Origin of the sequence: Lysinibacillus xylanilyticus, assembly GCF_001708185.1 — a bacterium.
GTDB lineage: Bacteria > Bacillota > Bacilli > Bacillales_A > Planococcaceae > Lysinibacillus > Lysinibacillus xylanilyticus_A.
Genome location: NZ_MDDN01000002.1, coordinates 115343 through 173013 on the forward strand (window position 1 = coordinate 115343; position 57671 = coordinate 173013).

A 57671-nucleotide genomic window follows, 5' to 3' on the forward strand; every position below is an offset into this window, starting at 1 on the left:
AATCATTTTGAGCCGCAAACAAATTTTCTGAACGAATGGATTTTTGTAAATATTCCTGCACGAGTTTTGATAGTTGCGTACTTGTTCTTTTTAAATCTTCTTCACTTTGTACTAACAAACCTTCTAGCTGTGAATCAGTAAAAATAATGGGCATTTGATCTGAATCTATGGATTCAAATTTTTTTCGGAGTTGCGCCACTTGATCGCCAATTGGAACTGGTTCTTTTTTGCTCGCAACATCCTCCTTTACTTCAAGAACATAGTCAAATAAAGAAGTTACAATCGCAGCTCGCTGCTTGGCGACATCCTCGGAAAATTCATAAACTGGTTCTACAGCGTTTGCTGCTTTTTCTCGCTCCTGTTGGGTTTTATAAGTATCTTCAATCGTTTTAGTAGATCGAACTGTTTCAGGCGCTAGTTGTAAAGGTTTAAAATTATATGTAACACCTTTAACATTGCCATACATAAAAACAAATTGTAGGGCTCCTGTTAAGATGAGAACGACAATTAAAAAGTAGCGGAAACCAATAAGTTTTATGAATTTTTGTAATTGTTTCTCCATCTGGCACCTCCTCTATCTACCTACTATCATACCAATTCAAAAAACATTTTTCCCGAAAAATGTATAAGAAAGTAAAAAAACAGCTATACAAATTGTATAGCTGTCACATTTTTTTCCATTTTAAAGATCCTTCACCATAAGTGTGGTTGATTTCCGTTTTATGTCATCCACAATTTTTGGTGATAAGCCTTTTTCCAACTAATTGCATGTAAATCGATATTGATAACGAATTTTGAGGTTACACTTCAATAGTTTTTTAGTATGAACTATTTGCATCTAGTGAAACTTTAAATTCGTTACACCTGTCCTCACTTTCGGTACAGACTTTAATTCGTTGCACCTACCGTTCAGTTTCACTCCACTTTCGATGCAGACTTTAATTCGTTGCACCTGTCGCTTCGCTTTCGGTGCAGACTTTAATATGACCGCTTTAGCGGTCATATTAAAGTTGCTGTTCTTCGTAGGCTTTGATGATTTTGGCTACGATTGGATGACGTACTACATCACCTTGCTCTAAAATTTGGAAATCTATAGACTTTACATATTTTAGTGTTCGCTCTGCCACAATTAATCCCGATTCTGTATTTTTAGGTAGGTCGATTTGTGTTTTATCGCCCGTAATGACCATTTTTGAGCCAAAGCCTAGTCGCGTTAGAAACATCTTCATTTGTTGATGTGTCGTATTTTGGGCTTCATCTAAAATGACAAAAGCATCGTCTAGCGTACGACCACGCATATACGCTAAAGGTGCAATTTCGATTGTGCCTCGTTCAATAAGTCGTTGAGTTTGTTCTGTCCCGTAAATATCGTTTAGAGCGTCATAAAGAGGGCGTAAATACGGATCTACCTTTTCCTTCAAATCACCTGGAAGAAAGCCTAAAGATTCCCCTGCCTCTACTGCAGGGCGTGTTAAAATAATACGCTTAACGTGCCCATTTTTTAGCGCCTGTGTTGCCATGACTACCGCTAAATACGTTTTCCCAGTACCAGCTGGACCGATACCAAAAACAACGTCTTTATGACGGATTGCTTGTATGTATTCTCGTTGACCGATTGTTTTTGCACGGATAGGCTTTCCTTTCGTCGTGCGTGCTATTTCTTCATCATATAGTTCTGCAAAATATTCGATTGTTCCTTTTTGTGTCATTTCAATAGCTGTTGCAACATCACGTTGATCAATATTAATTCCTTTGCGAATGACCTTTAAAAGAGCATGTAAAAGGAATGTCGCTTGTTCCTTCGCATCTTCTTCACCAGCAAGCTGAATTTGTTCACCACGCGTAATAATGTGGACATGTAGAGCCTCTTCGATTAACTTCATATTGGCATCGGAAATTCCGAGTAGCATGACTGCCTCGTTTGGATTATCCACTTGTAATACAGTTAAATGTTCTGACATAATCATTCTCCTTGTAGGCCTTGTATTGGACTGGCAATGTTTTCATTGACTAAAAATAGAACTTTCCCTTCAACTGTACCATTCCCCCACTTTACCTGTAAAAGGTTTTCTTTTTTTATAACCGTTTTCGTAGGTAATGAACGCAGCACCTTTTCATGTAGTAATGGTATGAGCAATGAATCTATTTTGGATTCATCAAGCTCAACTTGCATTTTTTTAGTGTACTGTTCCTCAACAATCGAAATATATGGATCGAGCCAATTAGGTAGATCTTTCTTTTGCACATAGTCAACTTTTTCTTTATGAATGCCTTTCACTAGTACACGCCACCGCTTCTGTTGTAGCGTTTCCATCGTGAGCTTTGTTGGAATTTTAAACGAACATTCAAGCCAATAATCAGCGTAAACCTCTCCCTTTGCCCCAACAAAAACATCGTCTTCACCACTTTCAATTACTCCACTTACGAGCGTATCACCTTCGTACGCTGTATCATTCACTGAAATTTTACGTTCACCATTCTGAATATTAAAGTGAGTAATTACACCACTTTTTGTTGCTACTAAATGCGTAGCAAGTTTTTCATTCGTTTGTTTAGTTTGTTTCGGGGACTCCTGAGGCCGTAAAATTACACGTCCGCCATACTTTTCAATATGCACCCACGAAAGATCTCGATGCTCTTCTAAAAGCTTCTGACGAATGACAGCGTCTGAAGGTAATACTTTTTTAGTCATGGGCGTTTCTAATTGAAATGTATTTTGAAAGGTCTTGCCTAGACGTTGCTCTAACTCTGGTGATGCCGCTTCTATGTCTACACGCCAAATAACCTGTGCACATAGTAATGGAATTAATATCATCATCGCTAGGCCAAGTAAGGTCCAAAGCTGTGCCCGAAAAACATGAAGCTCATCAGCATAATAGACAGCCATTTTAAGTCGATAATGACTTCGTTCACGACGAATTTTGGATAGATAGTGCATAGTTGTTTCAAAAGCAACCTCTTGCTCACGAAAGACAACACGCTTTAATGGTACATGTTGTGCGTGCAATGCTTGAATAAAAGGATGAACATTTTCGTGGCGCTTTATACGTATGATAATTGGTCGATTATTCCACATTATCGCTCACACCCATATCCTTTGTCATTTTCATATGAAGCTCCTGCAAATCCTCTACAGAAAGATGAAGCATTTCTTCTTTAAGAGCATTAATTTCTACTGATTTTCCACGCACAGTAATATGATAGTCTGCATAGATAAAAGAGCATGACGAAGCATCAGCATGTAGGAAACGGTATGGGCCAATGATTTTTAATGTTTCATATTGGAATAATTCAAGTAGTGGCGTTAATTGAAATAGTTTTCTCATAAAAAATGCCTCCTTCTTCGGCAATATATGCATCGAAAAAGGAGGACATGCTGATTATTTTCTTTTTGCTTTCGGTGGACCTAAAACTTCTGCCATTACAACAGCCTGCATGAATGATTTTTTTGAATTTGGTAATTGAAAAGCCGACTGTGATCCAGCTACTTTCACCTCTTTTTTCCCAGCTGCCAAACGACCAATACTTTCTCTTTTCGTGGTACGACTAATTGTCTCAGTTGGGATTAACGGTGGTGCTATATAACTTGGCATTTCCTCTTTCACTGCTTCTTCGACATTTTTCTTTGACTTTTCCACTTTAGGCTGCTCATTGTTCCAATCTCCTAAAAATTCACGTGTAAAATCCTCAAAGCTTTGCGCTTTAGCAGTAGGACGTTGTTGTTGAACCTCCTCAACTGGAGGCTCAACATATGAATCCTTATTAAAAGGTGGCATTGTTTTTTGTTCTTTCTTATTTTTGGATTTCCCGAAAATAGAGCTGACTATGGCAATTATCGCAATTATAATTAATTGTTCCATTTATTAGTACCGCTCCTTTCCGTTTCTATGCGTTAGATTCATTGGTTTCTGGCTTATCTGAGCTTACTTTAGAAATGGAGTCTCGCATAGCTGTATCCGCTTGAATATTACGGTAGTTCATGTAATCCATAATACCAAGATTACCTGAACGTAGAGCCTCTGCCATTGCCTGTGGTACCTCAGCTTCTGCTTCTACTACTTTTGCTTTCATCTCTTGTACACGCGCAATCATTTCTTGCTCGTTCGCTACGGCCATTGCACGACGTTCCTCTGCTTTCGCTTGGGCAATGTTTTTATCTGCCTGCGCTTGTTCAATTTGTAATTCTGCACCGATGTTTTTGCCGATATCAACGTCTGCAATATCGATCGATAAGATTTCAAATGCTGTCCCAGAATCTAGACCTTTTGATAATACAGTTTGAGAAATCATATCAGGATTTTCAAGAACTGTCGTATGACTAGAGGCACTACCGATTGTAGAAACGATCCCCTCACCTACACGGGCAATAACTGTTTCTTCACCAGCACCACCGACTAAACGTTCAATGTTTGCGCGCACTGTAATACGTGCCTTCGCTTTTACTTCAATCCCGTTCATAGCAACACCTGCAATAAATGGTGTTTCAATAACTTTCGGGTTAACAGACATTTGTACAGCTTCTAATACATCACGACCTGCTAAATCAATTGCCGCACAACGTTCAAATGTTAACTCGATATTTGCACGATGAGCTGCGATTAACGCATTGACTACTCGGTCAACATTACCACCTGCTAAATAGTGACTTTCAAGTTGATTAATCGTAACAGGTAATCCCGCTTTATGTGCTTTAATTAACGGGTTCACGATTCGTGATGGGATTACACGACGTAAACGCATCCCGATTAACGTGAAAATACTAACACGGACACCTGCTGCAAGTGCAGAAATCCACAGCGCCACTGGCACAAAGGTAAAGAATACCGCGAGCACAATAAACAATACGACTAGCCCTGCAATTGGACCTATTAAAGCTAAATCAAAACCCATTTGCTATTCCTCCATCTCTTTTTCTGTTGGTCTCACAACAATACGCGAGCCTTCTACTTTAATAATTTCTACATGTTCCTCTGCATCAACGTAGCCACCTTCTGATACTACGTCAATACGTTCACTACCAAATAGCATTGTACCTGCCGGACGGAGTGGTGTAATTGTTTTACCCACTTTTCCGAGCAACTCTGTGCGATTAACGTTAGACACATAGCCTTCTTCCGTTGTTGTCGCATCCAACAAGACTAGCTTGTTTAAAACATGCAATTTTTTACCGAAAAATTTCATCAGAATCACCATTCCTATTATCGCTACAACAAGAGCAATGAAAATCGCTAAAATCATTTGCATCATGTTTGCACCTGCCAGTATTAGACTTAGTAATATAAGTACACCACCTAAAACACCAACAATACCTCCGGGGACAAAAAACTCCGCAATGACAAGAGCTAAACCTACAATAAATAAAAGTAATGTTTCATACCCAGCCAAGCCTGCTACCATATGACCGAAGAAAAATAATCCAAGAGCTGACAATCCCATTACACCCGGAACACCAAAACCTGGCGAAAACAGCTCCATGACAAGCCCTAAGCTAGCAATCGACAACAGTATTGGTATTATTATTGGATTCGTAATAAAACGAGCAATTTTTTCTGAAAAAGTAGGTTCAATCTGTACGACATCACTACCTTTTAATTGCGTTTTTTCTAAAAGGTCTTGGAAATTCGAAACGGTTTCTTCAGAATAACCAACTTCTTTTGCCTCTGAAGCAGATAAAGTTAATAATCTCCCTTTTTCTGCCCGATATTGTGGTAAATTAATGGATGCATCAGCCATTGCTCGTGCATATTTTGGATTGCGATTTGACGATTCCGCAGCTGCCTCCATTTGAGCAAGCCACGCACTATGAGCCTTTAAATCTGCCATATTCCCTGCTGAGTCGATTACTGCAGCCGCACCGATTGTTCCATTTGGCACCATATAGATTTCATCCGCATGTAAGGCTAAAAAGGCACCTGCAGAATGAGCGTCTTTGTTAATATACGCAATCGTACGTATGTCCGTTGCATCCATAAGCATAGCAATTTCACCCGCTGCATTCACGAAACCTCCAGGCGTATGAATGTCTAGAATTATTGCTGTTGCACCGTTTTCTTCCGCCTCTTTAAAAGCTCGTTCTAAAAATGCGTGAAGCCCTCGTTCTACTTCATTATGAATAGGTATGTGGTAGACCTTGCTACTTGCAAAAGCCGACGTTAATGGAAACGCTAACAAAAAAGTCATCCAAATAACTAATAAATAGCTGAGGAACCTCCGTCTTCGCATCTTTTTCCCTCCCTTCTAACATGCTTCTCTACTGTATATACGACTGACCATGTAAAAAGTTTCACAAATCCTAATAATTTTATTATACAGTGATTATTACATCTGTGGGACTTTATTAGTCGATATAGTTACCAATGTATCAACGGTAACATAAAAAGCCGAATGGATCGCAATGATCACATTCGGCTTCTTCGATATGTACGTAAATTTGAGCACAAAGTAAAATACCCGAAATTAACCAAAAAATGATTAATTTCAGGTATATTTTTGTCTGCTCAGTGAATCATACAATTGCGTGTTATGAACGTAGGGATTTTTAATGGGAAATTAAATTACCACTTACGTTTACGTGCAGCTTCTGATTTCTTTTTACGTTTAACGCTAGGTTTTTCGTAGAACTCGCGCTTTCTAACTTCTTGAATTGTACCACTTTTTGATACAGTACGTTTGAAGCGGCGAAGAGCATCTTCAAGCGATTCGTTTTTGCGAACGACAGTTTTTGACATCTCTCTTTCCCTCCCTCCGAACACACGTCAGTACACAAATAGGCAAATAACCTTCTGCTGTGTACTAAAGAATTATAACGTATTGTCTAAAAATGGTCAATAGAAAGTGTAAGAATTAATATGGTGAATTTTTAATTTTATTTCTTGAGGAATTTCAGGTTGATTTTTTGACCACAATAAATTGAATCTTTTCATCTTCGGAGGTATCTTTATCCCCGCTGATTATTAGGGCAGATAGACCCCACCTTGTTTGCCCTTGGCGTTCTCGTGCCCGTTAATGAGGGATAATTATGTATTTCAAAAAAATTTATGGTTTACAAAAAATAGAATATAGGCGTAGAATAATCACATTCAATTGCATAACAGCCTAATCTCAATAATGTTTGAGAACGGAGGAACCAGTATTTTGGGGTTAATTCTGCATGAGCAGAAGGAATGAGAAACTCTTTCGCCATTCTACCCGTCAGCTAACTTCGTCGGCTCCAGCGAAGGGGGTCATGTTAGACCACTATTATGAGTATGTTTATTTTTTAAGCCTTTATAATCTTGAAACATACAAAACAGTTGGTCTTTTTATTATGTAAATTTTTTTAATGATTTTAAAAATCTTTATCCAAACATTGAGGAGATTAAAATGAAAACAGTTAAAAATAAATTAAATCCTCCTAAAATACTGGTGTTGGGCTTTGCAACTATTATCCTGATTGGAACACTTTTGTTAACTCTTCCTATTTCGACAGAGAATGGTCAGGGACTTTCTTTTTTAGACGCATTATTTACGGCGACTTCTGCAACGTGTGTAACTGGCTTGGTTGTTGTGGATACTGGCGATACATTTTCAGTATTTGGAGAACTAGTCATTTTATTTCTTATCCAAATTGGTGGATTAGGCTTTATGACGTTTGCAACATTATTATTTTTACTATTAGGAAAAAAAATTTCCTTAAAAGAAAGACTTTTATTAAAAGAGGCCTTCAATAATATTACAATGGCTGGTCTTGTCAAATTGGTTAGACGGATATTACTTTTTACTGCAGTAATTGAAATAATAGGTGGTTTAATTTTATCTATCCGTTTTTCGTTCGATATGCCTGTAGGTAAAGCTATATATTATGGTTTTTTCCATTCCATCTCGAATTTTAATAATGCTGGATTTGATTTAATGGGGGGCTTTAATGGGTTGACCGAATATGTAGACGACCCGTTTATCGTTTTAACTATTTGCGCTCTTATTACAATTGGGGGCTTAGGGTTTATCGTCATAAATGAACTATATGAATATCGGGAAACAAAACGCCTTTCCGTGCATTCAAAAATTGTATTAACCACAACGCTTATTTTAACAGTTGGCTCGACGTTTTTAATTTTCTTATTTGAATATGGAAATAGCAAAACTATTGGACCATTGTCTGAATGGGGCAAATTTCTTGGTTCATTATACCAAGCTGTTACCCCAAGGACTGCTGGTTCTAATACTCTTCCTATAGGAGACTTAACACAATCCACACTATTTTTAATCATCTTACTAATGTTCATTGGTGCAGGTTCTGGTTCCACTGCTGGCGGAATAAAAATAACAACCTTCGCGCTTTTAGTTGCCACGATGTGGTCACAAATTAGAGGGAAAGAAGATGTTGTCCTCTTTAGACGTAGAATAGTTAACGAAACCATATTAAAAGCTTTAACAGTCACAATGTGCGGAATGATGATTGTTATACTCGTCACGTTTGTCTTAAGTATTACCGAGCAAGGACATAGTTTTATGATGTATTTATTTGAGGCAACCTCTGCGTTTGCTACAGTTGGACTTTCAATGGGTCTAACTCCAGAGCTATCACCTGGTGGCCGACTCGTCATCATATTGACAATGTTTGCAGGTAGATTAGGTCCATTAACAATTGCTTTTGCCATAACAAAACGACGGAAATCTGAGGCATTCCGTCATCCTAAGGGAAATATTATGATTGGGTAATCACGATAAAGGAGTGTAGAGTGCAATGTCTATTAAACAATATGCTGTAATTGGCCTAGGTAGATTTGGAACAAGTGTAGCTCGCAGATTACATGAAGCTGGGCAGGAAGTTTTAGGAATCGACATTAATGAGGAAAGAGTCGAAGATGCCGAACTATATGTGACACATGCAGTAGTCGCTGACACGACAGAAGAAAAAGCTCTTACCTCTTTAGGAATAGGCAATTTCGATTATGTCATCGTTGCAATAGGCAATGATATGCAATCGAGCATTTTAACCGTATCGTTATTAAAAGAACTTGGCATCAAAAAAGTGATTGCAAAGGCTCTTGGAAAAAGACACGGGCAAGTTTTAGATAAAGTAGGAGCTGACTGGATTATCTATCCTGAAAGAGATATGGGAGAGCGAGTTGCCAATCAGCTTCTCTCACCCAATATGCTAAACTATATTGAATTATCAAAAGAATACAGTATAGAAGAAATTATGATTCCTTCAAAGATGGCTGGACAAAATATGCGAGATTTAGACCTTCGCGCGAAATATAATGTAAGTGTCATTGCCATTGTTCGAGAAGGAGACATTATCATTTCTCCCTCACCTGAGCAGATTATTGAAAAAGAAGATTTATTAGTAATGATTGGTCACCGGAAGGATCTTGCTTTATTCGCAAATATCGAATAAGCAATCAAATAGGGTATATCAAAAGGAGTTTTCTTTTGATATACCCTATTTCTTTTTCTTATTTGCTTTAAAAGAATTTCTTTCGATCTCTATCATCTTTTAAAATCTCTACAGCTTCTCTGAAACGTTGAGAATGGACAACTTCTCGTTCACGTAAAAATTTCAAGCTATCATTTAAATCCGTGTCATCTGATAAATCAATAATCCATTGATATGTGGCACGTGCTTTTTCTTCAGCTGCAATATCCTCATATAAATCAGCAATCGGATCCCCTTTAGCCTGAATATATGTTGCAGTAAACGGTGATCCAGCCGCATTTTGATAAAACAATGCTCGATCATGATTGGCATAGTGCTCGCCAAGGCCCGCTTCTTTTAGCATCTCAGGAGTAGCATCCTTAGTGAGTTTATAAATCATTGTTGCAATCATTTCTAAGTGGGAAAATTCCTCGGTCGCTATATCGGTTAACAACCCCACCACTTTATCAGGAATAGTATAGCGCTGATTCATATACCGAAGTGCTGCTGCTAATTCTCCATCTGCACCACCATATTGCTCAATTAAATACTTTGCTAGCGTCGGATTACATGTACTCACCTTTACAGGATATTGGAGCTTCTTTTCATAATACCACAAAAATAATTCCTCCTAGTTACTCATAATCAATTATGCCTCTGCATAATTGCGTCCGAATTCCGTGACATATACCGGAGACTTTAGACCAACAGATATTTTTTGTGCGAAAGCGCAGTGCTAACGTAGCGGCAGCACAAGGGTTTCGTCTGTGCAAAAGCGTAGCGGCAACAACAACAACAACAACAACAACAACAACATAACGTTGGTCACTCAGGCGTTTTCACAGGATGTGAAGTTCTTAGCCTGAGTTCCTTTATTTCAGCGGATGTTTAGGCATCTGATGAAAGTAACCCACCCCCACATTCATTTCAACACCTTTAGGGGTGGTGGACTTCTGCATCTGCCGTTTCACTTTCGTTACAAAAAAGAAGTTAGACTTGCCATGGCCATGGTGTATCAATCCAAGTAAAAGGATACTGCGAATAACTTCTGCCAAAATTCATCAGCGGTCCAAATTTTTGCTCGAACTCAACCTTAAGTTTCATACTTTTTTCTGTGTTTTCATTAAATTGTTGAATAGCATCATAATCGTGAGGATGCGTATCTAAATAAAGATTTAATTCCACTATTACAAAATCTATTGCTTGTAATTCCTCCAGGAGCTTATAAAATTCGGGTGGCATTTCTTTACTCATGTTTCATCCCTCCTTTTTGAGGATCTGGATAAGGGCTAAATAGTTGGGGCCAAAGCGTTCCTGATTTAAGAGCTTCTTTAGGGGTTGGGTATTGAGGTAGCCCAGGTGGTTGAAAACCCATATACAGCTGAGGTGGTGTAGAATAGCTTTTCACTTTAATAGGCTTACAAGGATCGAATGGGCTAATATAAGGCTTCCAATACTTAAATTGTGTAAACATTGTATCCTCCCTTCCACAATCAATTGCATCAGTGGAGTATATGAGGCAGTTCAAGGTTTTATTCTGGTGGAAATTAAAGGATACTTCACCAGATGAGCGGTTCATCACCAAAACGTGTGGTTGATTTCCATTCCGACTGGGCGCTTTGCCGCTGACGCTTCGCTTTCGCGCAGATAAAACATTTGTTGCTGTCGCTTCGCTTTCGCACAGATAAAACATTTGCCGCTGACGCTTCGCTTTCACGCAGAGCAGAGCTTCCTGGGGGCGTCCGATGAGCCGCTTCACTCGCGTTGCTCGCTCTAGGGTCTCGGGCCTACACGATGTAGGTTACGAAGGCGTTATCACAGGACGTGATGCTCTTAGCCTTCGTTCCTCTACCGCTGATCCCCAAGGAGTCACCCAGCCTCCACTCCAATCAACTTATTTATATAGTATATGTTTTAACAAATGTCATCCACAACTTTTGGTGATGAGCCAGATGAGCACTAATCAAAATAACGAAAAGTCACATGTACAAAGTAGCATACGCAATGAATTGGATGATGAATCTGGAATCAAGGTTAAAAAGCCACCTAAATGGTAGCCTTAAGCTTGAGCTGCTGCTTTATTTAATATCCGATATTGTACTATTGCAATAAGATATAGTAGAATCCCTAAAATTATAAATAAAAGAGATACTGACATCACTTTGTAGAGTCCAGCAATTATTGAGCCTATAGCCATTCCTGAATAACGGATAAAATTAAAAAGTCCAAGTGCAGCCCCTCTGTTGTCGCAATACTCATTACTTATAATAGTTGAGAAAAGAGGAGGAGCAAAACCGACAGTTATTCCATAGCAGAATAGCACAATACTCAATCCAGCTATTGAACTTGCTTGTAACAAGCCAAATAGAATCACTTGCAATGGCATTAAAACTAAAATAGCGAGAAGTAATTTTTTTAGTGCTATTTTTTTCTGTAGACGTTTGTATAATACACTTCCTATAATCATGCTAACCGTTAAAGGTAAATACAGTATACCAATTATTTGCAATGAGACATGGTAATAATCACTGAGGAGTACTGGTAGGTAGACAAGAATAGAAAAGTATATAAAAAATACAAAAAAACCTAAAATGAACGAAGTTACCCCTGTACGATTAGATAGAACGGTAATGTATATATTTAAAATACCTTTATTATTAGATGGACGACTTTCCGCTCTATCACCAGGAAGTAAATACCAAAAAAGCATTAGTAGGATAATTGAAATAGTAAAAAGAAATAAAAAAACACCTGAATATCCAGAATAATGCCCAAGTAATCCACCTAAAATTGGCGAAATGGCAGGAGCAAGAGTGAGAAGTATTTGATATGTTCCCATTGCACTTCCTCTTGCCTCTCCTTCAAACAACTGCGCAATCATATTAATCGCCACTAAAGGGATGATTGCAGTACCAACGGATTGAAACATCCTAAAAATCATAAATATCGTAAAATTCGTAGAGAATGCACAAACTATTGAGGAAACACTAGTAATCACTAAACTAGTAATTAACAACTCTTTTTGGCTTCTTGAATCAATATATGTCCCTAAAACAATCTGCATAATTGCTGTAACAAATATAAAACCACCAACAGTGAAATTTACCCAATTAATACTCACTCCAAATGAATCCCGAATAAGGGGAATTGTTGGGGTGTATATATTCTGAAATAAAGAAGCACAAAAAGCACTGATACTCAACAAATACAAAACAAGTACTTTATTTTTGAATATTCGACCGCGCAATTTAATCACATCCACTTTGTTCTTCATTATCTTTCAAGCTTCCTGTAACAACATTCAAAAATTTAGTAATAGCATCTAATTCTGTATCACTAAATTTTTTTAGTAAACTTAAATATTTATTTCTTGCTTTTTGATGTAATTGTTCGTGAACAAGGGCTAATCTTTTACCTGACTCGGTTAATACATAATGAATCTCTTTTTTATTCCTCTCAAGCTGAGTTTTCGCAATCATGTTGTTTTGTAATAACTTTCTTACAGCTTTTGTAATAGCAGGCTTGGAAACATTCAACTTACTAGATAACTCACTATTATTAGCTGATCCACATTCCTTAACCATTGCAACAATATGTAATTGAGTAAGTGTCCAATCTAATACAATTGCATCACTTTCTTCCTCTCCCCTGCTAGCAACACTTCTTTTCTTTTGCGAAGCTTCTCTTTCAGTAATAAAGTTTTGCAAAGCATCTATTACTTGTTCCTTCTTATCCATTTATACTTCTCCTTTACCACGTAATTATTGTTAACCAGTTAACTATAATTCAAAAATACAGCAATCTTTTTATTATGTCAATTCTCAGTAACTTTCTTCTGTGACATAAAACACCCCATAAATGTTAATTATTTTTTCTAACATTTACGGGGCAATTCTTTTTAGTAGATGCTTTTCACGATTTTTGAAGAATAACCTAGCATTAGGGTAGTTTATTGCCTCTCCCTACAATTTTAGTTTTTCTAAGAAGTTACTCTTATAAAACTGACGACCAATAATTTAACAATAGTACAACTACTTTATTTTACTATCCCATTTCCCAGAAACGGCAGATAACATTAACCAGGGCTCGATCACTAAATTAATGAAAATATGAGCTACGATTGGAGCAAAGGTACTTCTTCCAGCCATAATATATAATATTGCGAGAAGACTTCCTAAAATTGTAGTACATATAATCACAGGTAGTGCAATCTTCCACTCTCCTCTCAAAAGTATCCATGCACCGTGAGCCATTCCAAATAGTAGTCCAGAAATTAGTATTTGCAATATATCTGAAAATGCAATAGATAATAAATATTCCATAAGTAAATGTCTAAAAATCACTTCTTCAACTATTCCAGTCACAATAGCAGCCCATATACCGATTATTTTAAGCCAGGAAAAGGTAAATAAATGTGCTCTTACGAAAGGTAATGCAATGATTGTATAGGCGATGTAACCTATTACAATCAAAAGTATAAAAATCCAAATATATAAATGTGAAATTACTTCTCTCCTATAGCCAATTCCTTGTTCAATAAAACCTACTGGATTATTCACAAACCAAAAAATTATACTGGCCGTGAGAATAATCGCAATAATCGTCAATATCCAACCTGTTTTAATTCTTTCTTTTGAAGTAGTTAATGCCCCCATACGATAAATCAACCTCCTTTTTGAGCTCAATATATCGAATGAAAAGCACGCAAACAATGCGTTTGGAGTAACATGTTGCCACGATTGTGTAACATGCCTTTTTCAAAGAATAACCTGCATTTTCCCAAACACTGGGTATGCTATAATTTTTTGAGAGGTGATAATTCTGAAAATAGAGATAAAAATTGATACAGAGTATGAAGAACCACACATTACAATTTGTACAGCAAAACTTACTCCAACGATTCAAGCTGCTATTTCATTATTACAACAAGAGAATGAAGAACAAATTTTAACAGGAATAGCCAATAATAAAACATATATCATTAATCCAAATTCAATTATTGTTATTCGAACTGAAGGCAGAGAATTAGCTTTATACGATGAGGATGATCATCGTCTTATTTTAAGTAAACCTTTATATGAATTAGAGCAACTATTGGGGAATAATTTTATACGGATTTCTAAATCTGCAATTATAAACCTATCAAAAATTAAAAATATTGAGGCTTCATTTAATGGCACAATGGAAATTGAGCTTGTTTTAGGCATTAAAGAAGTAATTTCTCGTAATTATCGTAAGCAATTTAAAAAGCGTTTGGGGGTTTAAATAGATGCATTTTATTAAGAATGTAGGATTTGGTATAAGTATGGGATGTACAGTTTTTGTTGTTATTAATCTTTTTGGTTATTGGATTTTTGGAGACAATTTTTTAGAAGCTGTTATGGCTGATTTCATACATCAGGTTTTAGGTTCAATAATTATAGGCGTTGCTTGTGTATTACCATCATCTATTTATAAAGTAGAGCGTTTAACGTTTTTACAACAAACGGCTATCCATTTTACCATTTCTATAGGAATATTTTTAGTTGTTGCGTTACTTTTAAATTGGATTCCAGCATCATCTCTAGGATCGATTCTGTTAATGTTATTTTTCAGTATTTTACTTTTTACTATTTCTTGGCTGCTATTTTATTTATATAACCAAACTGAAGCGAAAAAAATGAATAGAAAGATTGATGAGCTAATCAATAAGCACCATAACAACCTATAATAATTTTATACAAAAAAAATGATGTGAAATTTCAACTCACATCATTTTTAGAATGGATGATTTGGTCTATAGTTTAAGGTTTTTAGGTAAAATAGGTAAGCGCAAAAAGGCTTCGAGATGCCTGAAAGTTACTAGAATAACAAATCAGAAACTACTTGTACAATTAACAAGAAAAAGATAATAGGTAAAAGCGTTTGAATCCATTTGCCTTTCATATAAGGTAAAATTTTCAATCCAATAAACGATCCGAAAATTGAGCCAACAGTTACAGGTATAGCAATTCCCCAATTCATAATGCCTAAAAAGTAGTAAAAGACAAATGCTCCTGAACAACTTGAAAATGATATGATTCGTGTAAATTCAACTGCTTTTATATAAAGATAATGCTTTTTCAAATAATACGTTATATTCATCAATGCTGATCCTGGTCCAAAACCCCCATCATACATACTAATAAGAAATGGAATAGCCAATGATGTCGGCTGTACTTCCGTTTCTTTTTCATCAGCTGCTAGAAATTTATTGCTCTTTACTACAATGAAAAAGGCAAAAATAAGTATGATACAAGCGATAACATTCATTATTTGCTCGGATAATCGAGTAGCAAAAAATGCACCCATTACACCGCCAAAACTAGAAATTATAATAAGGGGTATAACGGTTTGAATTGAAATATTTCTTTTTACAATAAATGTTATAACATTTGATAAAGCTGAAACGCCTGTTGCAAATTTATTGATCGCAACAGTTGTGTGTATTGGAACTCCAACTAATAACATAGCAGGCAATAAAATAAATCCAGCTGCACCAAACATAACACCTATAATTGCGGCAATTACCCCAATAATAAATAGTTGCAATCCATTTATTGAAATCCACTCACTTAATAAAACTCCCATAAAATCACCTCTACCTTAAAAATACTGATATAATCCATATAAAACAATTTAATATTTTTAGCGAATTCATAATTTTTTTTTATGAAAGAGGTGTTTTATGAACTTACATGCATTACGAATTTTTACTAGTGTAGCTAAGCTAGGAAGTATTACGGCAGCTGCAAATGAACTACGCTTAAGTCAACCTGCTGTCACAATTCAAATACGTAATTTAGAAAGAGAATTAAATCTAAAATTAATCAAAAATAAAGGGCGTGGTATTCAACTTACAACAGAAGGACAATACATTTACGAACAAGGTCAACGCTTATTTTATTTAGAAGAACAAATGACTGAGAAAATAAAAACATTTATAACAAAAGAAGAAAAAATACAAATTGCCTCATCCTATATTCCGATTAATTATGTTTTGCCTCCGTATATTGCGGAATATAAATTGATGAAGCCAAACGTAAAATTTTTTATTTCATTAGGAAATGTTAAGAATGTAGAAGAACAATTACTAAATTATCAAGCTGACTTTGGATTTGTGGTTCAAGGCAATCTAGAACGAGAGGATTTAAAGTTCGAAAAAATAGTAGACATAGACTTTTATTTTGTCGCACATCCATTGCATAAACTGGCGAACCAAACGGTACCGCTGAAGACTTTATCAAAAGAGGAAATAGTTTATCGAGAAAAAGGTAGCGCCACGCTAGATTTACTTGAAGCTATATTTTACACAAATGATTGTCCTTTACCTAAAGTAGGCGTACAAATGCAAGGCTTACATGAATCGATCAAGGTTGTTGAAGCAGGTTATGGCTTTATGCTTGCCCCTTCTTTTAGTGTGACAAATAGCATTGAAAGCCAAAAGTTAGCTCGGATTTATATTGATGGAGTTGATATTAAACAAAGCTTATTTATTTGCACGAGGAAAAATGAAACAATTGAACACCCCTTTATACAATTTCTAAAAGAAAACTTAGATATAAAGTGATAATTAGGTTATTTAACTGGTGTAATGATTAACCATCTGTATTAGAGGCTCGTTCATCACCATAACGTGTGGTTGATTTCCGTTCCGACTGGGCCGCTTTGTTGCTGCCGCTTCGCTTTCGCACAGATAAAACATTTGTCGCTGACGCTTCGCTTTCGCGCAGATAAAACATTTGTCGCTGACGCTTCGCTTTCGCGCAGATAAAACATTGTTGCTGTCGCTTCGCTTTCGCACAGAGCAAAGCTTCCTGGGGGCGTCCGATGAGCGTAGGGCAAGGCTAGTACCTGGACACAATAAAGTACAGAACCTCCCTTTTATCGCAGAGGATCTAAAAAACCTATCTAGGTGCATTATATAGATGGACTGCAGCAGCGGCATGAAGTCCAAGTTTCAATAAAAGTGGGGCTAGTTCGTAAAGAACAGCCCCACCACCTACTATATTTGATTTAAGTAACCTTAATAATTAGAATCTGCAATTAGCCCATTCATAATGGCTACACCAGAACTTGCTCCAATACGAGTTGCTCCAGCATCAATCATTTTTTTCATGTCCTCTAAGCTTCTAACACCGCCAGACGCTTTTACACCTAGCTCTGGACCTACTGTTTTACGCATTAAAGCAATATCCTCTGCTGTAGCGCCACCTGTAGAGAAGCCTGTTGATGTTTTCACATAATCCGTCCCTGCTGCGACCGCTAGCTCACATGCTTTCACTTTTTCTTCCTCTGTTAGTAAGCAAGTTTCAATAATAACTTTCACTAGCGCACTGCCTTTTGCGGCTTCAACAACTGCAGCAATATCCGCTTGTACAAGGTCATAGTTTTTATCTTTTAAAGCAGCGATATTAATGACCATATCTACTTCTTTAGCGCCGTTAGCAATCGCATCTTTTGCCTCAAATGCTTTAACTGCTGGAGTATTAGCACCTAGAGGGAAGCCAATTACAGTACAAACTAAAACATCTGAGCCTTGTAAAAGCTCACTACTATATTTTACCCAAGTTGGATTTACACAAACAGAAGCAAAGCTAAATTGTTTTGCCTCGGCACAAAGTTTTTCGATTTGTTCTTTTGTTGCTTCTGCCTTTAATAATGTATGATCAATCATACGCGCAAAATTATGTTCCATTATTAGACTCTCCTTCTATCAACAAGTTGTACGTACCTCTTTGGCATCATACCATTTTTTCACGTTGTCGTCTAATTTCTTTCTTTTTATTAGATGACAATTTTGGTAACTCTTAGAAATCTCGCTTGATTCACTCCCACAAAGTTACTGCTCAGCATGTAGATTTTTTAAAAGAAACAAAAAAGGATTGTCCTATCAAAAAATGATAGGCAATCCTTTTACTATTTAACTGTTTCTAATACACGTACAAATTGTCCTTTAGAATGAGGATATCCAGCTTGGGTAATTTTCACCTTCACAAGCTGACCGATTAGGCTTTCCGGACCTTCAAATACTACTTTCAAGTAGTTATCTGTATAACCTGTTAAAAGTCCTTCCTCATCACTTCCATCATGCACGAATTCTTCTGGAATTACTTCTAGTACTTGATCCTCAAAGCGAGAAGCATATTCCTTCGCCAATTGGTCATTTAAAGCGATTAAGCGGTGAACACGTTCGTTTTTAATATCCTCGTCAATTTGGTCCTCCATACGTGCAGCTGGTGTGCCTGTACGTGGAGAGAACGGGAATACGTGTAATTCAGAAAACTTATGATCACGAATAAAGTTATACGTTTCCATGAACTCTTCTTCAGTTTCTCCTGGGAAACCTACAATTACGTCAGATGTAACTGCTAAGTCTGGTAAAGCTTCATGTAGTTTAGTTAAGCGTTCACCGAAAAACTCCATTGTATACTTACGACGCATACGTTTTAAAACTGTGTCAGAGCCAGATTGGATTGGAATGTGTAAATGGTTAACTACGATTTTTGATTCACGTAACACTTCAATCACTTCGTCTGTTAATTGACTTGCTTCAATCGAAGAAATACGGAGACGTTTTAAACCTTTAACATTCGCCTCTATATCACGTAGTAATTGTGCTAGGTTGTAATCTTTTAAGTCTTGTCCATAACCGCCTGTGTGAATACCAGTTAAGACAATTTCAAGATACCCTGCATCCACTAGTTGTTGTGCTTGGCTTAATACTTCCTTAGGGTCTCGAGAACGCATTAACCCACGAGCCCACGGAATAATACAAAAAGTACAGAAATTATTACAGCCCTCTTGTATTTTTAAAGATGCACGTGTACGGTCTGTAAATGCTGGTACATCTAGTTCCTCATACACACGATTTTTCATAATGTTGCGTACAGCATTAATCGGTTGACGCTCATTAAGATATTGCTCAATATAACCAAGCAATTTTGTACGATCCTGTGTTCCAACAACAATATCAACGCCAGGTATCGCCATAATTTCTGCTGGAGACGTTTGAGCATAGCATCCTGTTACACAAATAACAGCATCTGGATTTTGACGAACAGCACGTCGAATGACCTGACGTGATTTTTTATCCCCTGTATTTGTTACAGTACACGTATTAATGACATAAACGTCGGCTTGCTTATCAAACTCCGTACGTTCATAGCCTTCTTCTTTAAATAACTGCCAAATTGCTTCTGTTTCATAATGATTTACTTTACAACCTAGAGTATGGAAACTCACGATTTTTGATCGCTCGTTACTCATAATATATATCATCCTTTCAAGAGTGCACTACAATAAATTAAATTATCAACGTGTCTTATAATAGCACAAATAAATATAATGAGCCTAGCTTTTTGGCTATGCTTATTATATTTCATCAAAAACAGGCACCATTTTTAATACCTGTCATTTGTTTCTATGACTTAAAAGTAGTCTTCCCTTAGAACTTAATCTTCGCCTGGGTGTTGATAACGTCACAAATTCACTAGTGCAGGACCACCAGTAAAAAGGTGATCTTTCTACTATTATAGGTATCATGCTTTTGACAAAAATTAAGACCGCCCATCACGGAATGGTCTTTTTCTGGTTATATAAGTATAGTTTACCATTAACTTAATCTTGCTCACAGTACGTCAGTCGCGACCTGCCTCGTAAAGCTTCTGTGCCACCATAGCAGGCCTTGTACGCGTGTCTGTAAAGTGGTCTCCGTCCCCTACGATCAGCCGGAACTGACCGAGTCGTCTGGACATATTCGGATGCCAGCCGTAGCCCTCTCCTTGTGGCAATGCGTTGTCTTGATAGAAATAGACATAACTTTTGGGCGTAGGTAGCGAGTAGAACGCTTTAAGATCCAGTTTCTCGAAAAGTGGCTTTGCCGGTTCGGGAGTGACGCCCTTCATACATCCATTTAGCTTCCTCAAAAGTGGCCGTATTGACGAACGAATCTCGAAACAAGGGAAACGGGAGCATAATAGTATCGTCCGTTGAGCTAGCTCTGAGCAATTCAAAACCTTGCCTCATTTGGGGCGGGAACTCGTCAGCAACCGATTCTCCGTCTTTCAGTACGAACGCGTCCCAAAAGACAAGTCGCTTTATGCGTTCAGGTACTTGCTCTGCAACCTTTTGGATGACTGTTCCTCCGAAACTGTGCCCAACAAGAACAAAGTTACGTAGGTTCCATTTTGTTATAAAATCAACGATGAACTTCGTGATCATTGCATGTGTGACATTTTTGTTCGGATTTTTGCCGTGACCTGCATATTCAGGTGTATAGACGATATGCCCTCGACTGCGCAATTCTGCAGCTACACCGTCCCAGAAGTGCGCATCGGCCCAAGAACCATGAACAAGCACGAAGGTAAGTCGTTGCTGCGATGGTAAACGGTGTCTTTCATCAAATTCAGGAGCACCATTGTTCCTGATCGACCATCCTTCAGAATAAGGGGAGTAATAAAAATCGCTTGGCATCAACCTATAATCACGATAGGGAAATTGAAGATAAGTATACATGAACAAGACACCCTTTCAATTCGATATTCATTATCAGCTTATGCCTACTGCCTTTGAGAGGTTCTAACACTCTAATCACCAAGAAACACAAGAAAGAGCTGAAGCCCTATTACCCTGTTCTTCTTTGAACTCCCAATGTCTTAACATTTATTTCAATTTATATGTCTTTATTTTTGTAAAATAGATGAATATCGCAATTCACTTTAACGACTATTCATACTATAGATTATAGGAAGGAGGGAATTAATTATGTCTCAAGATTATGGTAATGGTGGTTATGGATCTGGCTCATCATTTGCTCTAATTGTCGTTCTATTCATTCTTCTTATTATTGTCGGTGCTGGTTTCATGATGTCAAAATATTATTAATACTCGACATTGTCTCTAATGCTCATAACTATTAGGATAATGAAATTTATCCTTTACACCTTCAAATTAGTAAGGGTCACTATCCTCCGCGTGACCCTTTTAATTTTGCCTCTTTCAAAGTCATACTCTACCTCTCAAGGTATAATTAAAGCCACGCTCAAAAGAACGTGACCTCGATAACTTATTTAGAAAGCTTATAAACAACATATTGATTTAATGATACATCTCGTCTTCTACTTCTTGTACCAGCTGCTTATGCAATGTCTTAGGAACACGCACATTAAATTTACCACTGTATTCGTGATCAATGGGTTCAGGTAATCCTGCAATGCTTAAATAGGGAATTTTACTAAAAAATCAAACCTATTCCAACGAGTTTATGTGGACTATGTATTTTAGCCGATTCAAATTTTTTTGAATCGGCTCTTATGTTAGAATTACTCATTGAGTAGGGGTTTTTCCTACTCCTTCAAGCCTTACCACGACTGCATTTATTCGCAATCATAATGACGTTTACTCAGGCACAACCTAGAGATGGCAACTCACAATTTTTGACCGCTCGTTACTTTGGTAAATTAATTATACCTTGGGATAATTGCGTCCGAATTCGCCTTTATGCTTACACAAAGTACTTGTTACAAAAAATATTTGCTAAAAGAAGATAAATTATAAAAAGCAGTTGAAAATTAGATTGACCGAATTTTCAACTGTCAACTCAATTCTTGGATTTTTGTCTATGGCCATTAAATATTTCAGGGCTTTTTTTATGATTACAATTTTTTATGATTACATTTTTTTATGATTACAATTTTTTATGATTACATTTTTTTATTGAACAGCCCTTTTTATCATTTCCAGACAGAAGACTCCCACTTCAATCGTTAGCTACGCAGTGGGTAGTCAGTTCATGTATTATAATCCTCTAAAACTAGTGATTATCATTGACCAGCAGGAGGAGTAAGTCCTAAAAGAACAGGAGTTATTATTTGACTTCCAGGTCCAAGGCGAACTTGTTGAACTTGCACTACTTTCACAGTAAGTTCCAGCACAATTTTTTCACGTAATGTGCTGAAAGTACCTTCTGGTTCTGCCATAACTGGTGAAAAATCAAGTTCAAAGAAGTTTGCAGCTATTAACTCGCCAAATGGTTGTTCATTATATTTAACAAGATTTTGGAAGAAAGCCTTATCCAATCGAGCATCCATTTGAGTGTTTTCATTTAGGAAGTTTACTTCTGCAAACTCGGAAATTCCAAAGATCGGAGTAGGACCTTCCGGTGTTTGTGGGAAAGTAAGATCTGTAAATCCAGAAAACTGAACATCGGCAATTCTATCTCGAAGTGCCCCATTACATGCTGCTGAAGCATATTCTATATTTTTACGAATATGCCCTGCTACAAATAATTTAGCCCTTGTTACCTTAAAAAAGTCAGTGGTACCAATGTGCAAAGCTAACCGGTACTAGTTTAACTTGATTTAGGAATACATTTTTTTTCACTCTTTTGATTTCAGTTGCTGCTGGAGTAAGCGTAATATCCGACTCCACAACTATTTGAAGTGTCGGTTCTGCAAGTACAACTGGTACTTTAATAATTGGACCCGTAACTGGTGTAGCGTGTATTGGAGTAACTTCACTAGCTAATGGTATTTGTTCAGTCGATGACACTGGACAAGGAAGGCATTGATTTTCTAATTGTTCACTCAAACAAATTCCTCTTTTCATTTTTTTTAGTATTAGAGAGCGCTCTCTATATTGCTAGAATATGTAGTAATTAGCTATATGCATAGACGTATATACTAGTTATTTAACTGATAATCAATTATGCCTCGTCAGAATTGTAGCTGTCGCTTTGCTTTCGCTACAAAAGGCATTTGCTGAAAGAAGTTAAAAAAAGATTTTTGACGTGAACAATAAGTTTCAATTATCCTCTAGACCCTCAACACTCGAATTTGCTGTACTTGTAGCATATGAACGACTAATTCTAATACCATATTTTGGCACAACTGATTTGAATGAAGTAATGACTCATTTTCTGCAAGAACTTCACTCATAGTGTGTAATGCCGTATACTCAATATTTTGATTTATAAAGCCTTCAATAAATAAATTTCCCTTTAACGCTGTACAAGTCCCATTACCTAATGATTGAGAAAACTGATTAGGTACAAATCTACTATTGGTTAATACTATCTCATTCGAGATGTCTTTAACTCCTGCAATCCCATTGTCAAATACAAAATATTCTTCCAGGCATATTTCAATTTTGTACTCTCCTACTACAACCGGAACTCTAATATTCATAAAGTCATCTGAAGTGCAAGAGTGATTATTTGTCTCTCCTTTTTTAATTGATTGTGTATTATGTAAGGGAACTGCAACTGATTTAAACGGATTATTCTTCTGATTATTGTTATCAAAAGTATCATTTTTCATTAAAAATATACATTCATTTATTTTAGAACGAACCAAACGACAATTAGGCTGTTCAGGATAATCCATCGTTGTATTAATTAGTTTGGTTTCAAATTGAGGAGAAAGGAGATTGTTTTGATCAAAAAATTCAAATGTATTTTTAGCTATCTCACCACAGATAGGCGCATGGAGAAAATCATCAATTTCTACATGGGTAGAAATTAGGATTTTTTTGGTTAGAGAACATACTTTTCCTTGTATTGAATCGGGAAATGCACTGACATGACCTGCAGGATTGGTTTTCCCCATATCTTCTGTATCTGTAAGACTCATAATTTTATCCTCACCAGCGGTTTCAGAAAAACTTATAAATGCACGATCAGAGTCTGGTTGAGCTGCAAAATCTTGTTCTTCCATAGGATTGGTTCCTTCTGACTCTTCTGTTTTAAGAAAATCATTCATTCCATCCTCAATTTTAATTTCAGAAGTAAAGAGCAGTTCACGTGTGGAATCTAGATGTGCTGCTACATCCTGTTCTTCTACAGGATTCGTTTCATCTTCCTCTTCTGTTTTAAGAAAATCATTCATTCCATCCTCAATTTTAATTTCAGAAGCAATGAGTAGTTCACGTGTGGAATCTAGATGTGCTATTACATCCTGTTCTTCTACTGGATTCGTTCCACCTTCCTCTTCTGTTTTAAGAAAATCATTCATTCCATCCTCAATTTTAATTTCAGAAGCAATGAGCCGTTCACGTGTGGAATCTAGATGTGCTGCTACATCCTGTTCTTCTACAGAATTCGTTTCATCTTCCTCTTCTTTTTCAAGGAGATTATTTATTTCATCCTCAATTTTAACTTCAGAAGCAATGAGTAGTTCACGTGTGGAATCTAGATGTGCTATTACATCCTGTTCTTCTACAGAATTCGTTTCATCTGCCTCTTCTGTTTTAAGGAGATCAATCATACCATCCTCAAATTTAACTTCAGAAGCAATGAGCAGTTCACGTGTGGAATCTAGATGTGCTGCTACATCCTGTTCTTCTATAGGATTCGTTTCATCTACCTCTTCTTTTTCAAGGAGATCATTCATTCCATCCTCAATTTTAATTTCAGAAGCAATGAGCAGTTCACGTGTGGAATCTAGTTGTGCTACTACATCCTGTTCTTCTATAGGATTCGTTTCATCTACCTCTTCTTTTTCAAGGAGATCATTCATTCCATCCTCAATTTTAATTTCAGAAGCAATGAGTAGTTCACGTGTGGAATCTAGATGTGCTGCTACATCCTGTTCTTCTACAGGATTCGTTTCATCTTCCTCTTCTTTTTCAAGGAGATCATTCATTCCATCCTCAATTTTAATTTCAGAAGCAATGAGTAGTTCACGTGTGGAATCTAGATGTGCTATTACATCCTGTTCTTCTACAGGATTCGTTTCATCTGCCTCTTCTGTTTTAAGAAAATCATTCATTCCATCCTCAATTTTAATTTCAGAAGCAATGAGCCGTTCTCGATTGGAATCTAGATGTGCTGCAAGATTCGCTACCTCTACAGGGCTGCTTTTATCTTCTTTTTCTATATCAAGGAGATCATTTACAAAATCGGAATCAGGAGAATTTAACATTTCACATGTAGAATTAAGTTCAGATGTATAATCTTGTCTTTTTGGAGGCTTAATTTGACTCTTACAAATGATGAAAACTTGTTGCTTAGAAGAAATTCCCTTCATCTCACTATAGTTAATCCATGGAGTTTTCATTAATTCACTCCTCGTAATAAAGTTTTAAGAAATAAAGTGCAACAGTTAATTCTTAAAATATTCCTACGCTTTTTTTCAACTAAGACATCTTCTTGATCGATTTTTCGTTTAAACTTTTGAGTTCTTCTAGGAAACATGATCAAAATTCGTTTTCTTCAAGAAAAACTCACGTAATAACCCATTTTATTACAAATGCCTAAAAACAAGCACTTTTCTATTGTTCCCCGGAGATATGTAGAAGTGTTTAGCTTATAAAGATGCCCATATTACGAATGTCAGCAGGTACAATTTAAACAACAAAATTATAAGCTATTTTTATTTTGAACTAAGTGTTGCACTTATCATTAAAACCATTTTATGCTTTACTTTTACTTTTGTCACAGAGCATTCCAAATTTTAGTAACAATTGAGAGGCGCTGACATAGCAAAAAATTGTGCATTACTCCAAAAAACAGTCATAGAAAAAACATAAATTGTTAGTAAGTTTTTCCATAGCAGAATATTATAATAAGGCAACATGTCAGTGAATTCTAATCGTTATCTATCACAAAAAAGGCAGTTGAAAGTTCGATTCAACCGAGCTTTCAACTACCAAGTTAAATATTGAATTTTTTTCAGGGCCCCTTGAAATGCCCTTTTTTATCTCCGTTGCTCCTCTATAACGCTAAAGATTTAACAAGGATTAGAAGGAGACTCATTAACTGGTGGAGTCAATCCTAAAAGATCAGGAGTTATTACAGAACCACCAGAATCAAGGCGGATTTGTTGAACTTGCACTACTTTCACAGTAAGATCTAGTACAATTTTTTCACGCAATGTGCAGAAAGTACCTTCAGGTCTTGCCATAGTTGGTGAAAAATCAAGTTCAAAGAAGTTTGCTGCTACTAACTCGCCAAATGGTTGTTCATTGTATTTAACGAGATTTTGGAAGAATGCTTTATCCAATCGAGCATCCGTTTGCGTAGTTTCATTAAGGAAGTTCGCTTCGGCAAACTCGGAAATTCCTAAGATTGGAGTAGGGCCCCCACCAGTTGCTGGGAAAGTAAGGTCTGCAAAACCAGAAAACGGAACATCAGCAATTCTATCTCGAAGTGCCCCATTACATTCTGCTGCAGCATACTCTATATTTTTGCGAATATGCCCTGCTACAAATAATTTAGCTCTTGTTACTCTAAAAAAGTCAGTGTTATCAATACGTGCAAATCTAACCGGTACTAGTTTAATCTGATTTAGGAATACATTTTTTTTCACTCTTTTGATTTCAGTTGCTGCAGGAGTAAGCGTAATATCCGACTCCACAACTATTTGAAGTGTTGGTTCTGCAAGTACTACTGGTACTTTAATAATTGGACGCACAACTGGTGTAGCGACTACTGGAGTAGCTTCACTATTTAATGGTATTTGTTCAGTTGATGTTACCGGACAAGGTTGGATTTGATTATTTGATTGATTATTCAAAAAAAATCTCCTCATTTCATTTTGTATTTTTTGAGAGCTCTCCATACCAGAATATGCAGCAATTGAATCTATGAATAGACGTGTATACTAGTTTTTTATTTTAAAAAAGGATTTTTGAGCTGAGAGATAAAAATGAACACAAAATGCCAGGTACTCACCGTTGTCGGCACCTGGTCTAATTGTTACTATCAATTATAATAATTTTTAACTTCTGTTTTAAAGTTTTCCAATACTTGTTCCTTGCCTGATCGCTGGGACTTACCTTTTCCCATTTTATGCTTTTATTTATTTTCTCGTAGTGTAAAATACCGAATCCAAAACCTATACACAAAGCTAATATTGAAATTGTAATTGGTATTTTACCTATTTCAAACAAACGAATATTAAATATTTCAGGAAAAGAATTGGTATATAAGCCTGTAGCAATTAATGAAGATTTGAATCTATTCTACATTCACTAATTACACTTGTTATTAATTGATCCTATTCTAACTAGTTTTTTGTATTACACAATGAAAAAGAGCTGATTCAAGTTTTTGAATCGGCTCACATTGTTAGGATTACTTATATTAGCAGTATTATGGTGATTTCTATCTCTTCAAAACTTGTCACAACTGCATTTATACTCAATTATACTGACGTTTACTCTTGCACAGCTAAGTGTGTGAAAAGCCTCATTTGACAAGTTTAATAGCTATGTCATTCAAATTCATAAGATATTGCAGAAAGTGCATAAAGCGGCGCTGTTTCTGCTCGTAATATTCTGGGTCCTAAAGACATCGTTTGAGCACCAGCTTGAAGCAGAGTATCTGCTTCTTTCCTTGCTATGCCACCTTCTGGACCAAAGATAATAAGAATTGATTTCGACTTCTTCTCATGCACGTTTTTTAGCTTCTCCGCAAACCTTGTACGTAGTTCTGCTTTTGCATCCTCTTCATCCGCTATAAAAACTGCGTCGAAATTGCCCATTTGTTCTACTAGCTGTTTAAAAGAGATGGGCTCATAAATTTCAGGGATCTGTGTACGATGTGATTGTTCAGCTGCTTCTTTTGCAATTTTTTGCAAACGTTCTTGCTTTTTTGCGCCCTTCTTTTTATCCCATTTAACGATGGAACGCTCAGCTTCAAATGGCAGTAGGGCAAACATTCCAAGCTCTGTTGCCTTTTGTGTAATAAGCTCTAGTTTATCGCCCTTGGGCAAACCACATGCCACGGTTACATGGATAGGTAACTCAGGAGAAGGAATCGTCTGTCCTATAGATTGGACAAGTATCTCTTCTTCTTCAAAGGCAGTAATTGTGCAAATATGGGCGATATTTTGTGCAACTACAACGATTTTGTCGCCCTCTTTCATACGCATTACTCGTTCAATATGTCGCGCGTCTTCTCCGCTAATACGCGCTTCCTCTATGGTCGTCTCAATAAAATAACGCTGCATGTTAAACACTCCTTTATAACAAGAAGAGAAAACGCCAAATCACAAGCACTCGGCTCACGATTTGGCGCTTCCTCAGTCAATTTATTGTGGACGACGGGCAATGATAGCTACCCAATCTTCCATTAGTAATACTTCTTCGATCACAAAGCCTGAAGCTTCTAGTTTTGCTTTTACATCATCACGTTTTGCGCCGATGATGCCTGAAGTGACATATAATCCGCCCGGTTTAACAATTGAAAATGCATCGTCAGTAAAGGACATAATAATTTCAGCTAAAATATTGGCTACAACGACATCTGCAGGTTCCTTTACTGTATCCAGTAAGTTCCCATGGAATACAGATACTTTATCATCAACTTTGTTTAACACAATATTTTCTTGTGCTGAACGTACAGCTACTTCATCTAAATCAAGCGCGTGTACGCTTTTAGCTCCTAATAAGGCTGCACCAATGGATAGAACACCTGACCCTGTTCCGATATCGATAACCGTATCTCCCTCTTTTACAACCTTCTCAAGCCCTTGTAAGCACATAACAGTTGTTGGGTGTGTTCCCGTACCAAAGGCCATACCAGGATCTAATTCAATTATTAATTCATCTGTTGATACTGGTGCATATTCTTCCCATGTTGGTACGATTGTAAAGCGTTCAGAAATTTTTACAGGATGATAGTATTGCTTCCACGCTGTTGCCCAGTCTTCTTCGTTTACTTCCACAATCGATACAACATTTTCACCAATATCGATATTGAAGTTCGTTAGATTTGTTATAGCCGCTTTAATTTCTTCGACTGTTTCGTTTAAAAAACTAGATTCTGATAAGTAGGCTTTAACAATAACACCATCTTTCGGAAAATCCGCTTCATTTAGTGCATAAATCTCACCATATTGATCTTCACGTGGCTTAGCAAATTCAGCAGAATCCTCTATAACAACACCACTTGCCCCAGCTTCATGCAAAATATTCGAAATTGCTTCTACCGCTTCATTTTTTGTATGAATGGATAATTCTGACCACTTCACGTAGCTCTTCAGCTCCTCTAATTATTCACCTTGGAATTTTTTCTTAAATTTATCAAAAAGTGAACTTCCTTGTTCTTCAGGAATATCGCCACTAATTTCCGCAAATTCACGTAGTATTTGTTTTTGTCTTTCTGTTAACTTTTCTGGCGTTACAACTTTTACTGTTACATATTGATTCCCTGTGCCATAGCCATGTACATTTTTGACACCTTTGTCTTTTAGACGGAATTGCGCACCTGACTGTGTCCCCGCAGGAATACGTAATTTTACTTTCCCGTGAACAGTAGGAACTTCAATTTCATCACCAAGAGCTGCTTGTGGGAATGTCAGTCTCAGTTCGAAATAAATATCATCGCCATCACGTTCAAACTCTTGGTGTCCTTGAACGCGGAACATAATATATAAATCTCCTGCTGGCCCTCCATTTATACCTGGTTCACCTTGACCAGACACACGAATTTGCTGACCATCATCAACACCTGCTGGGATTGTTACTTTGATTTTCTTACGTTGTTGGATTTTTCCTTCGCCACGACAAGATGAACATTTTTCTTTAATGATTTTACCTGCACCCTGACATGTCGAACAAGTACGACGATTCATCATACGGCCGAATGGTGTATCCACTGCCTGATTTACTTGACCAGCACCTTTACATGTTGAACATGTTTCAGGGTTAGTTCCTGGTTTTGCACCAGAACCGTGGCAAGTATCACATACTTCATCTTTAGGAATTTCGATTTCTGTTTCTTTCCCAAAAATCGCTTCCTCAAATTTAATATTCATACGATATTGTAAGTCATCACCTTTGCGTGGTGCATTCGGGTCTTGTCGGCGACCGCCACCACCAAAGAACGAACTGAAAATATCCTCGAAGCCGCCAAAGCCGCCGCCTCCGAAGCCACCACCAAAGCCTGCATTTGGATCTTCGTGACCAAATTGATCATAGCGCGCCTTTTTTTGATCGTCACTTAATACTTCATAAGCTTCAGCGATTTCTTTGAATTTTTCATCTGCACCTGGCTCTTTATTAAGGTCAGGATGGTATTGTTTTGATAATTTACGGTAGGCTTTTTTAATTTCATCTTTAGAAGCCGATTTCGTTAAACCAAGCACCTCGTAGTAATCGCGTTTATCCATGATTCACACTCCGCTCTTTTTGCATAAAATCTATTGTATCATGCAGTTAAAAAAACTGCCTCTATTTTTATTATTAAATATTCATTAAAAATGTAACAATATATGTTTTTTCACTTTTCCCTACACATAACCTATAGAACTAGACAATTAAAGTGCAGTTTGATGAAATATATAAAAATAAAGAGAAAAGCCAAAGCCGCAAGCGGTCTTTGGCTTTTTCACTTAACTAGTTACTAATTATTATTTATCGTCTTTAACTTCTTCAAAGTCAGCGTCTACGATACCGTCGTCTTTTTTACCAGCGGCCGCATCTGGACCTGCTTCGCCACCTTGAGCTGCTTGAGCAGCTGCTGCAGCTTGTTCATATACTTTCATAACTAATGGCTGTAATACGCCTTCTAGTTTTTCTTTAGCAGATTTAATGCCTTCTAATTCGCCAGCTTCAAGCGCTTTTTTCAGTTCATCACGAGCATCTTCAACAGATTTTTTCTCTTCTTCTGAAATTTGTTCGCCTAAGTCAGCAATTGTTTTGTCAACTTGGAACACTAATTGGTCTGCTTCGTTGCGAAGATCTGCTTCCTCTTTACGTTTAGTATCCGCCTCAGCATTTGCTTCAGCATCTTTTACCATACGTTCGATTTCTTCCTCAGATAAACCAGAATCAGATTGGATAACAATTGTTTGTTCTTTGTTAGTACCAAGGTCTTTCGCTTTAACAGATACGATACCGTTTTTATCAATATCGAAAGTTACTTCGATTTGTGGTACACCACGTGGTGCTGGTGGAATATCCGATAATTGGAAGCGACCTAATGTTTTGTTATCTGCTGCCATTGAACGTTCACCTTGCAGTACGTGAATGTCTACTGCTGGTTGGTTGTCAGCTGCTGTTGAGAATACTTGTGATTTAGATGTTGGGATCGTAGTGTTACGGTCAATTAATTTTGTGAATACGCCACCCATAGTTTCGATACCTAATGAAAGTGGAGTTACGTCAAGTAAAACTACGTCTTTTACATCACCAGTTAATACGCCCCCTTGAACAGCAGCACCCATTGCTACAACTTCGTCAGGGTTTACACCGCGGTGTGGCTCTTTATTAGTTTCTTTACGTACAGCTTCTTGTACGGCTGGAATACGAGTAGAACCACCAACTAAGATTACTTGGTCAATTTCAGATGTTGATAGACCTGCATCAGATAATGCTTGACGTACTGGACCTACTGTACGGTTTACTAATGGTAATGTAATTTCGTCAAATTTTGCACGAGTTAAAGAAATTTCTAAGTGTAATGGACCCGCTTCACCTGCAGTGATGAATGGTAAAGAAATTTGAGTAGATGTTACACCAGATAAATCTTTTTTCGCTTTTTCAGCTGCATCTTTTAAACGTTGCATAGCCATTTTATCTTTTGAAAGGTCAATGCCATTTTCTTTTTTGAATTCTGCTACAAGATACTCAATGATAGCGTCGTCGAAATCGTCCCCACCTAGTTTATTATCACCAGCTGTTGCTAATACTTCAAATACTCCATCACCTAATTCAAGAATAGATACGTCGAATGTACCACCACCAAGGTCAAATACTAATACTTTTTGATCTTGATCTTGTTTATCTAAACCATAAGCAAGTGCAGCAGCTGTTGGTTCGTTGATAATACGCTCTACTTCTAGACCAGCGATTTTACCAGCGTCTTTTGTAGCTTGACGTTGAGCATCATTGAAGTAAGCAGGTACTGTAATAACCGCTTTTGTTACTTTTTCACCTAAGTAATCTTCCGCATAACCTTTTAAGTATTGTAGAATCATTGCAGATACTTCTTGTGGAGTATATTCTTTATCTTCCACTTTAACTTTTTCAGATGTACCCATTTTAGATTTAATAGAAATAATTGTGTTAGGGTTTGTTACTGATTGACGTTTTGCTACTTCACCAACTTGACGTTCACCATTTTTGAATGCAACAACAGATGGTGTTGTACGGTTTCCTTCTGGGTTTGGAATTACTTTCGGTTCCCCACCTTCAAGTACAGAAACGCAAGAGTTTGTTGTTCCTAAGTCAATACCAATAATTTTGCTCATTAAAATTTCCTCCTATTAATTAAACGCAAAGGATGCGTTTTCTACTAAATGTAATTGACTAAATAGTGCTATGACTATTCGTTTACAGATACCATTGTTGGGCGTAATACACGATCCTTTAACATATAGCCTTTTTGTAGCTCGCGTAAGACAACACCCGTTTCTTTTTCACTATCTTGCTCCTGCATGACAGCTTGGTGAACATTCGGATCAAATTGCTCACCTTCTGCTTTAATAATTTGTAAGCCTTCCTTCTCAGTTGCTTCTAGTAGAGAGCGGTACACCATTTCGATACCTTTTACGATAGAAGCAGTTTCTTCTGAAGTTGCTTCAACTTGTAAAGCACGCTCAAAATTATCGATCACCGGCAATAAATCTGAGAGTAAGCTCTGAGCACGGTACTTTTCAGCAGCCTCTCGATCGAGTTGACTGCGACGACGTATATTATCGAAGTCAGCACGTAAGCGTAGATGACGATTTTCCTCATCGTCTAGCTTTGCTTGTAACTCAGCTAGCTTTGCTTCGTACTGTTCTTCGATTGTTAATTCAGTTTCTTGTCCTACTTCTACTTCTACTTCATTTTCAGCTTGTACATTCTTTTCTTCTTGTACAAGGTCTTTGTTTTCAGTTGTTTCCGTCACTTGAATCCTCCTCATTATCAATCACTACGATTCTTCGTAAAGGCTAGTGTTAAATCCATGCGCATTACGTCTAGTAAAGCAACAACACGTTTATAATCCATACGTGTAGGACCAATAATTGCGATAGCCCCCTGCTGGTCTTCACCAATAGAATAAGTGGTCGTAATGACACTACAGTTTTCCATTTCTAACTGTTTATTTTCCGAGCCAATACGAATTTGAATGCCCGATTCATTGGGATGGAAGAGCGACTGCACTTGGCTAGTCGTTTCCATTAAGTCCAAAATCATACGGACTTTATTTAAATCGTGGAATTCCGGTTGGTTGAACATATTTGTTTTACCACCATAGTAAATTTTACTTTCCGAATTATGCATCGTCGCTGTAACGAGAGCGTGAACAAAATCATCCGCTGATCGAACATGCTGCTGTAATACTGCTAGCACTTCAGCTTCGAGTTTTATATGAATATCCTCTAATGACACACCAACTAGGCGGTCATTTAAGATATTAACCATTTTCTCTAATTCAGAAGCGGTAAAATTAGGCGGTAAATTAAACATCCGATTTTCAACATGTCCGTTATTCGTTACGATAATCGCTACTGCTGTATCGCTAGAGAGTGGCACAATTGAAAATCGTTTAACAAGATGTCTGTGAACATCAGGTCCTAAAAGAATGGATGTATACGATGTCAGCTCTGATAAAATATTGGCAGACTTTCGGATAATATGCTCCACTTCTACTAAACGATCGTTGAAAATTGATTGGATTTGCTGAATGTCCCTTGAATTAATGCCCTGTGGGTTCAACAAATGATCTACATAAAATCTATAACCCTTTTCCGAAGGCACTCGACCAGAGGAAGTGTGCGTTTTTTCTAAAAAGCCTAATTCCTCTAAATCCGCCATTTCATTTCGAATCGTGGCTGGACTAAATGTAATCTCTTGCTTTTTGGAGATTTGGCGAGAACCTACCGGCTGTGCAAACATAATAAAGTCGTCTACAATGGCTTGCAATATTTGTAATTGCCGATTTGTTAGCATGATTATCACCTCTGTTAGCACTCAATCAAGAGGAGTGCTAATACTATTAATAAGTTATCAAATCCCACATTTTATGTCAACGATATCGCTCAATCTTCTAGCAAAAATTGTTGAAATACTTCATTACCTACAAAACGACCTTTTCGCGTAAGACGAATTCCTTTTGGATCATCTTCCAATAGACCTTCTGAGACTAGTTTTTCAATGACATGTCGATAACGCACATGCATCGATTCCTTAAATTTTTCTTCATATATAGTGTGTGTAATTCCTTCTATTTTACGCAGACCTAAAAACATTTGCTCCTCTCGTTTTTCATTCTCTGTTACAACATGTTCATACACAATTGGTAGTTCCCCTGCATTCACTGTCTCCATATACTTTTTCAACGGTCCGTGATTTGAATAACGCACACCAGCTAGATATCCATGTGCACCAGCACCAAAGCCTGCATACTCATCGTTTTCCCAGTAAATTTTGTTATGTTTAGAACTGAAACCAGCTTGTGCAAAATTGCTAATTTCGTATTGTTGAAGTCCATGTGCCTCCATCTGGTTCATTAGCACATCATACATATCCGCTTCAAGATCTTCAGTCGGTAAATGTAGCTTACCTTTTGTGTATTGATTATAAAAAATCGTTTTTGGCTCCACGATTAGTGAATACGCTGAAAAATGTGGTAAATCAAGCGCAAATGCTTTTTCTAAGGTGTCCTTCCATTGAGCCATCGTCTGCCCCGGCAAACCATACATTAAATCTAGACTAATATTTCTGAAACCAACCTTTTTAGCCAAGGCAATTGTTTCATAGACGTGATTGTTGCTATGTGTACGACCTATTTTCTTTAACAACTCTTGATCAAAAGATTGCACACCCATACTTAAGCGATTTACACCACCATCAAACAATGCACGCATTTTTGCCTCTGACAGCTCGTCCGGATTGGCCTCTGATGTAAATTCTGTCACACTGCTCATCGGAATATACGTACGAATAAGCTCAAGAAGTTTCACTAATTGTTGAGGCGATAAGGCTGTTGGTGTTCCGCCTCCAAGAAATATCGTTTCGATTTGTGTAAAGCTCTCGGGATATTTTTTTGTAGCAAGCTCCATCTCCTTGCCCAGCGCTTCTATATATTCATCCACAGGTTGATTTTTAAAATAAAATTTATTGAAATCGCAATAGTTGCAAATTTGATGACAAAAAGGAATATGAATGTAAACACCTCGTGCCATAGCTATCCCTTCTTTCTCGTTAAGTCTTTTTCCATTTCCTCATTATAAACAAACACTCAGGAGAACGCTATGAATCAAACCATTTAGAATGACACGTTTAAGTTGAACTTGTTACTAAATACATGAACTTGATATGTATTTCAGCAACAGCTGCTACTATAACCGTCGAGGAAATTACACTGAATTGCGTAACATTAATTCGAATGCACAGATTTAACGAAAAATCTCGGAAATTTCGCCAGGGTCACTAAATTTTTTGGCTATGTATTCCTTTGAAATTATTAATTTTTTTCAAATGAATAAGCGTATTCGATTGTTAAGTTCGAATACGCTCGTATGTTCGATGGCAAATAAGTTACTACTATCAAAGTGTTTTGATAGTATAATAAAAATCTAATGTTTGAGACTGATTCACAGTTTCAATGGCAAGCACTCATGCACTAGTATCTCGACGTTGAACCTTTACGGAAGTAAGCTATTCGATGCAACTATAATTACATTGAGCTTAGTTAAAAATAACACCTACTACAACACCTATTAGCACAAGTAAATAAGGTGGAATTCTCCAGCGTATTAAAAGCAATAAAAATACTGAAGCTATTAGTATATCTGTTCCATCTTGAATAGTTTGCGTTACTATAGGTTGAATAAAAGCAGCAGCTAAAATCCCAACAACCGCAGCATTTGCTCCGGCAATCGCTCCCCTTAATCCAGCGATTCGGTTAAGTGCAAGCCAAAAAGGCATTGCCCCTACTATTAGTAAAAAAGCTGGTAAAAAGATAGCTACTGTAGCTATGATGGCCCCTGGTACTCCAGCAATGACCATACCTATATAGGAGGCAAACGTAAATAATGGGCCAGGGACCGCCTGTGTCATTCCGTAGCCAGCTAAAAAATCCGAAGAACTCATCAATCCACCTTGAACAAACTGTGCCTCTAGTAAAGGCAACACGACATGACCTCCACCAAACACTAATGCACCTGATAGATAAAACTTTTCAATCATCGTAAACCATTCATATTGAATAAATGGGCTAGCTACTGGTAAACCAACAAGCAATATGACAAACAGCGCTAAAAAACATACACCAGTCGTTTTTGAAATAGGTATAACCGCTTCTTTTAAGTCATCCCTCTCAGCCGTTTTCTTAAAAAATTGATAGCCTATGACAGAAGCAAAGAAAATAGCAGTTACCTGTGCAAGTGGATGCATCCATAAAAGCACTACTACAAGTGCTAACAAAGCGATTATAAAATGGCGAATACTAAGGATTAATTTTTTTGACATATCAAAAATAGCTTGTGCAACAATCGCAACCGCTACTAATTTTAAGCCAAGAACCCACCCCATCTCCAACTCAGTCTGTGTAGAAAAATAGGCAAATGCCATAAGCAGCAAAACTGACGGTAATGTAAAACCAAGAAATGACACAATACTACCAAAAATTCCGCCTCTTAATAAGCCGATCCCCATCCCTACCTGGCTCGATGCTGGTCCGGGTAAAAATTGACTGAGTGCAACAAGCTGACTGTAGTCATGATCAGATAACCATTTACGCTTTTGAACATATTCATTTTGAAAATACCCTAAATGTGCAGTGGGACCCCCAAAGGATGTACAACCTAATTTAAGCGAAACTAAAAAAATTTCCCATAACCTACGCAATATCTTCAACTACTTTCCATATCGTCTATATTTATATTACGCGGGGGAAACCTCCTCTTGGATTAAGATATTGTAAAATTTTTTTGGTATGTTGATTATCTATTTTTATCCATATTAATTTAGAAGGCTCTGATTTCTGCTACGGGCTACAAAATAGGGATATATTAACAAAATAGCAACATAAAGGGATCATCACCAAAAGTTGTGGATGACATTTGTTAAGACGTATGCTTTGTATATTAGTTGATTGGAGTGGAGACTGGGCGACTCCTTGGGGATTAGCGTCACAGATGAGACCCTGGAGCGAACAACGCGAGTGAAGCGGCTCATCGGACGCCCCCAGGAAGCTTTGCTCTGTGCGAAAGCGAAGCGACAGCAACAAAGCGCCCAGTTGGAACGGAAATCAACCACACGTTATGGTGATAATCCACAAAAAAAACAAAAAAATTCCTTTTATCACTCAATAGTAAATCTATTATTTCCTAATCAACACGCATGGTTTTTAATAAAATTAAGGTTAATCAAGGATAGTTATTTTTCCCTAATCTTAACAGCAGAACCGAGTTCACTTCCATCTACAGCAACAGGAATTAGCTCATAGCCCTTCCCTGTTAAATATACTGCATCGAGGCGAACACCCCACTTCGTATAATCTTCGTTTAAAGGATACGCAGTGTTAAAGTCCCAAGATTCTCCTGATGCTGATTGGATTTTAAAATGTATCGCTTCATTTAACAGGCTATTCTCAGAATGAAAGTAAATCGTTGTTGATATTGGTGTAGAAATAACCTTCTCTATCGTTATCTCTTGACCATCTAATAGCTTCACTTTTTTCGCAACAGTGAACGTCTTCCTATCTTCTTGTAATTGCTTTTGTGAAGCTTCCACTTGAAATTCCCACGGCTCGTCAATCTTTTTTTCTCCGTTCCAGTCGTTATAGCGAATATCTAAATTTAATATTTTGTCCTTTGGTAGTTCACTCAATTTCACACTACTATAGATGGTAAAAACCTTATCGGATTGTGCGATGGACTGTCCTCCATTTCTAACCGTGAATTCTTTCCCATTCACAAAAACTTGTGGAAAGAGATAAATTTGATCATCGAAATTTACATCCTTTACTGGCTTAAAGGTAGCATTCAATAAGATCTGATTATCGTCAATTATTATTTCATTTAATGTTAAACGTCCAAGTTTATTTTCGGTAGTTTTACCAACAACTGTTTTGTATGCTTCAAAATTCAATTCCTTATAAAACAAAAAATAAAAAACAAATACACAAGTAACTACCAAGAAAAGCAATACTACAATAAACCATGCTTTACGTCCTCGATTTTCCTTAGGCTGACCCTCGACTATCAAATCATTGGACATCATGTACACCTCATTCTAAGAAAGTATGTCTACACAAATGCTTTTTATTTATTGTAGTTTTCAGTTGAACATTATATAACCTCTAACAATGTCAAGGCGTGACGGATTTCACTATGTATCAAAAGGAATAATTTATATTCCTTTAATGCGTTGAAAAACTTGAAGAACAAAATGGTAAGGAAATCTTTGTGATTGTTGCAAAATGAGGGTGATTCAGTTTCAGGCCTCGCGTTCATATGAGCTAGCGTCAAACCGCTTTCTTCACTTACATTGTTGCTGTCGCTTCGCTTTCGCACAGTCAAAACCATATTGTTGCTGTCGCTTCGCTTTCGCACAGTCAAAACAAAGCGCTCAGTCGGAACGGAAATCAACCACTCGTTTTACCGAAGAGCCATGCTTTGTCTGACACCTTAATCATTTCATTCACACAATAACACTATGAAAGGAATAATCTATATCCCTTACTCTTGCTGTCGAATCTTTCTAGCCTCTCCCATTAAATAATCTACAAATACCTCATCTTTCACTAACCATGCTTGATAATTTCTTTTTAAAAACCATTCCGCTTCATAAAAGCTTGTAAAGTTTTGATCTAATGGAAGTTTATTTTTTTCAATTACCCAATCAAAATCACTTATTGAATATAGGAGGAAAATTTCTTTCTTGAGGTTTTTATACAATGTCCCAAAAGAAGAAAACCTTAAATTATAGCTATTTCGTTTCGCATCCTCTGGTATTGGTTCTATATGAAATGTTTGTGCCACGTACTGCTTATAAGCTTCATCTGTTAAAGAACAACCAGCTGCCTTTTGATGGCCTCCCCCTCCGAATTCTCCTGCAATTGCCGAAACATCTATATGATCATGAATCGTTCGAAAGGAAATCTTTTTGCCTCCCATATTTAAGATAGCTATAAAATCAAGGTGTACATTTTCTTTTCCTAATTCATTACCAAGCTCGGAATGATAAGATTCTGCATAAACCACACCTGTAAAGAATTCTCCCATTGCTGTTTGCACTAGTTCCCTTTTTTTCCGGCGGATATAACGTTTTATTTTCTCTTCTTCCATGTTTAAAATTTTCTTTTCAAATTCATCAAAATCAAATTGCTCACTTGATTTTAAACGTTCAAGCATTTTTTCTTCAAATTCCTCGATGGACACCAAATAAAAAAGAGTATTTAATCGATGTGCTTGGTGATTTTCATTCTTTTCCCATTCCCATGTATCGTACTGTCTCACTAACTCTACAAATTCTGTGATGGAATTCGTTTTTTCTATTAACCCCTGTGTGATAAGATACTGATAAAATAAGGATGTTGCTGATGTTAAATATCCGTTTTCATCTTCGACTACTACTTTACCCCATTCATACTCGTTCAAATGGTGAGCCGTTTTATGATGATCAAGCAGTTGAACATTGCCAGTTGCGTTATAATAATCATTCAATCTTTTTTCAATTTTCTCATTCGGAGATAAATCGGTAATAAATAAAAAAGTATCTTGCTGGTTATTATCTAAAAAGTACTCAATCTCTCGGTCAAGCGACGCAATTGAATTGTATCTTACTTTTACTTGATCATGAAAAGCTAGCTTGGCTAAAATTCCGCAACCTACGCCATCTAAATCATTATGTGATAGCAATTTATACATTTTTTCACCTCAATAAATAGTATGGTTTATCGTTGAAAAAATTATTGGTATGCGAAACAAGAAAAAACTTTATGTGAGTTTTGGGAATGCTATTGCAATAATTCGAATAAAGCGACCATAGAACAGAATTTGCATCTATGCAGATTCTGTTTTGACTAAAGTAGTACTCTCTCCAATAGTCATAAAGTATTAAAACTTTCACTTTATTGTTAAATCAAAAATTATTCATGTCATAGTATTTATCATTAAGTATTTATTTTCTACAATGCTTAACATTCACTATTTTTTATAATAATTCTCTCATAATTGTCACAAAAACCCTCTTTAACACAACCTTTGTACAAATATCCTATTAGCAAATCTCCCTTTTCAATTAATTAGATTATTTAAAAATGTCAAAAATTAATTTTTTAAGAAAATATAAATTCATTTTTTGTTATAATATGCTATTATATTTTTAGTAAAACGACCTATTTTTATGCAATAAAAAAATAGAGGAAAAATGAACTACAAAGGATGATAAACATGAAAAAAATCCAACAATTATTCCAAAGCGAAGACGGAAATATCGAACAAAGAGAGAATTTTTTATCTCTGTTAGAGAAAATTGTTTCATCATTAGATGAGTTAAAGAATCCAAAAATAACAACTCTTGGACCGATGAAAGAGCGTTCTGACAATTTTTACAAAGAGCTAATGCAAGATCATCAAGTACCAACTTCAGGTGTAGGACTTGATCAGGTTGTGGATGGATTAACACAATTGATGCAAGGACATCCTTACCATACACGCAACTTTGTAACAAATGTTTTACCAATGGCCAGCATTCCTGGCATTTTAGGTCAATTTACAAGTGCCTTACTTAACGGTAACAATCTATGGGATGTATACGGACCAGCTGCCGCAGAATGTGAGGTAAAAGTTGTAGCAATGATGTCGAAGTTAGTTGGTTACGACTATACGCAAAGCTTTGGCTACACAACATGGGGAGGACAAGGGGCTGTTTTCAGTGGGCTACGTCTTGCTATCGCTAAACAATTCCCTAACGCAAAGGAAGATGGCGTACCAAATAATTTATATTGCTTCGCTTCAGAAAATGCGCATTACAGCTTATTAAAATCAATCGAAGCAGTGGGCATCGGGAGCAAACATTTAATTCGTGTTAAAGCTGGAAAAGATCATTCAATGGATATCGAAGACTTACAAGCTCGCATGACGGAAGTTATAGAAAACGGTGGCATTCCGGTGTATGTAGTAGCTACAACTGGTGCTACAGATCAATTTGCCATCGATGATGTACAAGCGATCAAAAACGTTACAACTAACCTTGAACAAAAATATTCCTTAAAACCAATACATATTCATGCTGATTCAGCTTTAGGTGGTTTTTATGCCTTTTTCAATGATTATGATTTTAAGGCAAATCCACTTCAGTTCGAGTCTGATGTTTTACAAGGATTAGAACAAATTAAAGAACGTATGCAATATCTGCCTATCGCTGATAGCCTTTGTTTTGACTTCCAAAAGCTTGGTCAAACGCCGTATTTAACTAGCCTATTCTTAATAAAAGAAGGTAAACATTTGCAGTTGTTAGATATTGAAGACTTCGACACACCTTATGTAGGCAATAGAGGCTATGGTTCTTATCACACAGGCTATACATTAGAGTGCTCTCGTATGGGTAGTTCAATTGCTATTTATGCAGCATTACAAGCCTTTGGTAAAGAAGGCTACCAACAAATATTAGCAAATTATGTGCGTGTCAATTTAGCATTCCGTGCGCAGTTAGCTGAAAAGACTCCAATGTTACAAGTAGTCAATGAGGATAATATTGGACCAGTCACAGCATTTCGTTTGTATCCTGAAGGCTTTAATTGGAAATCTGAACAGTCAGGTAGCTATACACAAGATCAGATTGAATATATTAATGGCCTTAACGCTTCTTTATTTGAGATTATAGGTGAAGGTCGTGACGAAGTATTTTTCGGTGATACAACACGAGTTTGCACTGTCATCACGAGTGATACAAAACAACAGATGCCAGTCGCTGCTGCAAAATTCTTCTCTATTTCTCCTTATACTGAGACGGAGCATATTGGTGATATGATTCATTTCTTACAACAAAAGTTAAAAGTTTTGGAGGATGCTAAAGTTGAATATAGTAACTAAGCTAAAGAGTTCTTTACTTTATAAATATATTGCTAGCTTTACTATTCCTATTACTATTATTTCAATTTTATTTAGCGTCGTATTATTTATTGCGTCCAATCAAATTATCAATAATTTCGTTATTACACAATTTGAGTCATCTTTAGATGTTATTTCTAAAACTATTTTTGAAGATATAGACATAAACGACGTCAAAGCTGCAGATGACGGTGATAAGGATAAATATGAAGAACTATTAAATCAATTAAATGAAACACTTAAAAAGTTTAATATTGAAAATGCCTACGTCCTTTCACGTGCAAATGGCAAGGAACATATTGTTGCATTAAGCAATAAAGATAATCAACAAGAAGACTATGTTTTTAGTAAAGACATGCGTGAAGCGTTAGATTTTGAAACCGTTAAATCTAGTGAAATTTATAAAGATGAATACGGTATTCATAAATCCATTTTTATACCATTTAAAGATACTGATATGCTTTTGGGTATAGATATGGACGCTTCTTTCATTTCTGAACTTCATACAAAGATTATTTGGAATTGTATCATTATGACCTTAATTTTTGTGATATTTGGTGGTATCGTGGCTTATTTCATTAGTAAAGGCATTATAAAACCAATTAAAAATATGACTGGTTATGTGAGTAAGGTGGCAAAAGGAGACTTAGCTGTGGAACCACTTCGTATTAAGGGTTCTCATGAAATTGCACAGCTTTCTAAAGGCATTGAAAATATGACTGCAGACTTACGCTCGCTTATTCAGCAAATTGCTGAAAATGCTGAGCAAGTAGCTGCTATGTCTGAAGAGTTAACAGCAAGCTCTGAGCAAACAAGTGCATCTATTCAACAAATTACTTCTTCTATGCAAGAAGTAGCTGCGGGATCAGAAAAACAAACTTCCTCTATTGAAGAAGTAGAACATCATATTACAACAATCTCTACAAAGATGTCAGAAGTTGTAACGAGCGTTAATGATGTCACTACTAAGGCATTTAGTGCATCTTCTATTTCAGAGAAAGGCAATTCGACGATTCAAAATGCTACTGAAAAGATGGCTGTAACATCTGATGCAATTCAAGAAACTTCGGTAGTTGTGGAACGTTTAAGCACATACACAAATGAGATCGGTGACATCGTGACATTAATTAATGAAATTACTGATCAAACAAATTTACTTGCTTTAAATGCATCGATTGAAGCGGCTCGTGCTGGTGAGCATGGTAAAGGCTTCGCAGTTGTAGCAGAAGAAGTACGTAAGCTGGCTGACCAATCATTAGCTGCAACGAATAGTATTCGAACACGTATTGAAACAATTAAGGAAGAGTCTGCCCAAGCCGTAAAATCAATGGCAATAAGCAGTAATAATCTGGCTGAAAGCTCTACTACTTTTAATGCATCAGGTGAAGCTTTTAAAGAAATCAATGCACATATTACTGAACTAACTCAAGAAATGGATCAAGTTAACAACATCATTACTACAATGAACGAAGGCGTTAATAGCATCGCCATTTCTGTAGAGGAGGTTGGTGTAGTAGCCGTTCAAGCATCTGGAAACATTCAAAATGTAGCAGCTGCTTCTGAAGAACAATCAGCAAGTATTGAAGAGATTACTGCGTCGTCCAATAATTTAGCTGAGATGGCACAGCAACTTCGCAATATCATCCAAAAATTTCAGTTATAAGAAAAACTAAGCAATAATATTCTTCTTTCTGATCACAAAAATCCGCTATACTTTTTGTGGGTAAGTTTCTCCCAACAGAAGTCTATGCGGATTTTTGTTATGCTTTTTAAAAGTACTTCTATTTTAATACCCTCTTTTTCATCCATTTAATCGTTTCTTCTAGCCCTACTCTATATGAAGTACCCGGTAACGTGCCTATTTCCTTTTCGTATTTTTCCCCGCTTAAAATGACCGGTTTTTCTGTTAAATACAACATCTCAACTACTTCTTTCATAGAAGGAGAAAAAATTCCGATAAGACGTATCATCCCTTTAGAGACTGTACGAATACCTTTTTTGTAGCCTGTGATGTCCCGTAAAATTTTTACTAGTTCTTCCCCTGTAATTGTATGAACAGCTGGCACGTTCCAATTCTGATTATATGTGTCATCTCGTAAAGCAAGCTCAACCATAGCCTTTGCCCCATCAACTGTATAAAGGAATTCCCTTTTCACCTGCATATTTCCGACAAAATTAGCTTTTTTACCTTGTGCAACTTTTTTTAACGTTTCATAGAGTATTGTATTCTCTGCATTCGGTCCATATAAATCAGGCAAATGAACGATTAACGAGGTTATATTACTTTCCTTCAATTTGTTTTCCATTGCTAAACGAATTTTCCCCTTCTTTGTCTGGGGTTCTTTTCTCGTCTCCTCTGTAATTCGATTTGTGGATTGTCTCCCATATGCATAAATATTATCAACAAGCGCAATCTTTGCTCCTTGCTTTTCGGCTATTTTAATGACCATATCTAAGCATCGATTATGTTGCTTTGCCCAATCCTGATACGGAAAACTAATAGCATGAAAAATAACATCCACACCATTTGAAGCCTTCATCATTTCCTGTTCATTAAATGCGTCGCCAGAAATGATTTCGACATTTTTGTGATGCTGAAAAAGTGCCACTAATTTTTCTTTATTTCTAGCAAATGCCTTTACATGTATATTTCGGCTTACTAATTCATTTACAAGAGCATAGCCCATCCCACCAGACGCACCAACAACTAATGCAGTTTTCAAACAGAATACCCCCTTTTATTAACCACCGGTCAAATCACTGTAAAAAGTAAGCTCTAGATTATTTGTAACCTAGAACTACATTTCCTTATGTTAAGGCCTTAAAAAGAAATTTTGCATGAACATCTACCGCCTCTTTCGCTTCCTCATAATTTTTTACATAGTGACGATAATGAGCGACAAAACCATGCAGAGCAATAAATGTAGAATGTATATCTGAAATTAACAGTTCAGTCTTTGATAAGGACTGTACAGATTGTGCAAATTTTTCATAACTAAGATTTGCTGCCTCTTGTGAAAGTCCATCAATTTCACTGTCCCTTATCATAAACATTAATTCATATTGGCTTTGATTATTTAAACCAAACGCCATAAAGCCTACAAAAACATTGAGCAGTTTTGTGTTATTATCTTCAGGGCCATTTACAGTTTCATCTAAAGTATTATTTAGTTCCGAAAAATAATTACCTAAAATTGCGTAAAAAATTTCAGCTTTATTTTTAAAATGATAGTAAATAGCCCCATGACTACAGCTAAGTTCTTTAGCAATACTGCGCATCGATACTTGGTAAAAATTCTTCGTAATAAATTGCTTATGCGCCTCATTTATTATCATTTCTTTCGTCAGATCTTTTGTTGACGGCTTACGTGGTGACATAACGTCCTCCTTATTTGACCAGTGGTTAATTAATAGTATATGGATAATTTTCGCATTTAGCAATAGTTACTAAAAGGAAATTTACTTCTTGGATATCAGCAAAGTAAAAAGACGAATATTAACCAAAATAATCGGATCACCTACATGGAAGGCGATCCGATTAAACTATAATTATGAAATTAAACTTTTCACAACTTTTGAGATAATAGCACCTTCTGCTTGACCAGTTAATAGAGGTTTTGCAATTTTCATCGCTTCCCCCATATTCATCCCTTTGACAACGCCAGCTGCCACAAGTTTTTCTACAATTTCTTCTTCAGATAATTGCTTTGGCAAAAATGATTTTAATAGTACTAATTTCGCTTCCTCTTTTTCAATTAAGTCAGCTCGTCCTGCATTTTGAGCACCCTCTAATGCCTGATTTGTTTGCTTAACCTCACGATTAACGATAGCAATTTCCTCTTCAGTCGATAAAGCTTCTCCCTTTTCCTTTTCAGCTAAATCTAGGGCAGATTTCAAAAGCGATAGTACGCCTTTTGCTAATACGTCCTTTTCTTTCATTGCCTTTTTTAATTGTTCAAATACCTCTGTTTTTAACAATCTTTTCACTCCTTCTAGCCATTTATTTCAAATAATATTATACCATCAAATACACCTTAGCGTAATTGTGACTGTCGCATTGCTTGCTCCACATAAGACATTTCTGAATAAAGAAAAAAAACACCGTACCCCTTTAGGTTACGGTAAGTTAACTTATACTATTTTGTTTGTTGAAGAACAGATACTTCAGCTTTTGTCTCTAATAAATCAAGTGATACAATTCCAATTTTTGAATCTAAAACATCAATTTTTTTGCTTAAATTTTGTTCAACCTTATCTAACTTTGCTTCCACTACTTCGATTTTTTCATCTAATCTTCTTTCGACTGTATCGAGTTTCTCTTCTAATCTTCTTTCGACCGCTTCAATTTTCTCCTCTAAACTTCCTTTAACAGCTCCAATTTGTTGCTGAAGATCTAATTTCATTTCTTGCATTTGCTTAGAAAGCTCCAAAATTGCTTGAAGGATGGTATGTTGATTCACTTCTTGTTTCATGATCGTCTTCCTCCTCACTTTTATATAATCTATTAATCTATCTATTAAATTCACGAAATTAATTATATTGACATCCACCAGAGGCTTTAGGCTAACAGATATTTTTTGTGCGAAAGCGTAGCGTCAGCAACAGATATTTTTTGTGCGAAAGCGTAGCGTCAGCAACAGATATTTTTTGTGCGAAAGCGCAGCATCAGCAACAGATGTTTTTTGTGCGAAAGCGCAGTGCTAACGTAGCGTCAATAACAGGGTTTTATCTGCACGAAAGCGAAGCGGCAGCCGCAACAACACGACGTTAAAAAAGTAGAGTTACACATAAGTAACTCTACTTGTCATTCTATCTATGATTTATCTCAAAGTCAAAGTATTAATAGATGGGATTTGTCAAGTATTCATCCGTTAATTTTACTTCAAATAATCTCATGATTTACCCTTTGTATGTAAAACTGCTATAACACATAATATGTTATTAATTCTCCTAATAAGTAAAGATACTAATTGCAAGAGTCATTCAAATATTACTCTTTTGCATTTACCCAATAGACAAAACCAATAACCGCTCCCCCAATAATATTACCTAGTGTTACAGGTAATAAATTTGAAAAGGCTCCAGCAAACGATACTAGTTCACCATGAGGTACTAAAAGAGCAAGTGAAAACAATGTCATATTTGCTATACAGTGCTCAAATCCGATTGTAACAAAAGGAAAAATACAACAGAAAATCATCACTATTTTCCCAGTCTCTGTCTTTAATTTATAGGTACACCATACTGCCAAGCATACAAGCAAATTACATAAAATACCTCGACATAAAAGTTCAATGAAACTACCACTCATCTTAGCTGTAGCCAGTTTTTCAATGTAAGCTGCTGTGTCTCCTGCTGCTAGCCCCGAGTAAAAAAATAATGCCGCTCCTAAAAGAGCACCAAAGAAATTTCCTATGTAACTAGACATCCAAATGCCTAACATTTCTAACGGAGAGGATTTTTTTGATAGTGTACTAACCGTTAAAACTAAATTATCACCCGTAAATAAATTTGCCCCAGCCATCATGACCATACTAAGGGCCACACCAAATGCTAATCCTTGTACGATTTTCATACTTGGTACCCCAGCAGGACTCAATAAGCCTCCAATAGTAACGATGAGCAAAATGCCAAAGCCAACAAAAAGCCCTCCAAAAATTGCCTGCAGTAAATAATTCACAGGTCTATGCTTCATCATTCTAATTTTGGTTTCAGCTGTTAAACAAACAGCAGAAATTGTTTCTTTCATACTTTCATCTCCTAAAAAACATCAAACTAATTTATATCTCATTTTTAACGCTGATCACAAGTGGTCACCCCATTTTCACTCTAATCAACTTATAAACAAGAGTTTCATTTTATCAAATAATATCCCGAAATAATGGTTATTAGCAGATTTAAAGTAAATTGCATCAAATTAACATATATTCATGTATTTTATAAGGGAAGAGCGTATAAAAGTAGTAAGATATATAGTACGAAGGTTGTACTTTTTCATATGTGCCAGAAATGGTAGCACTTTTGAGGAAACTGATTGATCATGATGCCACCCAACTATTGCATCACTAACAACTGGTCAAATCAAGTGCTAGAGATCGAATACCTATCCAAAGCTAAAAAAACGAAGGGTAGATTAGATTCCCCTTCGTATCTCTATAGGCTGTCAATAGCTTGATCCTTCCGAGGCTTTAACTACTGCTGAAAGAAGTCAAAAAAATCTTCCCTTTAGTGGCTTTAGAAGATTCAACGGCCATTATCGCCTTTTTAATGTCTAACAAATCATAATAAGAATCAACTGCCATCATTTTTAACGCACCACTATTAACTAGATCAATTAAGTGATTAAATGTATTTTGCCATCTTTCAATCGAGACTTGCTTATTCCAATGACGTAAATGGAACATATTTGCCTTTACATTTGCCTCTTTAACGATACTTTGCCAATTCACTTGTACACCTGATAAAAGACCAATTGCTAAAAAATTGCCTCCAGGTTTCAAACTGAAAGCAAGTTCATTACCTGCTGCCCCTCCAACGGAATCAATAGCTGCATCAGCACCTTTACCATTTGTTAGTTCCATTACTGTCTCATAGAGCGGTTCTATTGAGGTATTTATCACATAAGAAGCGCCAAGCTGAATCAAAACGTCAGTATGACTATTATTTCTCGTGACCGCGATTAGATGAAAACCTAACAATTTTGCAAGTTGAGCAAAAATATGTCCAATTGCGGACCCACAAGCATTCACTACTAATACATCATTTGGTCGCAATTGTAATATGTCTGTACAAGTTACCCACGCCGTCATTGGGTTGATATACATTTGGGCTGCAGTAAAATCATCTATTGAATCAGGAATTGGAATAGCAAATTCTGCGCTAGTCCTTACAATTTCCTGCCAAGTCCCTTCTCCTCGTAACGGTAATACACGCTTTCCGATAAGATTTTGAGAAACAAACGGGCCTACATCCTCTACAATCCTCACTCCTTCGTAGCCAGGGATAGTTGGTAAAGAAATGCGATGAGCATACTTTCCCCATATTGGTATTAAATCAGAAGGATTAATAGGTCGTGCCAGCATCCGAACAAGAATTTCATGTTCTTGAGGAGGTGCAATCGTTCTATTTTCAAACTTCACAACGTCCTTAGGGCTTCCAAATTCATATAATTTAATGCATTTTGCTTTCAAACAACTGTAACTCCTTTATGATTAATAGTATTATTAAAACTACTCATTAAATAACATCATTCCTGGAGCATCGGGATCACGTACTTTGAATCCAAGTTTTTGATAAAAAGGTTGTTTACCCTTTGCACATGAAAGCTGAATCCATTTTATATTTTCTTTTTGACAATGCTCTAACAAGACCTCCATAACCATTGTGCCAACCCCTTTTCGTCGATAATCATGGTGCACCATGACATCACAAATAAAGGTTTGATAAATGCCATCAGAAATAATTCTTCCATAGCCATTAATGTCCTATCATCATAAATAGAAGCGCTATACCAACTGTTAGAAATTGCTTGATATTGTTGATCATACGTATAAAGTCCTTTCGCATCCAGCCTGTTGTTTGATGTAAAGCTTTATATGCCCCAATCGTTGGGTTTTCTTCACTAATTACGTACTTCATAAATATCCCCCTTCCAATTTCGAATAAATATACAATACAGAATCTATGATTTAATTAACTGATGAATATTTTTTATAACTGCGAAATGGTAAAATCACCATTCTCTGTCATACATAGCTGCAAATTTTTATTGATTTCTATCTTAATGGGACTAACAATCGCTTTTTTATCAGAAAAATACCAAATACGTTCACTTGGTCCTAAAAGCAAATTTACACCATCCTCATAATTCCCCATAAATGTGAGAGCTTCTGAACGAATTTCGTTATTATTCATTGGCGTTATACCGTATGCTTTTAAACTATTAGCTACTGAATCAATAGCATCCGACGTTAAATTCATTTCACCAATATTTAGTACATGTTCGGGTGAAAAAGAGTCGGCATCTTGTTTTGGATTTACTTCCTGCCTTGAAATGAGCTCTATAATATTTCCTTCTGGATCGTAAAAATAACATGAATGAGCCTTTAATCTGTCAAAATATACTTCATCCTGTCCTTCTGAAAATAATAATTCTGCATGATCTTTCACCCAAATTTTCCCTTGTTGAAACAAATTACATGGAATATTTAATGCAAAGTGATATTGTTTTTTAACATAAGAAGGTATTTTTTCAAAAGTGATAATACTTTCACCAACAGCTATATCAACAAAATTATCCGTATTCGTTATTAATGCAAATCCTAAATGATTGCAGTAAAATTCCTTCATTTTATCTACATCATACGCGTATAGCTTCACTTTTGTAATCCTCATTGTCTAGCATCTCCTTTGCAATTTATTGTATTTACTATATCTACTAATAATAAATGAATACCTCATGCAAAAGAATGAAGATTATAATTTAAGCATTTCAACGAAAGAAAAACCAAAGTTACTTTATTGTTGTAGACGATCGCCTCTACTATTTGGTTGTGAAATGACTAAAAACTCTACATCTTCCTCTGAATCATTTCGCATCTGATGTGGTTTAAGGGGCGGCACTTTAATTCCTTCATTCTTCTGTAGGACGATACATTTTCCGTCAATATCAATTGTTGCTGTTCCAGATAGCACAAAGAAAAATTGTTGTGCATGATGATGATAATGATTTACCTCTGCTGTTTTAGCGGGCATACGCTCATGAATGATACTGAGATCATTATTCTTAACTAAATGCCAACCATCACATTGATCTCCCCATATATAATGTTCTGCACACTGTTTGCTAATTTTCAAACCTAATGACCACCTTCCCTTAATCTTCATTCACATGGATATTCACCCAATATTTGTATAAAATATAAATAAAGAATATTAACTTTTAAAAATTTCACACAGGAGTGAGAACGATGAATATTAAAAAGCAATTGCTAGGCTCAGCAATAGGCTATATGTTTGCAATATTAATCGCATACTTCTTTTTCGATTATTTTTCTTGGTCGTTTACTATAGGTTCCTTATTAGGTATCTTGTTTATTTGCTCTAATTTTAAAGTCTATGAGAAGGAGATAGATCCCCCACTCATAATGTATTTAATAACTTGTCAAACTTGTTTGCACTCATGATTTCATGTGTAATAAACTGACCATTGTAAAGCAGCCCAAAGGTAGTCCATATGATAGGTGCATTCTGTGCCTCATCTTTCGTCATTAGTTGATAGGCATGGAAAGGAATGCACCTTTTTTTCTCTGCTATATTTTTCAAATCACCTATAACACTTACTGCAAAAGGACATTGAGTAGTGAAGTATATCTCAATACCACTGTTATTAGATATAGGATTTTTCACCTGTAATTTAAATGAAGGATCCTCGACACAATCGTTAAATTTATAGACAGCCAGCTGAAAATAAGGCGCTGCTTGATCTACAACTTTAAATCCTAAATGCTCAAAAAAACGCTTATCACTTAGGAATGGAAGCTTTTTCTTTCCAACTATATGTACGATGCCATCCATACCTTGCGCTAGTGCATCTTCCTTACACTTTTCAAACAATCGTCTAGCGTGATTTTGATTTTTGTATTTCCCTGAAACCCATAGGCAATTAATATACATATAATTCGGTGCATCAATAGGAATCCAAGCTTGATTTGCGGGTAAATATTCAATAAACACCTTTGCCCGATCATTTAGACGATAAAAAACCAATCCTTCATCCATGCGGTTCATTAGCCATTCTTTCTTTTCTTTTACCGCTTGCTCGTATTGCTTCGCACCAAGTGCACAACATATATGCTCCTGTTCAATATTGTTCCTAGTAATTTGAATATATTCCACTTTACCATCCACCTCTTTATTTACCAAAAATGGTAACCACATTTACCTATATACTATCGGTAATAGAAAATGGTTAGCAATGCCCCTTCCTCTTATCTTACAACTTTTCGGTAATTGGCTATCATAATCCACTTAACTTTTTCGTTCAATAAATTTACAATAATATTACAGCCACTTGGAATGGAGGATGACATTTGGAGAGAATTATTATTAGACGCCCCCAATCAACAGACACTGAAGAGTTGCATAAGTTTTTTTTACTTGTTATTGCCGATACATATACAAAGGAAGGTCTTGCAGAGCTATATGACGAGCAAAAAAATGAATGGGAAATAAAAAAACATTATTTAAAATTAGATTGTGATAGCCAAGGTGAGGAACGATTTTTCTGGTTAGCCATTCACGCAGAAACAAAGAAAATTGTAGGAACCATAGAGTATGGTATCGCGAATGAATTAATTCAAAAAAACGTCCAGGAAGATTTAACAGACTTTCCTGAGATCGGGACGGTTTTTGTGCACCCTAACTATCAAAATCGAGGTATAGGAACGATGTTACTTCAACAAATGTTAACTACGCTAGAGAGTAAAAATAGTAGAGGCTTTTGTTTAGATAGTGGTTATAAACAGGCACAATTGATTTGGCAGAAAAAATTTGGCAAGCCAGATTTTTTACTTGAGCATTATTGGGGTGAAAACAGTCACCATATGATTTGGAAGCAAACATTTCCAAATATAAAAGAGGAGGAATAATTTATGCAATACAAAATTTCACAAGAACTAGATGCAGGCAAAAAATATTATATTAATAACAAGCTATATGAATATAATCTAAAGCATTTTCCAAATGATTTAAGGGGCAAATATCAAGAAATCAACTTATTTCTTACAGATGAAGAAGGTCAAATTTGTGAGAGGCATTCTGGGAGAAATTTGCTGGAATTGGTTAGAGATACATACACTTATGATTGATGAGTATCTTCGCGGATTAGGGTATGGGTCTAAATTATTGTTAGAAATTGAACAAATTGCTATAAATAACGATTGTGATTTCATAAAGGTAGATACTTTAAGTTTTCAGGCTTTAGATTTTTATCAAAATCATGGATATGAAATCTATGGTACATTGGACAATGTCGGAAGAGATTATAAGCATTACTATTTAAAAAAGGATCTTTCATAGGATTAGCAAATGTCCTCTATGCTTTGAACAAAAAATCAAGCTCTCGTCATGGTGCATGTAGCTATCCAACTACTATGAAAACCTTATATAGATACAAAGTGCTAGGTTAGGACAATTATTATCATCATTTAATTCTCTTACTATTCATCTTTTCATTTCTATATTTATTAATATTGTACCCTCACTGAATGAGTAAGTTAACATTCCACATATTTGTGGTAGAATTTTTTAACACATGTACTATTAACAATATTTTTTAAGAATTATGTAAGGTTTAAATAAAAAGGACGTCATGTCACTAATTTAAGCTAACATGTAGGAGCTAAATCGAACAAACAATAATATATAGTCGAGGTGCATGACCTTTATGTATTTTGGAATCATTCCAAACACACTAACAAGCCTTGCAATATTATTCCTAATATTGCAAGGCCTATAAGAAACAAAGAAATAAAAAACGCCCCTTTGGATTTACCAAAAGGACGATTCATCTCGTATTACCACCTTTAATCTATAAGAAACTCACATTGCTCACCTAAAGTAAAGTAGTTTTACGATACTGCACCACAGAATTACGGGTGCTTAAACGAGAGAGCCTAATAAAGAAATCCTATTCGGTACATATCATTTTGCTAGCGTAAATTAAATTTGTTTTTCAAACCTTTTAAAAGCCTCAGACATTCTGTTAATAATCTCTTCAACCTGTTGGCTTGTAATAATTAGCGGTGGGGCAAGAGCAACCGTATTTGTTCCCTTCCAATCGAAGTAACGTAATTGCAGCCCTAAGTCCATGCATATATCTGTATACAGAGCTGCGGCGTGTATCGACGGATCAAATGAGATGCCGTTTTCAGGATCTTTAACTAGCTCAATACCGGCAAGTAGACCAAGTCCTCTTACATGCGTTATATGTTTATGACTGCTTTCAAGATACTTAAGTCCTTTTAATAATTCTTCACCGCGAAGTCTACTATTCTCAACAATTTGATCCCTTTCTAATATCTCAAGTGTCTTCAAGCCAACTGCGCAAGCCATTGGATGTCCACTATATGTGAAGCCATGGAACATCATTTCATCGGATTGAATAAATGCTTCTCTTACCTGCTCTCTCATAATTACGGCACCTAGGTGTGCGTACCCACTTGAGATTCCTTTTGCAACACAAAGAAAATCAGGTACAATGTTCCAATTATCAACACCAAAGGTCTTTCCGGTTCTACCAAACCCACAAATCACCTCATCTGCAATAAGCAAAATGTTGTGTTCGTCGCAAAGTTCGCGAACAGCTTGAAGATATCCGTCAGGTGGGAACCTTACCCCGCCTGCGCCTTGAATTGGCTCCAGAATGACAGCAGCTATGGTGTCGGATCCTTCTGATTCAATTATCCCACGAATAGAACGCGCGTAATTTGGATCAGTTTTGTCACCAAGTTCTGCATTTAGAACATGCGCTGCAGCAGTAAGGAAGTTCGGAGCATTGGAAGTCGTAAATTTGTTGAATCCCTCAATTCCGGTAGCACTTGTAGCTCCTACTGTAACCCCATGGAATGATTGTTCAAGGGAAATAATTTTAGTTTTCTCTGGCTGACCTTTTACTTTCCAATAAAAACGCGCTAGTTTAAATGCAGTATCATTAGATTCCGAGCCTCCCGATGTGAAGAAGCAAACATTCAAATCACCAGGTGCTAATGAGGCCACTTTCTGTGCTAAAAGGATAGCGGGCTCGTTGGATTGTCCGCTGAATGAAGAGCTGTATGAAAGTTTTAACATCTGCTGTTTTGCTACCTCAGCAAGCTCTTCATTCCCGTAGCCAAGGTTAACATTCCAAAGCATCGAAACCCCATCAATACGCTCTTTCCCCTCTATGTCTTTCAGATAAATTCCTTTGCCTTCTGTAAAGATTGTTGAAGGCCCCGATAAATAATGAGCTCTTGGTGGTGTTGTTGGATGCAAATAATGTTTTTTATCAAGTTCTGATAATTCTAATTTACTTAGGTTTTTCCTCTTTGTAACGAATTGCATATTTTATTCCTCCTTTATTAGACAAATACTATTAAGCATTGTTCGTTTATTTAACTAATTTTCTGCCCTTCTATATCTGTTAAGAGTTTCTTTGATTCTTTTGAATACAAGGATCGAATCGCGAAATAACAAGCACCAATCCCCATCCAGGTAAATCCAACTATTTTTCCGGTTGTTGAAAGCCCCCATAAAATATAAAGACAAACCAACATCCCTATTAACGGAATAATCAAATATTTAACGATATTTTTTTGCTTATTTTTTAAATAGTAATGATTAATTACACAAACATTCACGAAAGCAAATCCTAATAATCCACCAAATGCAACTAAGTCGGATACAATTTGCAGATTCAAAGATACTGCACCAATAATTCCGATGATTGACATTAATAAAATATTATTAACCGGTGTTTTATATTTTGGATGAATATAGCTAAAAAATTTTCGAGGGATGACATTGTCACGCCCCATCCCCAAGAGCAGACGACTTGAAGCTGATTGGCTTGCTAAGGCACTCGCAATTCCAGATGCGATAATCGTAAGTGTAATATAATTCTGGAGGAACCCGCCCCCTATAGTCTCTAAAACGTTGAAGAAGGCTGTGTCGGGATTATCAATAGCTAAATAGTTTCCTACAAGAATCACTGCTAAATAAGTTACGGAAACATAAAATACTGTTTGAATGACACAGGTAAACAAAATGGCCAAACCAATTTTATTCCCCCCTACGTTCGTCTCTTCGGCCAAGGTTGTTATAGCATCAAAACCTAGGTAAGCGACAATCACAATAGCTGCCCCACCAATAACCGCTCCTATTGAAAATGAATCACCATCATAAATTGCCTTATAGTTTATAAAAGCTAAATCGCCTGTTATAATAAAGTGACTTGCGCTGAAAACAAAGGCAATCACCGCGATAATCATGAGGAGCACTAAAACTAAGTTCAACTTAGCTGCTATATCAATTCCAATCATATTTACAATCGTGATTGGGATAGCGAAAATGAGCACCCAGCCCCAAACTGGAATGCTTGGTACAAGAGCGTTTGCAAAACTTGCACTGATTAAAAAAGTTAACATGGGTATCAACAGATAATCAAGGAGCATTCCCCATCCAGCTATAAAACCTATTTTAGGGTGTAGCGCTTTATGGGCGTAGGTATAGGTTGAGCCCGCAACTGGGTAAGCTTCAACCATTTTACCGAAACTGTTCGCCGTAAATAACATTGCAACAAAACCAAGAACATATGAGAGGACAGAATGGCCCTGAGATACCAATGTGATAATTCCAAACATTGACATCGCTGCAACTGGTGCCATAAAGCCAAGACCAAAAATAACTAAATCACGCATCTTTAAACTTCTTTTTAGGCTTTGTCCATCTGATAAAATTTGAATGTTCGCTATTGATTTTTGTGTTTCTATAATCCCTACCCCCATTGGCGTTATTGTATTTTTTTGTATTTACACAAAGCGTTATCCTCCATATTCAAACCATTTCATTCAAGTCAACCTAGGCATGCTTAGTCTAACTGTACATTTCAGATTTTGAGTTAATAGACTCAAACGTTCTGCCTAACATAGCCTCAACCCAATCACCATTAATAAACAGTTGTTATTTCGTCATTCATCTGACCCCCCTCTTTTGTTAATTGCCATTTTTTCCTTCAAACTGTAGTAGGAACAATAAGCATTCTTTATATTAATTTCAGATTATCAGTTTAAGATTATTTAATATTGTAAAAATCGGAACATTCTAAATTTTACACCAAAACTATTCCAATATACTCATGCCAGGCGCACGTAAAAAGAGGCTGGGACAGAACTCGATTATTTTGAAAAATAGCGAAAACAGATAATAACTTTTTCGCTTCAATGAGTAGAGTGTTCCTTCCTAAATCAAAAAAATGTTAGACCAATGCAATCGGTCTAACATTTTTTCTTTTTGTCCCAGCCTCTTTGCTATACAAATATTATTTAGCTGGTTTTCAGGCAGCTTTTTTGCCCAGTTAATTGATAAGGTGTCATGTTTCCGAAATTCCGAAACTCATGAATCAAATGGGCTTGGTCATAATAACCATTCTCATAAATAACATCATTTAACGTATAATGGGTTGTCCTTAGAAGCATATTTAGTGATGATTGGAACCTTAC

Annotated in this window: 56 protein-coding genes, 2 pseudogenes and 1 riboswitch (2 of these 59 running past the window's edge); of the genes and pseudogenes, 11 read left to right on the top strand and 47 right to left on the bottom strand. The window is 36.4% G+C overall.

What is annotated here, in order from left to right:
* From BFJ97_RS05265 to rpsU, 8 genes are all read right to left on the bottom strand, one after another.
* Positions 1-562, bottom strand: partial view of an HD family phosphohydrolase gene (locus BFJ97_RS05265; protein WP_068983610.1) — the start only. It extends 1559 nt beyond the left edge of the window; only the first 562 of its 2121 coding nucleotides appear in the window; it begins with the start codon at positions 560-562; its stop codon lies beyond the left edge, outside the window.
* A 442-nt stretch (positions 563-1004) separates the two neighbouring features.
* Complete coding sequence (locus BFJ97_RS05270) at positions 1005-1961, bottom strand: PhoH family protein (RefSeq protein ID WP_068983611.1); 957 nt, start codon at positions 1959-1961, stop codon at positions 1005-1007.
* A gap of 2 nt (positions 1962-1963) precedes the next feature.
* A complete protein-coding gene (locus tag BFJ97_RS05275; RefSeq protein ID WP_068983612.1) occupies positions 1964-3076 on the bottom strand; it encodes a sporulation protein YqfD in 1113 nt (370 codons plus the stop codon).
* A complete protein-coding gene (locus BFJ97_RS05280; protein ID WP_068983613.1) occupies positions 3066-3326 on the bottom strand; it encodes a hypothetical protein in 261 nt (86 codons plus the stop codon). The genes BFJ97_RS05275 and BFJ97_RS05280 overlap by 11 nt, the downstream gene beginning before the upstream one ends.
* A gap of 54 nt (positions 3327-3380) precedes the next feature.
* Positions 3381-3860 carry a hypothetical protein gene (locus BFJ97_RS05285; protein ID WP_068983614.1) on the bottom strand — a complete coding sequence of 160 codons (480 nt, stop codon included), beginning with the start codon at positions 3858-3860 and terminating at the stop codon, positions 3381-3383.
* Positions 3861-3885: 25 nt separating this feature from the next.
* Positions 3886-4890 carry a flotillin-like protein FloA gene (gene floA, locus BFJ97_RS05290; protein WP_068983615.1) on the bottom strand — a complete coding sequence of 335 codons (1005 nt, stop codon included), beginning with the start codon at positions 4888-4890 and terminating at the stop codon, positions 3886-3888.
* A 3-nt stretch (positions 4891-4893) separates the two neighbouring features.
* Positions 4894-6222 (bottom strand): NfeD family protein, encoded by a 1329-nt coding sequence (locus tag BFJ97_RS05295; protein ID WP_068983616.1) that lies wholly within the window; start codon positions 6220-6222, stop codon positions 4894-4896.
* A gap of 332 nt (positions 6223-6554) precedes the next feature.
* Positions 6555-6728 carry a 30S ribosomal protein S21 gene (gene rpsU, locus BFJ97_RS05300; RefSeq protein ID WP_004227078.1) on the bottom strand — a complete coding sequence of 58 codons (174 nt, stop codon included), beginning with the start codon at positions 6726-6728 and terminating at the stop codon, positions 6555-6557.
* A gap of 354 nt (positions 6729-7082) precedes the next feature.
* Positions 7083-7225: riboswitch (cyclic di-AMP (ydaO/yuaA leader) on the top strand.
* Between the two features lie 137 nt (positions 7226-7362).
* Between rpsU and BFJ97_RS05305 the strand changes: the two genes are divergently transcribed.
* Together BFJ97_RS05305 and BFJ97_RS05310 are read left to right on the top strand one after the other, a co-directional pair.
* Complete coding sequence (locus BFJ97_RS05305) at positions 7363-8700, top strand: TrkH family potassium uptake protein (protein WP_068983617.1); 1338 nt, start codon at positions 7363-7365, stop codon at positions 8698-8700.
* A gap of 25 nt (positions 8701-8725) precedes the next feature.
* Complete coding sequence (locus BFJ97_RS05310; RefSeq protein ID WP_068983618.1) at positions 8726-9382, top strand: potassium channel family protein; 657 nt, start codon at positions 8726-8728, stop codon at positions 9380-9382.
* A 67-nt stretch (positions 9383-9449) separates the two neighbouring features.
* On the opposite strand, the gene BFJ97_RS05315 is transcribed toward BFJ97_RS05310, so the two are convergent.
* The 6 genes from BFJ97_RS05315 to BFJ97_RS05345 all read right to left on the bottom strand — a co-directional run bounded on the left by BFJ97_RS05315 (position 9450) and on the right by BFJ97_RS05345 (position 14055).
* The gene (locus BFJ97_RS05315; RefSeq protein ID WP_068983619.1) at positions 9450-10019 is read right to left on the bottom strand and encodes a manganese catalase family protein; all 570 of its coding nucleotides are present in this window, start codon (positions 10017-10019) and stop codon (positions 9450-9452) included.
* Between the two features lie 371 nt (positions 10020-10390).
* On the bottom strand, positions 10391-10654 hold the full coding sequence (locus tag BFJ97_RS05320; RefSeq protein WP_068983620.1) for a spore coat protein CotJB: 264 nt from the start codon (positions 10652-10654) through the stop codon (positions 10391-10393).
* On the bottom strand, positions 10647-10874 hold the full coding sequence (locus BFJ97_RS05325; protein ID WP_068984061.1) for a spore coat associated protein CotJA: 228 nt from the start codon (positions 10872-10874) through the stop codon (positions 10647-10649). The genes BFJ97_RS05320 and BFJ97_RS05325 overlap by 8 nt, the downstream gene beginning before the upstream one ends.
* A gap of 585 nt (positions 10875-11459) precedes the next feature.
* The gene (locus BFJ97_RS05335; protein WP_068983622.1) at positions 11460-12674 is read right to left on the bottom strand and encodes an MFS transporter; all 1215 of its coding nucleotides are present in this window, start codon (positions 12672-12674) and stop codon (positions 11460-11462) included.
* On the bottom strand, positions 12649-13137 hold the full coding sequence (locus tag BFJ97_RS05340; RefSeq protein WP_068983623.1) for a MarR family transcriptional regulator: 489 nt from the start codon (positions 13135-13137) through the stop codon (positions 12649-12651). Before BFJ97_RS05340 ends, BFJ97_RS05335 begins: the two co-directional genes overlap by 26 nt.
* 294 nt (positions 13138-13431) lie before the next feature.
* On the bottom strand, positions 13432-14055 hold the full coding sequence (locus BFJ97_RS05345) for a CPBP family intramembrane glutamic endopeptidase (protein WP_068983624.1): 624 nt from the start codon (positions 14053-14055) through the stop codon (positions 13432-13434).
* 157 nt (positions 14056-14212) lie between these two features.
* Between BFJ97_RS05345 and BFJ97_RS05350 the strand changes: the two genes are divergently transcribed.
* Positions 14213-14665, top strand: coding sequence for a LytTR family DNA-binding domain-containing protein (locus BFJ97_RS05350; RefSeq protein WP_223556019.1), 453 nt, complete (start codon positions 14213-14215; stop codon positions 14663-14665).
* Positions 14666-14669: 4 nt separating this feature from the next.
* Positions 14670-15110 (top strand): DUF3021 domain-containing protein, encoded by a 441-nt coding sequence (locus tag BFJ97_RS05355; RefSeq protein WP_068983625.1) that lies wholly within the window; start codon positions 14670-14672, stop codon positions 15108-15110.
* Between the two features lie 131 nt (positions 15111-15241).
* Here BFJ97_RS05355 and BFJ97_RS05360 read toward each other — a convergent pair whose 3' ends face one another.
* The gene (locus BFJ97_RS05360) at positions 15242-16009 is read right to left on the bottom strand and encodes a sulfite exporter TauE/SafE family protein (RefSeq protein WP_068983626.1); all 768 of its coding nucleotides are present in this window, start codon (positions 16007-16009) and stop codon (positions 15242-15244) included.
* A 97-nt stretch (positions 16010-16106) separates the two neighbouring features.
* Between BFJ97_RS05360 and BFJ97_RS05365 the strand changes: the two genes are divergently transcribed.
* On the top strand, positions 16107-16988 hold the full coding sequence (locus tag BFJ97_RS05365; protein ID WP_068983627.1) for a LysR family transcriptional regulator: 882 nt from the start codon (positions 16107-16109) through the stop codon (positions 16986-16988).
* A gap of 12 nt (positions 16989-17000) precedes the next feature.
* Here BFJ97_RS05365 and BFJ97_RS23990 read toward each other — a convergent pair whose 3' ends face one another.
* From BFJ97_RS23990 to BFJ97_RS05380, 4 genes are all read right to left on the bottom strand, one after another.
* Entirely contained in the window at positions 17001-17222 is a 222-nt protein-coding gene (locus BFJ97_RS23990) for a hypothetical protein (RefSeq protein ID WP_139114380.1), read from the bottom strand.
* 222 nt (positions 17223-17444) lie between these two features.
* On the bottom strand, positions 17445-18116 hold the full coding sequence (deoC, locus tag BFJ97_RS05370; protein ID WP_068983628.1) for a deoxyribose-phosphate aldolase: 672 nt from the start codon (positions 18114-18116) through the stop codon (positions 17445-17447).
* 221 nt (positions 18117-18337) lie between these two features.
* On the bottom strand, positions 18338-19687 hold the full coding sequence (gene mtaB / locus BFJ97_RS05375; protein WP_068983629.1) for a tRNA (N(6)-L-threonylcarbamoyladenosine(37)-C(2))-methylthiotransferase MtaB: 1350 nt from the start codon (positions 19685-19687) through the stop codon (positions 18338-18340).
* Between the two features lie 582 nt (positions 19688-20269).
* Positions 20270-20935, bottom strand: a complete 666-nt coding sequence (locus BFJ97_RS05380; protein ID WP_368072735.1) for an alpha/beta fold hydrolase — start codon at positions 20933-20935, stop codon at positions 20270-20272.
* A 249-nt stretch (positions 20936-21184) separates the two neighbouring features.
* Here BFJ97_RS05380 and BFJ97_RS23440 point away from each other — a divergent pair, with 249 nt between their 5' ends.
* Entirely contained in the window at positions 21185-21304 is a 120-nt protein-coding gene (locus BFJ97_RS23440) for a YjcZ family sporulation protein (protein ID WP_083226918.1), read from the top strand.
* A gap of 213 nt (positions 21305-21517) precedes the next feature.
* Here BFJ97_RS23440 and BFJ97_RS25615 read toward each other — a convergent pair whose 3' ends face one another.
* From BFJ97_RS25615 to BFJ97_RS05445, 14 genes and pseudogenes are all read right to left on the bottom strand, one after another.
* Positions 21518-21583 carry a hypothetical protein gene (locus BFJ97_RS25615; protein WP_368072737.1) on the bottom strand — a complete coding sequence of 22 codons (66 nt, stop codon included), beginning with the start codon at positions 21581-21583 and terminating at the stop codon, positions 21518-21520.
* Between the two features lie 659 nt (positions 21584-22242).
* Positions 22243-23026, bottom strand: a pseudogene (locus tag BFJ97_RS05385) (CsxC family protein).
* A gap of 206 nt (positions 23027-23232) precedes the next feature.
* Positions 23233-25473, bottom strand: coding sequence for a BC_2427 family protein (locus BFJ97_RS05390; protein ID WP_068983630.1), 2241 nt, complete (start codon positions 25471-25473; stop codon positions 23233-23235).
* A 672-nt stretch (positions 25474-26145) separates the two neighbouring features.
* Positions 26146-26931 carry a CsxC family protein gene (locus BFJ97_RS05395; protein WP_223553660.1) on the bottom strand — a complete coding sequence of 262 codons (786 nt, stop codon included), beginning with the start codon at positions 26929-26931 and terminating at the stop codon, positions 26146-26148.
* 699 nt (positions 26932-27630) lie between these two features.
* The gene (locus BFJ97_RS05400) at positions 27631-28368 is read right to left on the bottom strand and encodes a 16S rRNA (uracil(1498)-N(3))-methyltransferase (protein ID WP_068983632.1); all 738 of its coding nucleotides are present in this window, start codon (positions 28366-28368) and stop codon (positions 27631-27633) included.
* 81 nt (positions 28369-28449) lie between these two features.
* Complete coding sequence (gene prmA, locus BFJ97_RS05405; RefSeq protein ID WP_068983633.1) at positions 28450-29391, bottom strand: 50S ribosomal protein L11 methyltransferase; 942 nt, start codon at positions 29389-29391, stop codon at positions 28450-28452.
* A gap of 21 nt (positions 29392-29412) precedes the next feature.
* Positions 29413-30531, bottom strand: coding sequence for a molecular chaperone DnaJ (gene dnaJ / locus BFJ97_RS05410; protein ID WP_068983634.1), 1119 nt, complete (start codon positions 30529-30531; stop codon positions 29413-29415).
* A 240-nt stretch (positions 30532-30771) separates the two neighbouring features.
* Positions 30772-32613, bottom strand: coding sequence for a molecular chaperone DnaK (gene dnaK / locus BFJ97_RS05415; protein ID WP_068983635.1), 1842 nt, complete (start codon positions 32611-32613; stop codon positions 30772-30774).
* Positions 32614-32687: 74 nt separating this feature from the next.
* Positions 32688-33269, bottom strand: a complete 582-nt coding sequence (gene grpE / locus BFJ97_RS05420) for a nucleotide exchange factor GrpE (RefSeq protein WP_439097994.1) — start codon at positions 33267-33269, stop codon at positions 32688-32690.
* 2 nt (positions 33270-33271) lie between these two features.
* Entirely contained in the window at positions 33272-34300 is a 1029-nt protein-coding gene (hrcA, locus tag BFJ97_RS05425; RefSeq protein WP_068983637.1) for a heat-inducible transcriptional repressor HrcA, read from the bottom strand.
* A gap of 89 nt (positions 34301-34389) precedes the next feature.
* A complete protein-coding gene (gene hemW, locus BFJ97_RS05430) occupies positions 34390-35535 on the bottom strand; it encodes a radical SAM family heme chaperone HemW (protein ID WP_068983638.1) in 1146 nt (381 codons plus the stop codon).
* Between the two features lie 505 nt (positions 35536-36040).
* Positions 36041-37201, bottom strand: coding sequence for a chromate efflux transporter (gene chrA, locus BFJ97_RS05435; protein ID WP_083226919.1), 1161 nt, complete (start codon positions 37199-37201; stop codon positions 36041-36043).
* Between the two features lie 531 nt (positions 37202-37732).
* Positions 37733-38575 (bottom strand): DUF4179 domain-containing protein, encoded by an 843-nt coding sequence (locus BFJ97_RS05440; protein WP_068983640.1) that lies wholly within the window; start codon positions 38573-38575, stop codon positions 37733-37735.
* Between the two features lie 461 nt (positions 38576-39036).
* On the bottom strand, positions 39037-40227 hold the full coding sequence (locus BFJ97_RS05445; RefSeq protein ID WP_068983641.1) for a DHH family phosphoesterase: 1191 nt from the start codon (positions 40225-40227) through the stop codon (positions 39037-39039).
* A 525-nt stretch (positions 40228-40752) separates the two neighbouring features.
* Between BFJ97_RS05445 and BFJ97_RS05450 the strand changes: the two genes are divergently transcribed.
* On the top strand, positions 40753-42396 hold the full coding sequence (locus BFJ97_RS05450; protein ID WP_068983642.1) for a pyridoxal phosphate-dependent decarboxylase family protein: 1644 nt from the start codon (positions 40753-40755) through the stop codon (positions 42394-42396).
* Entirely contained in the window at positions 42371-44077 is a 1707-nt protein-coding gene (locus tag BFJ97_RS05455) for a methyl-accepting chemotaxis protein (RefSeq protein WP_254660119.1), read from the top strand. Before BFJ97_RS05450 ends, BFJ97_RS05455 begins: the two co-directional genes overlap by 26 nt.
* 118 nt (positions 44078-44195) lie before the next feature.
* On the opposite strand, the gene BFJ97_RS05460 is transcribed toward BFJ97_RS05455, so the two are convergent.
* From BFJ97_RS05460 to BFJ97_RS05475, 4 genes are all read right to left on the bottom strand, one after another.
* Positions 44196-45137 carry an SDR family NAD(P)-dependent oxidoreductase gene (locus BFJ97_RS05460; RefSeq protein WP_068983644.1) on the bottom strand — a complete coding sequence of 314 codons (942 nt, stop codon included), beginning with the start codon at positions 45135-45137 and terminating at the stop codon, positions 44196-44198.
* 85 nt (positions 45138-45222) lie between these two features.
* On the bottom strand, positions 45223-45792 hold the full coding sequence (locus BFJ97_RS05465; RefSeq protein WP_068983645.1) for a TetR/AcrR family transcriptional regulator: 570 nt from the start codon (positions 45790-45792) through the stop codon (positions 45223-45225).
* A 171-nt stretch (positions 45793-45963) separates the two neighbouring features.
* Positions 45964-46392, bottom strand: coding sequence for a GatB/YqeY domain-containing protein (locus tag BFJ97_RS05470; protein ID WP_068983646.1), 429 nt, complete (start codon positions 46390-46392; stop codon positions 45964-45966).
* 158 nt (positions 46393-46550) lie between these two features.
* Positions 46551-46886, bottom strand: coding sequence for a hypothetical protein (locus tag BFJ97_RS05475; RefSeq protein ID WP_068983647.1), 336 nt, complete (start codon positions 46884-46886; stop codon positions 46551-46553).
* 107 nt (positions 46887-46993) lie between these two features.
* On the opposite strand from BFJ97_RS05475, the gene BFJ97_RS23995 reads away from it, so the two are divergent.
* Positions 46994-47185 (top strand): hypothetical protein, encoded by a 192-nt coding sequence (locus BFJ97_RS23995; protein WP_139114381.1) that lies wholly within the window; start codon positions 46994-46996, stop codon positions 47183-47185.
* 219 nt (positions 47186-47404) lie between these two features.
* On the opposite strand, the gene BFJ97_RS05480 is transcribed toward BFJ97_RS23995, so the two are convergent.
* The 7 genes from BFJ97_RS05480 to BFJ97_RS05505 form a co-directional block, all read right to left on the bottom strand.
* Complete coding sequence (locus BFJ97_RS05480) at positions 47405-48163, bottom strand: formate/nitrite transporter family protein (RefSeq protein WP_068983648.1); 759 nt, start codon at positions 48161-48163, stop codon at positions 47405-47407.
* A gap of 439 nt (positions 48164-48602) precedes the next feature.
* Positions 48603-49604 carry a zinc-dependent alcohol dehydrogenase family protein gene (locus tag BFJ97_RS05485; protein ID WP_068983649.1) on the bottom strand — a complete coding sequence of 334 codons (1002 nt, stop codon included), beginning with the start codon at positions 49602-49604 and terminating at the stop codon, positions 48603-48605.
* A gap of 39 nt (positions 49605-49643) precedes the next feature.
* Positions 49644-49835: a GNAT family N-acetyltransferase gene (locus BFJ97_RS25050; RefSeq protein WP_254660120.1), complete on the bottom strand. Its 192-nt coding sequence runs from the start codon at positions 49833-49835 to the stop codon at positions 49644-49646.
* 55 nt (positions 49836-49890) lie between these two features.
* Positions 49891-50052, bottom strand: coding sequence for a hypothetical protein (locus BFJ97_RS25055; RefSeq protein ID WP_223553638.1), 162 nt, complete (start codon positions 50050-50052; stop codon positions 49891-49893).
* Positions 50053-50124: 72 nt separating this feature from the next.
* Positions 50125-50808: a VOC family protein gene (locus BFJ97_RS05495; RefSeq protein ID WP_068983650.1), complete on the bottom strand. Its 684-nt coding sequence runs from the start codon at positions 50806-50808 to the stop codon at positions 50125-50127.
* A gap of 123 nt (positions 50809-50931) precedes the next feature.
* Complete coding sequence (locus BFJ97_RS05500) at positions 50932-51270, bottom strand: cupin domain-containing protein (RefSeq protein ID WP_068983651.1); 339 nt, start codon at positions 51268-51270, stop codon at positions 50932-50934.
* 285 nt (positions 51271-51555) lie between these two features.
* The gene (locus BFJ97_RS05505) at positions 51556-52311 is read right to left on the bottom strand and encodes an N-acetyltransferase (RefSeq protein ID WP_068983652.1); all 756 of its coding nucleotides are present in this window, start codon (positions 52309-52311) and stop codon (positions 51556-51558) included.
* A 194-nt stretch (positions 52312-52505) separates the two neighbouring features.
* Between BFJ97_RS05505 and BFJ97_RS05510 the strand changes: the two genes are divergently transcribed.
* Complete coding sequence (locus tag BFJ97_RS05510; protein WP_068983653.1) at positions 52506-53063, top strand: GNAT family N-acetyltransferase; 558 nt, start codon at positions 52506-52508, stop codon at positions 53061-53063.
* Positions 53064-53066: 3 nt separating this feature from the next.
* Positions 53067-53493: pseudogene (locus tag BFJ97_RS05515) on the top strand (GNAT family N-acetyltransferase).
* 642 nt (positions 53494-54135) lie between these two features.
* On the opposite strand, the gene BFJ97_RS05520 reads toward BFJ97_RS05515, so the two are convergent.
* The 3 genes from BFJ97_RS05520 to BFJ97_RS05530 form a co-directional block, all read right to left on the bottom strand.
* The gene (locus tag BFJ97_RS05520) at positions 54136-55515 is read right to left on the bottom strand and encodes an aminotransferase family protein (RefSeq protein ID WP_068983654.1); all 1380 of its coding nucleotides are present in this window, start codon (positions 55513-55515) and stop codon (positions 54136-54138) included.
* A 50-nt stretch (positions 55516-55565) separates the two neighbouring features.
* The gene (locus tag BFJ97_RS05525) at positions 55566-56870 is read right to left on the bottom strand and encodes an APC family permease (protein ID WP_068983655.1); all 1305 of its coding nucleotides are present in this window, start codon (positions 56868-56870) and stop codon (positions 55566-55568) included.
* A gap of 624 nt (positions 56871-57494) precedes the next feature.
* On the bottom strand, positions 57495-57671 hold the final stretch of the coding sequence (locus BFJ97_RS05530) for a helix-turn-helix transcriptional regulator (protein WP_068983656.1). 636 nt of this gene lie beyond the right edge of the window; only the last 177 of its 813 coding nucleotides appear in the window; its start codon lies beyond the right edge, outside the window — the gene reads right to left on this strand; it ends in the stop codon at positions 57495-57497.

Bases quoted from the DNA above. Each gene is read 5' to 3' on its own strand.
- BFJ97_RS23440 (WP_083226918.1), top strand. From the start codon at position 21,185: ATGTCTCAAGATTATGGTAATGGTGGTTATGGATCTGGCTCATCATTT.
- BFJ97_RS05390 (WP_068983630.1), bottom strand. From the start codon at position 25,473: ATGAAAACTCCATGGATTAACTATAGTGAGATGAAGGGAATTTCTTCT.
- BFJ97_RS05310 (WP_068983618.1), top strand. From the start codon at position 8,726: ATGTCTATTAAACAATATGCTGTAATTGGCCTAGGTAGATTTGGAACA.
- BFJ97_RS05440 (WP_068983640.1), bottom strand. From the start codon at position 38,575: ATGTCCAATGATTTGATAGTCGAGGGTCAGCCTAAGGAAAATCGAGGA.
- hemW (WP_068983638.1), bottom strand. From the start codon at position 35,535: ATGGCACGAGGTGTTTACATTCATATTCCTTTTTGTCATCAAATTTGC.
- grpE (WP_439097994.1), bottom strand. From the start codon at position 33,269: ATGAGGAGGATTCAAGTGACGGAAACAACTGAAAACAAAGACCTTGTA.
- BFJ97_RS05400 (WP_068983632.1), bottom strand. From the start codon at position 28,368: ATGCAGCGTTATTTTATTGAGACGACCATAGAGGAAGCGCGTATTAGC.
- BFJ97_RS05360 (WP_068983626.1), bottom strand. From the start codon at position 16,009: ATGGGAGTTTTATTAAGTGAGTGGATTTCAATAAATGGATTGCAACTA.
- BFJ97_RS05445 (WP_068983641.1), bottom strand. From the start codon at position 40,227: ATGTATAAATTGCTATCACATAATGATTTAGATGGCGTAGGTTGCGGA.
- BFJ97_RS05305 (WP_068983617.1), top strand. From the start codon at position 7,363: ATGAAAACAGTTAAAAATAAATTAAATCCTCCTAAAATACTGGTGTTG.
- BFJ97_RS05325 (WP_068984061.1), bottom strand. From the start codon at position 10,874: ATGTTTACACAATTTAAGTATTGGAAGCCTTATATTAGCCCATTCGAT.
- dnaJ (WP_068983634.1), bottom strand. From the start codon at position 30,531: ATGGATAAACGCGATTACTACGAGGTGCTTGGTTTAACGAAATCGGCT.
- BFJ97_RS25055 (WP_223553638.1), bottom strand. From the start codon at position 50,052: ATGAAGTACGTAATTAGTGAAGAAAACCCAACGATTGGGGCATATAAA.
- deoC (WP_068983628.1), bottom strand. From the start codon at position 18,116: ATGGAACATAATTTTGCGCGTATGATTGATCATACATTATTAAAGGCA.
- rpsU (WP_004227078.1), bottom strand. From the start codon at position 6,728: ATGTCAAAAACTGTCGTTCGCAAAAACGAATCGCTTGAAGATGCTCTT.
- dnaK (WP_068983635.1), bottom strand. From the start codon at position 32,613: ATGAGCAAAATTATTGGTATTGACTTAGGAACAACAAACTCTTGCGTT.
- BFJ97_RS05475 (WP_068983647.1), bottom strand. From the start codon at position 46,886: ATGAAACAAGAAGTGAATCAACATACCATCCTTCAAGCAATTTTGGAG.
- BFJ97_RS05340 (WP_068983623.1), bottom strand. From the start codon at position 13,137: ATGGATAAGAAGGAACAAGTAATAGATGCTTTGCAAAACTTTATTACT.
- BFJ97_RS05480 (WP_068983648.1), bottom strand. From the start codon at position 48,163: ATGAAAGAAACAATTTCTGCTGTTTGTTTAACAGCTGAAACCAAAATT.
- BFJ97_RS25050 (WP_254660120.1), bottom strand. From the start codon at position 49,835: ATGGTGCACCATGATTATCGACGAAAAGGGGTTGGCACAATGGTTATG.
- BFJ97_RS05465 (WP_068983645.1), bottom strand. From the start codon at position 45,792: ATGTCACCACGTAAGCCGTCAACAAAAGATCTGACGAAAGAAATGATA.
- BFJ97_RS05270 (WP_068983611.1), bottom strand. From the start codon at position 1,961: ATGTCAGAACATTTAACTGTATTACAAGTGGATAATCCAAACGAGGCA.
- BFJ97_RS05520 (WP_068983654.1), bottom strand. From the start codon at position 55,515: ATGCAATTCGTTACAAAGAGGAAAAACCTAAGTAAATTAGAATTATCA.
- BFJ97_RS05335 (WP_068983622.1), bottom strand. From the start codon at position 12,674: ATGAAGAACAAAGTGGATGTGATTAAATTGCGCGGTCGAATATTCAAA.
- BFJ97_RS05495 (WP_068983650.1), bottom strand. From the start codon at position 50,808: ATGAGGATTACAAAAGTGAAGCTATACGCGTATGATGTAGATAAAATG.
- BFJ97_RS05345 (WP_068983624.1), bottom strand. From the start codon at position 14,055: ATGGGGGCATTAACTACTTCAAAAGAAAGAATTAAAACAGGTTGGATA.
- BFJ97_RS05455 (WP_254660119.1), top strand. From the start codon at position 42,371: ATGCTAAAGTTGAATATAGTAACTAAGCTAAAGAGTTCTTTACTTTAT.
- BFJ97_RS05280 (WP_068983613.1), bottom strand. From the start codon at position 3,326: ATGAGAAAACTATTTCAATTAACGCCACTACTTGAATTATTCCAATAT.
- BFJ97_RS05285 (WP_068983614.1), bottom strand. From the start codon at position 3,860: ATGGAACAATTAATTATAATTGCGATAATTGCCATAGTCAGCTCTATT.
- hrcA (WP_068983637.1), bottom strand. From the start codon at position 34,300: ATGCTAACAAATCGGCAATTACAAATATTGCAAGCCATTGTAGACGAC.
- BFJ97_RS05275 (WP_068983612.1), bottom strand. From the start codon at position 3,076: ATGTGGAATAATCGACCAATTATCATACGTATAAAGCGCCACGAAAAT.
- mtaB (WP_068983629.1), bottom strand. From the start codon at position 19,687: ATGAGTAACGAGCGATCAAAAATCGTGAGTTTCCATACTCTAGGTTGT.
- BFJ97_RS05295 (WP_068983616.1), bottom strand. From the start codon at position 6,222: ATGCGAAGACGGAGGTTCCTCAGCTATTTATTAGTTATTTGGATGACT.
- BFJ97_RS05355 (WP_068983625.1), top strand. From the start codon at position 14,670: ATGCATTTTATTAAGAATGTAGGATTTGGTATAAGTATGGGATGTACA.
- BFJ97_RS05525 (WP_068983655.1), bottom strand. From the start codon at position 56,870: ATGCGTGATTTAGTTATTTTTGGTCTTGGCTTTATGGCACCAGTTGCA.
- BFJ97_RS05380 (WP_368072735.1), bottom strand. From the start codon at position 20,935: ATGTATACTTATCTTCAATTTCCCTATCGTGATTATAGGTTGATGCCA.
- floA (WP_068983615.1), bottom strand. From the start codon at position 4,890: ATGGGTTTTGATTTAGCTTTAATAGGTCCAATTGCAGGGCTAGTCGTA.
- BFJ97_RS05320 (WP_068983620.1), bottom strand. From the start codon at position 10,654: ATGAGTAAAGAAATGCCACCCGAATTTTATAAGCTCCTGGAGGAATTA.
- BFJ97_RS05365 (WP_068983627.1), top strand. From the start codon at position 16,107: ATGAACTTACATGCATTACGAATTTTTACTAGTGTAGCTAAGCTAGGA.
- BFJ97_RS05450 (WP_068983642.1), top strand. From the start codon at position 40,753: ATGAAAAAAATCCAACAATTATTCCAAAGCGAAGACGGAAATATCGAA.